Origin of the sequence: Sphingomonas sp. 37zxx (assembly GCF_000786205.1) — a bacterium.
Lineage (GTDB): Bacteria > Pseudomonadota > Alphaproteobacteria > Sphingomonadales > Sphingomonadaceae > Sphingomonas.
In genome coordinates this window covers 1-57,671 of record NZ_JROH01000003.1, presented here as the reverse complement: position 1 = coordinate 57,671, position 57,671 = coordinate 1, and the positions used below count along the sequence as shown (strand labels likewise).

Sequence of the window (57,671 nt, the reverse complement as noted above, 5' to 3'; positions counted from 1 at the left end):
AGCTTGACGCGAGCACCTATCGCGCGGTGAGCGATCGTGTCGTGATGGCGGGGCGGGTGCGGCTGGGGACGATCGTCGGCGCGCCGCGCGATGCGGTTGCGCCGTCGCGGCGTTTCTATGCCGGCGGCGGCGCGTCGGTGCGCGGCTATGGCTTTCAGGACATCGGCCCGCGCGACCAGAATAACGATCCGATCGGCGGTCGCAGCCTGACCGAATTTTCGATCGAGGCACGGGTGAAGGCGTTTGGCGCGTTCGGCATCGTGCCGTTCCTCGACGGCGGCAACATCTATACCTCGCCTTTGCCCAAACTCACCGATTTCCGATACGGCGCTGGCATCGGCGTTCGCTATTATTCGAACTTCGGCCCGATCCGGATAGACGTCGGCACCCCGATCAACCCGCAGCCGGGCGATCCGCGCGTCGCGGTCTATGTCTCGCTGGGGCAGGCGTTTTGAGCGAAGCCGACACTCCGCCGGTCGAAACCCCGCCAGCCGCCACGCCCAGGATCGCGCGCAAGCGGCGCTGGGCACGGGTGCTGTTGACGCTGATCGCCGGATTGCTGGCGCTGATGGCGGGCGGGGCGCTGTTGCTCGATACCCAAATCGGGCATCGATTCATCGCCAACCGGATCGCGGCGCTGAAGCCCGCCAATGGCATGCGCTATCGCATCGGGCGGATCGAAGGGTCTATCTATGGCCGCGCCACGCTGATCGACGTGCGGATCCATGATCCCAAGGGGCTGGTGTTTTCGGCCCCGCGCGCGCAGCTCGATTGGCGACCGCTGGCATGGAGTGCCAACCGGCTCGACATTCGCCGCCTGACCATCCCGCGCGCGACGCTCGCCAAATTACCGCAACCGACGCCGACCGGGCGACAGGGGCCGATCCTGCCCGGTTTCGACATCGCGATCGGCTGGCTGGCGATCGACCGGCTGGAGATTGCGCCGGCGGTGACCGGCAAGCGCCGGATCGGGCGGCTGATCGGCCGCGCCGAAGTGCGCGACCGGCGCGCGCTGGTCGATCTGGCGGCGCTGGTGGCGGGCAGCGATTTCGTGCGGATCAAGCTGGATGCCACCCCCGATCGCGATCGTTTCGATCTGGCGGCGCGCGGGCGCGGGCGCGGCGACGGGGTGCTGGCACGGCTGGCCGGGGTCAACCGGCCATTGGCCTTCGCGGTCGAGGGTGATGGCCGCTGGGCGCGCTGGCAGGGTTCGGCGGCGGCGCAAATCGGCGGGGTGTCGATCGCCGATCTTCGGCTGGGTGTGGAAAGCGGGCGCTATACGCTGGCGGGGGATGTCGCGCCGGCGTCGCTGTTGCGCGGGCGGTTGCAGCGGCTGGCGTCGCCGCGCATTCGATTGGACGGTGCCGCGACCTTCGCCAATCGGCGGATCGAAGGGGCGCTCAACGCGCGTTCGGCTGCCCTGGAAATCGAAACCAGCGGCGGCATCGACCTTGCCGAAAGCCGCTATCGCAACCTGCAGGTCGCAGTGCGCGTGCTGCAACCCAAGGCGCTGATCGGCAACATGACCGGGCGCGACCTCAATCTTCGGCTGCTGCTCGACGGGGCGTTTCGCACCGCGCGCTTCGATTATCGGCTCACCGCGCCGCAAGTGGCGTTCGATCGGACGGGGTTCGAACAGGTGCGGATCGTCGGGCAGGGGCGGCTATCGGCATCGCCGGTCACCGTTCCCATACGCCTGACCGCCGCGCGCGTGACCGGCGTTGGCGACGTGGCGGGCGGTATCCTGCGCAACCTGTCGGTGGCGGGCGCGCTCAAGGTGACGGCGGGGAACATCACCGGCGACCAGTTGCAATTGCGATCGGACAAATTGTCGGGCCGGATCATGCTGTTCGTCGATCTGCGGAACGGGCAATATGAAGTCGGGCTGGCAGGCGGGCTGCAACGCTATCTGATCCCCGGCCTTGGCATCGTCGATGTCGATACCCGGCTGCGTGTGGTGCCGGGGGGCAATGGGCGCGGCAGCCGGATCGTGGGGACGGGCACCGCGCAGGTGGTTCGGCTCGACAACGGCTTTTTCCGGTCGCTCACCGGCGGTTTGCCGCGAATTGTGACCGGGCTCGAGCGCGGGGCCGACCGTATCCTGTATTTCCGCAATGCGGTGCTGACCTCGCCCGATCTGACGCTGCGCGGCAATGGGTTTCGCCGGATCGACGGCAGCTTCTATTTCGAAGGCAGCGGGACGCAGCGGCAATATGGGGCGGTGACGCTGAAGCTGAACGGGCGGATCAATCGCCCCACCGTCGAGCTTCGGCTGGCCGCGCCCAACGCCACGCTGGGCCTGAGCGAGGTTCAGGCGCGGCTCGATCCGACGCCGCTGGGGTATGATTTCACCGCTGCGGGTGGCTCGCGGCTGGGGCCGTTCACCAGCGAGGGGGCGATCCTGCTGCCGCGCGGAGGGAGTGGCCGGATCGAGGTGGCGCGGATCGACGTTGCCGGAACGCGCGCCAGCGGCGGGCTCGACATCGTTGCCGGTGGGTTTGACGGGCGGTTGATGGTTGCCGGTGGCGGCCTTTCGGGCGATCTGGCGTTTGCGGTGCGCGATGGCATCCAGCGGATCGACGGCGCGCTCGATGCCAAGGAAGCGCAACTGACCGATACGATGAGCGTCAGGCGCGGGCAGTTGCGCTTTACCACGATGCTCGATCCCGCGGGCACGACGCTGGATGCCAATATGCTGGGGCGGGGGATACGCGCCGGCGGGTTGGCGCTGGCCCGGTTCGACGGCAATGCCCGGCTGGTCGATGGCAGCGGCGAGGCGAAGGCGACGCTGGCAGGGTCGCGCGGGCGCGGCTTCACGATCGACGCGACCGCACAGATTACGCCCGACAGCTATACGATCACCGGCGGCGGCACGGTCGATCGCCGCCCGCTCAAGCTGGTGTCGCCCGCCGTCATCCGCCGCGAGGGCGATGGCTGGCGGCTTGCGCCCACCCGGATCAACTTCACCGATGGCGAGGCGCAGATCGGCGGCAGTTTCACCGGCGGCACCACCGCGATCGACGCCAGCGTGACGCGGATGCCGCTGACGGTGCTCGATATCGGCTATCCCGGCCTTGGGCTGGGCGGCAGCGCGACGGGCAAGCTGAACTATGTCGCCAATGCCGATTCGGCCCCGACCGGATCGGTCGACATGACGATTCGCGGGCTGAGCCGCGCGGGGCTGGTCCTGTCGTCGCAGCCGATCGATGTCGGGGTGAAGGGCGTGTTGCAGCCGGGGCAGGCCGGCTTTCGCGCGGTGATGGCGTCCGCCGGGCGGACGATCGGGCGGGCACAGGCGCGGCTGGCCCCCTTGGGCAGCGGCAGCCTTGCGGAAAGGCTGCGCGCCGCGCCGCTAGTGGCGCAGCTTCGCTATGGCGGGCCTGCCGATACGCTGTGGCGGTTGACCGGGGTGGAATTGTTCGACCTGTCGGGGCCGATCGTGATCGGCGCGGACGTGAGCGGGCGGCTGGCCGATCCACAGATACGCGGGTCGCTTCGCAGCGAAAATGCGCGGATCGAAAGCAGCGTTACCGGCACCGTGCTGACCAACGTCCAGACACGCGGGCGATTCAACGGATCGCGGCTGGTGATCGACCAGTTTCAGGCGCGCGACGGGCGGCAGGGCAGCGTGTCGGGATCGGGCAGTTTCGATCTGGCGTCGGCGCGCGGCTTTGGCATCGACCTGAACATCACCGCGCAAAACGCGCTGCTGATCAACCGTGACGACATCGGCGCGAGCGTGACCGGGCCGATCACGATCAGGTCCGATGGGCAGGGCGGCACGATCGGCGGCGATGTCGTGCTCAACACCAGCCGCTACCGGCTGGGCCAGGCAGTGGTGGCAGCACCGATCCCGCGCCTGAACGTCACCGAAATCAACCAGAGCGGCGGCGATGATGCCGAGCTGGTGGTGGCTGAACCGTGGAAGCTCGATCTGCGCGCGCGGGCTGCGGGCGGCATGGCGGTGAGCGGGCTTGGGCTGGACAGCGAATGGTCGGCGAGCCTGCGGATCGGCGGCGAACCGACCAGCCCGCAAATCCGGGGGCAGGCCGATCTGATCCGGGGCGATTACGACTTTGCCGGGCGCAGCTTCAACATCGATCGCGGGCGGATCACTTTCGATGGATCGGTGCCCTCGAACCCCGCGCTCGATATATCGGCCAATGCCAATACCCAGGGGCTGAACGCGACGATCCGGGTGACCGGCAGCGCGCTCAAACCGCAGATCGGCTTTTCGAGCGTCCCCGCCTTGCCTGAGGACGAATTGCTGTCGCGGCTGTTGTTCGGCACCTCGATCACCAATTTGTCGGCCCCTGAGGCGCTGCAACTGGCGTCGGCGGTGTCGGCGTTGCAGGATGGCGGCAACGGGCTCGACCCGATCAATGCGGTGCGGCGCGCGGCGGGGCTGGACCGGCTGCGCATCGTCGCCGCCGATCCGCAGACGGGGCAGGGCACCTCGATCGCGGCGGGCAAGTTCGTGACGCGGCGGACCTATGTCGAGATCATCTCCGACGGGCAGGGCTATTCGGCGACCAGGGTCGAGTTCCAGCTTACCCGCTGGCTGTCGCTATTGTCGTCGATCTCGACGATCGGGCGGCAAAGCGCGAACGTCCGCGTGTCGCGCGACTACTGATTTAATTCCTGTCGCCTTGCCGAAACGTTGGACCTATTTGGCGTTCGCTGCGCTTTGCAGGCCAGTCTTGCGTCATCCGGTTCCTGCCCGTGCAGTAAGCCCTTAGCCTTAGGTAGCCCGCCGATGACCGTTCCCCAGATTTTGTCGGTCGCCGTCCTGCTGGGGATGATGGGGCTCTTCATCTGGGGGCGGCTGCGCTATGATCTGGTGGCGATCATCGCGCTGATGGCGGCGCTGGCGGTGGGCATCGTCAGCCCTGCCGAGGCGTTTACCGGCTTTTCGGACGACATCGTCATCATCGTCGGGTCGGCGCTGGTGATTTCGGGCGCGGTGCAGCGATCGGGCGTGGTCGAAACGACGATGGGCTTCCTGCAAAAGCGCGTGACCAGTGTGCGGACGCAGTTGCTGCTGCTCACCGGCACGGTCGGACTGGCATCGGGCCTGGTCAAGAATATCGGCGCGCTGGCGATGATGATGCCGGTGGCGTTTCAGATGGCCAAGAAATCGGACGTGTCGCCCTCCGCCTTTCTGATGCCGATGGCGTTTGCATCGCTGCTCGGCGGGCTGATGACGCTGGTCGGCACGTCGCCCAACGTCATCGTCAGCCGAGTGCGCGAGGAGATTACCGGCCAGCCCTTCCAGATGTTCGATTATCTGCCGGTCGGCGCGGTGCTGGCGGTGATGGGGCTGATCTATCTGTTCTTTGCTTATCGGCTGTTGCCCAGCGACCGGCGCGGTGCGGCGACGATGGGCGAATCGCTCGACATCAACAGCTATGTCACCGAAGCGACGATCGCGCCCAAATCACCCGCGATCGGCGAGACCGTGGGCGACTTTGTCGAGCGTCATGACCACGAAGTGACCGTCACCGCGATCATGCGCAATGGCCTGCGCAGCATGCCCGACGACGATATGGGATTGCGCGAGGACGACACGCTGATCCTGGGCGGCGCGCCCGACAGCCTCGAACGGGTGATCGCGGGCGATCGGCTCGAACTGGAAGGGCAGAATCGCGACGCCCCCGAAGGCACCGAAACCGACGAGGTCGGCGTGATCGAAGCGGTGATCAACGTCGATTCGACGCTGATCGGTCGCACCGCCGGCCGGCTGCTGCTGCGCCAGCGCTACGGCGTCAACGTGATCGCGGTGTCGCGCCAGGGTGAGCGGCTGACGCGCAGCCTGGCCAATATCACGCTGCGCGCGGGCGACGTGCTGGTGCTGCAAGGGCCGCTGTCGATCCTGCCCGAACGGATGCGCGAGCTTGGCTGCCTGCCGCTGGCCGAGCGCGAGATCCGGCTGGGCAATGGCCGCCAATCGTTGCTGCCGATCGGCATATTGGCGGTTGCGATGGCGGCGACCGCGATGGGCTATGTGCCGGTTGCGGTCGCCTTCTTTTGTGCCGCGGGGCTGATCCTGGCCACCGGTGCGATCCCCTTGCGCGAGGCGTACAATCATATCGAATGGCCGATCCTGATCATGCTGGGCGCATTGATCCCGGTATCGGATACGCTTCGCACCACCGGCACCAGCGACCTGATCGGCCAGTGGCTGTCGGGAATCGCGGTCACGCTGCCGCCCTGGGGCGCGGTGGCGCTGATCCTGGCGGCGGCGATGGCGGTGACGCCGTTCCTGAACAACGCAGCGACGGTGCTGGTGATGGCCCCGATCGCCGCCACCTTCGCCGCGAGCCTGGGCTACCGCCCCGAGCCGTTCCTGATGGCGACCGCGGTGGGGGCAGGTTGCGATTTCCTCACCCCGATCGGGCATCAGTGCAACACGCTGGTGATGGGGCCGGGAGGCTATCGCTTCGGCGATTATGCCAGGCTGGGCGCGCCGCTGTCGGTGCTGGTGCTGCTGGTCGGCACGCCGATGATCCTGTGGGTTTGGCCGGTGTGAGTGATGCCCCTCTCCTGGTTTGGGAGAGGGGCTAAAGCGGTATGACTTTAGGCTGAGCCATCGGTCGTCTCCCGTCATTCCCGCGAAGGCGGGAATCCATAGCCACCGCACTGAAACATGGATTCCCGCCTTCGCGGGAATGGCGACGGAAATCGGTCAGCATCGGGTCATTATGCTTCAAGCGATCAGGCAAGCACCCCGATCACCGACTTCACTTCCATGAATTCGGCCAAGCCGAACTTGCCATATTCGCGGCCATTGCCCGATTGCTTGTAGCCGCCGAACGCTACGCTGGGGTCGGGCTGGCCGCCATTGATGTACACCATGCCAGCGCGCAGCCGGGGCGCGACTCGCTTGACCCCCTCGCGGTCGCCGAACAGCACCGCCGACAACCCATAAGGCGTATCGTTGGCGATGCGGATCGCTTCCTCCTCGCTGGCATAGGGGATGATCGTCACCACCGGGCCAAAGATTTCCTCGCGCGCGATCGTCATGTCGTTGGTGACGCCCGAGAACAGCGTGGGCCGGACGAAATAGCCGGCATCGACGCCTTCGGGCCTGCCGGGGCCGCCCGCTTCGAGCGTCGCGCCCTCGGCGATCGCGGTTTCGATCAAGCCCTGCACCTTGTCGAACTGCGCCTTGTTCACCAGCGGGCCGATATGGCGGCCTTCGGTCATCGGGTCGCCGGTCTGCGTCGCGGTCATCATCTGCTTGGCGATGGCGACCGCTTCGGCCTGGCGGGCGGCGGGGACCAGCAGGCGGGTGGGGGCGATGCAGCTTTGCCCGGAATTGAGCAGCACGCTCATCAGCGTCCCCGGCACCGCCTTGGCCATGTCGGCGCTGTCGAGCACCACCGATGGGGCCTTGCCGCCCAGTTCCTGATGCACCCGCTTGACGGTGTCGGCGGCGCTCTTGGCGACCATGATCCCCGCGCGCGTCGACCCGGTGAAACTGACCATGTCGATCCCCGGATGCGCCGACAGCGCCGCACCGACGCCCGCGCCATCGCCATTGATCAGGTTGAACACGCCCGGCGGCACCCCGGCGGCTTCGAGCACTTCGGCGAAGATCGCGGCGCATGCCGGCGCTTCTTCCGATGGCTTGAGGATCATCGTATTGCCTGCCGCGAGCGCGGGCGCGACCTTGGCGACGATCTGGTTCAGCGGCCAGTTCCACGGGGTGATCAGCGCGACGACGCCGATCGGCTCATGCACGACGATGCTGGTGTTGATCGTTTCTTCAAAGGCGAAATCGCCAAGCGCCTTGATCGCGGCGGCAAGATGGCCGACCCCCGACCCGACCTGCGCGGTCTTCGCAACCGAAATCGGGCAGCCCATTTCGAGCGCGATCGCCTGGGCAAGGTCACCCGCGCGGTGCTTGTATTCGGCCATGATCGCTTCGAGCAGCGCGATCCGCTCGTCGACACTGGTCTGGCTGAAGCTGTCGAACGCGCGGCGCGCGGCGGCTACCGCCGTATCGACATCAGCCGGGGTGCCCAGCGTGATGTGGGTGCAGGACTGTTCGGTTGCGGGGTTGATCACCGCGTGGCGGGTGCCGCCCTGGCTGTCGACCCATTTGCCGTCGATATAATGCTGCAGATAATCGGCCATTTCGCGGTCCTTTTTGAAGGTCGGGTACGCGATCAAGGATGGGGGTGGCGGCGAAGCGTTGCAACCCGAAACCTATGGCCGGTGTTTGGCGGTAGACAAAAGGAGCGCATTGCCGTTGTCAGGCATGGCATCATCCAAACAGCCAGGAGCCAGGATCATATGGACGGACATATCGCAGGCGGCGCAGCGTGAGCGCGGCATGGGTACAGCGGCTGGCGGCGACCGGCGGTGCCGATGCGTTCGAATGGGCCGAGGTCGACCTGCCGCCGCCGGGCGCGGGCGAGGTGCGGCTGCGCGCGACGGCGATCGGGCTGAACTATATCGACACCTATCACCGCAGCGGGCTGTATCCGGTGGCGTTTCCGGCGGTGCTGGGGGCCGAGGGAGCCGGTGTGGTTGAGGCGCTGGGCGAGGGCGTCGAAGGCTTTGCGATCGGTGACCGGGTCGGCACCTTCGGCCCTTCGCGCGGGGCCTATGCCACCGCACGCAATGTTGCGGTCGATCAACTGGTGCGCCTGCCCGATGACGTCGCCGATGCCGATGCGGCGGCGCTGATGCTGAAAGGGGCAACCGCCTGGTTCCTGATCGAGCCATGCGCGCGGGTGCAGGCGGGGCAAACGGTGCTGGTCCATGCCGCCGCCGGCGGGGTGGGGCTGTTGCTGGTCGGCTGGCTCAAGGCGATCGGCGCAAGCGTGATCGGTGTGGTGGGTAGCGAGGCCAAGGCGGACCAGGCGCGCCAGGCGGGGGCGGATCACGTCATTCTCCACCGATCGGATGACATTGCCGCGCGGGTGCGCGCCATCACCGATGGCGCTGGCGTACCGGTGGTGTTCGATGGCGTCGGCAAGGCGACATGGGGCGCATCACTCGACAGCGCGGCGCGGCGCGGGCTGATCGTCAGCTATGGCAATGCCAGCGGGCCGGTCGAGGGTGTCAATCTGGGGGTGCTGGCGGCGAAGGGATCGTTGTTCGTCACTCGCCCGACCTTGTTCGATTATGCCACGACGCAAGCCGCGCGGCAGCAGGCGGCCGACCGGGTGTTCGCGATGCTGCGCGACGGCGCGATCGCGGCGCATATCGGCCAGACCTTCGCGCTGGCCGAGGTGGCGAAGGCGCATCGCGCGATCGAGGCGGGGGAGACGACGGGGAGCACGGTGTTGTTGCCTTGAGTCAGCGACACCCCCGTTCTTCCTGAGTAGCCGCTGAGTAGCTGCGCAGCAGCGTATCGAAGCGGCGTATCGAAGGACCGTTGTCGGGCAGGTGCTTCGATACGCGCCCTCGATACGCCCTGCGGGCTACTCGGTCGCTACTCAGCACGAACGGAGTGGGTGGGGGCGGTCAGCGCTTCTCCCCCGCCAACCGCGTCAAAAACGCCGCATTGCGTAGCGCTTGGCGCGGCAGGCTGTCGAGGTCGAGCCATTCGCCCTCAGCATGCGCCGCGCCGCCCACCGCGCCCAGCCCGGCCAGCGTCGGCACGTTGGCGGCGACCCAGCCCGAATCGGCGGCACCGCGCTTGGCGGGGTCGTATTCGGGCATTTCGGGCAGTTTCAGGTCGCGATTGACCGCGTTGAGCGTCGCCAGCAGCGCGCGGTTGCCGTCGCTCGGGGCCATTGGCGGCATCCCGTCGAAGAAGGTCAGCGTCGCGCCGGTCTGCGGCAGGTGCGCCGCGACGATCGCCGCCATCTTGGCGCGCACCGACTGGTCCTGGCTCGGCGTCAACGTGCGAAGATCGCCGCGCGCGATCGCGGTTTCGGCGACGATGTTGGTCTTGCCGCTGCCCGTCGCGGTGACCCCGGCGGCGTCGATCGCGGCCGGCGTGCCGCCCGCCAGCACGCCGACATTATAGGTGAGGTTGGGCTCGGGCAGCTCGCGGCGAAAGCCGTCGAGGATGCGCGCCATTTCATAGATCGCGCCATAGCCCAGTGCCTTGCCGAACACCCCGCTCGAATGGCCGGTCTTGCCGCTGGTGCGCAATTCCCAACTGGTCGAGCTGCGCCGCGCGACGGTGCCATATTCGGTGCCGCCCTCGACCGCGAGGCCTTCATATTCGAGCGCGACGTCGCTTGCCTTGCCCGCCGCGATCAGCGCCTCGCGCGCCTGGATCGCGGGACGCCCGGTGCGTTCCTCGTCGCCGGTGAGCACCACGGTGATGTCGGCGTTTTTGAGCGTGCCCGCCGCCTGCATCGCGCGCAGCGCCGCGACGATCACGACCATTCCGCCCTTGTCGTCGCCCACGCCGGGGCCGACCGCGCGGCGGCCCTCGACCTTATACGCCTGGAACGGCGAGGTCGGTTCGAACACCGTGTCGAGATGGCCGATCATCAGGATGCGCTTGCCACGGCCATTGCCCTTGTGTGTGGCGACCAGATGCCCCGCGCGTTCGACCGCCGATTGATCGACCCAATCGACTGTGAAGCCCAGCGGCTCGAACTCGGCGCGCATCATGTCGCCGACCGCCTTCACCCCGGCGAGGTTGAGCGTGCCTGAATTCTGCTCGACCAGCTTCTGGAGCAGCGCTTCGTGGCGCGCGGTTTCGGCGGCGACGGTCTGGCGCATCGCAGCGACCTGCGGCGCTGTTTGCGCGGCGGCGGGGGTGGCGATGAGCAGGGCGAGCGCGGTGAGGGCGGGGCGGGTCATGGGGCGAGCCTAATTGCTGCGATGGGCGGGGGATACCCCGGACGGGGCAGCGGGCGGTACGAAACCAAAAAGGGCGGCAGGATCGCTCCCGCCGCCCTTTTCATCACCTCGTCACGGCAACGCCGCGCTCAGCTGCTGTAGTACATGTCGTATTCGACCGGGCTCGGGGTCATTTCCCAGCGCGCCACGTCCTCATACTTCAGCTCGATATAGCTCTCGATCTGATCCTTGCTGAACACGTCGCCCTTCAGCAGGAAGTCGTGATCGGCGGTCAGGCACTCGAGTGCCTCGCGCAATGACGCGCAGACGGTGGGGACTTCGGCCAGTTCGGCGGGCGGCAGGTCGTACAGATTCTTGTCCATCGCTTCGCCCGGATGGATCTTGTTCTGGATGCCGTCGAGGCCAGCCATCATCAGCGCCGCATAAGCGAGATAGGGGTTGGCCAGCGCATCGGGGAAGCGAACCTCGACGCGCTTCGACTTCGGCCCGGTGCCATAAGGAATGCGGCACGACGCCGAACGGTTGCGCGCCGAATAGGCGAGCAGCACCGGCGCTTCATAGCCCGGCACCAGCCGCTTGTAGCTGTTGGTCGACGGGTTGGTGAAGGCGTTGACCGCCTTGGCATGCTTGATGATGCCGCCGATGAAATACAGGCACATTTCGGACAGGCCGGCATAGCCATTGCCAGCGAACAACGGCTCCTTGCCGTTCCAGATCGAGAAATGCGTATGCATCCCCGAACCATTATCTTCCTTGATCGGCTTGGGCATGAACGTCGCCGACTTGCCATAGGCATGCGCGACCTGATGCACGACGTACTTATAGATCTGCATCCGGTCGGCGGTCTGCGTCAGCGTGCCGAAGGTGAGGCCAAGCTCGTGCTGTGCGGCGGCGACTTCATGGTGATGCTTGTCGCAGGGCAGGCCCATCTCAATCATCGTCGAGACCATCTCGCCGCGAATGTCGACGGCGCTGTCGACCGGTGCGACGGGGAAATAGCCGCCCTTGGCGCGCGGCCGGTGGCCCATATTGCCGGCTTCATAGACGCGGCCGGTGTTGGTCGGCAGTTCGATGTCGTCGATCTGATAATAGCTGGTGTTATAGCTATTTTCGAACCGGACATCGTCGAACATGAAGAATTCGGCTTCGGGGCCGACATAGACGGTGTCGCCGATCCCGGTGTTCTTGAGATACGCCTCGGCGCGCTTGGCGGTCGAGCGCGGATCGCGGGCATATAGCTCGCCGGTCGATGGCTCGACCACGTCGCAGAAGATGATCAGCATCGGCGTTGCCGAGAAAGGATCGGTATAGACCGCATCCAGATCGGGCATGAGCGTCATGTCGCTCTCGTTGATCGCCTTCCAGCCGGCGATCGAGGAGCCGTCGAACATCAGGCCGTCGGTCAACTCGTCTTCGCCCAGCAGGCCGGCGACCATCGTCAGATGCTGCCACTTGCCCTTGGGGTCCGTGAAGCGAAGATCGACCCACTCGATCTCTTCTTCCTTCATTCGCTTCAGAATTGCGCCGGCGTCGGTGGCCATCGTGTCAGTCCCTTTCGGTTCGTTCGGTTCGCAAAGTTGCACGCACGAGTCGCGCAAGGATGTTTCGCGTCGCCATCCTTTTCACAGGATGTTGCGCCGCGTCAAATGCCGTCAGCTTAGATCGCGTCTTCGTTGCGTTCGCCGGTGCGAATCCGCAGCGCGGTTTCGACATGGCTGACGAAAATCTTGCCATCGCCGATTCGCCCGGTCTGCGCCGCGGTGGCGATCGCTTCGACCACGCGCTCGGCCAGCGAATCCTCGATCACCACCTCAAGCTTCACCTTGGGCAGGAAATCGACGACATATTCGGCGCCGCGATACAGTTCGGTATGGCCCTTTTGCCGGCCAAAGCCCTTTGCCTCGGTCACGGTGATGCCCGACACGCCGACATCGTGCAGCGCCTCCTTCACCTCATCCAGCTTGAACGGCTTGATGATGGCTTCGATCTTTTTCACGCTTTCCCCCAAATCGTCGCCGATGCGGCTTCAAAAATCGTGCCAATGTCGGCGGAGGCGATTTTCGCTCGCGAACCGCCGAAGTGCAAGGTTAATCGGGTGCCAAAAAACCGGGCAGACAGCGCTGGCTGCCCGTTTGGCGGGCATGGCGGCGGGGTAGGCCGGGCAGGGTAGCGCCGGCCGGGTCAGGCGTAGGGCGGCTGGTGCATCCCCGCCGGGCTGAGCGTGAAGATCTCACACCCGGTTTCGGTGATCGCGATCGTATGTTCGAACTGCGCCGACAGGCTGCGGTCGCGAGTCACCGCCGTCCAGCCATCGTCGAGCAATTTCACATCGGCGCGCCCGACATTGATCATCGGTTCGATCGTGAAGATCATGCCGGGGCGCAATTCGGGGCCGGTGCCGGGGCGACCGACATGGACGACTTCGGGGGCGTCGTGGAACAGCCGCCCGACGCCGTGGCCGCAAAAATCGCGCACCACGCCATAGCGATGCTGTTCGGCATGGCGCTGGATCGCATGCGCGACGTCGCCCATGTGATTGCCCGGCACCGCCTGTTCGATGCCCAGCATCAGGCATTCATAGGTGACATCGACCAGCCGCCGCGCCTTTAGCGGGACATCGCCGATCAGGTACATCCGGCTCGAATCGCCATGCCAGCCGTTCAGCAACGGGGTGACGTCGACATTGACGATGTCGCCGTCCTTCAGCGTCCGCTCCGACGGGATGCCGTGGCACACGACATGGTTGATCGAGATGCAGCTGCTGTGGGTGTAGCCGCGATAGCCAAGCGTCGCGGGCACCGCGCCCGCCGCCAGCATCTGGACGCGAATCGCATCGTCGATGTCGCGGGTCAGCGCGCCCGGCACCATCAGCGGCGTGATGGTATCGAGGATTTCGGCGGCCAGCCGCCCGGCGGGGCGCATCCCTTCGAACGCATCGGGGCCGTACAGGTGGATCGCGCCATCGCGCGATAGCGGCGCATCGGGCGCGACGGTTACATATTCGGTCATCGCCCACCCATAACGCCCAAAGCCCGACTTTGCGAGGGGAGGCGGCTGGTCTATGCGCTTGGGGTATGAACGAACGCATCTGGACCGCAGGGCTGGTAGTGATCGGCGACGAGATTCTCTCGGGCCGGACACAGGACAAGAATGTCGCGCAACTGGCGAGCTGGCTGAATGTGCAGGGCATCCGCCTGGCCGAGGTGCGCGTCGTCGGCGATACGATGGCGGCGATCGGCGAGGCGGTCGACGCGCTTCGCAGCCGCTGCGATTATTGCTTCACCACCGGCGGCATCGGCCCGACGCATGACGACATCACCGTCGATGCCATCGCGCAGGCGCTGGGCGTGCCGGTGATCGTCCATCCCGAGGCGCGCGCGATGCTGGAGCAGCATTATGCCGCGCGCGGCGGCATCACCGATGCGCGGCTGCGGATGGCGCGGGTGCCGCAAGGGGCCGAGCTGATCGCCAATGCGATGTCGGGCGCGCCGGGCATCCGCCACGGCAATTTGTTCATCCTGGCCGGCGTGCCGCATATCGCGGCGGGAATGCTCGATGCGCTGACCGGCACGCTCGAGGGCGGGCGTCCGGTGGTCAGCGGCACCATCGGCTGCTGGGTCGCCGAAAGCGAAGTCGCCGAGCTGCTCCGCTCGGTCGAGGCGGCGCATGACGGCGTGGCGATCGGCAGCTACCCCTTCTTTCGCGAGGGCAAGGTCGGCGCGAACTTCGTCGTGCGCGCGACCGATGCGATGGTCGTCGATACGTGCATCGCCGATCTGACCGCGCGGATCGAGGCCGAGGGCCGAGCGATCACCGCCGGCGGAATCTGAAGAACTTCCCCCAGGGCGGGGGCGACATTGCCGGCGAATTGCCCTAGGGAGCCGCTGTTCGATGCTGGCGCTGATCGATCCTCGATGCGCGATCTGGACCCAATGGAGTGATTTGCCCCTTATGAGTGCGTACAAAGCCCCCGATTTCCAAGAGCGCCAGGCCCTGTCGAAGCAGGCAAAGGAAAAGGCGCTAGAAAAGCTGCGCGCCAAGCCGCCGATGGATCCGGCCGTGGTTGCCGAGCGCCTCGCCGCCGCCGAACGCCGCGAAGCCGCCGCCGCCGAGCGCCAGCGTGAGAAAATCGCCGCCAAGGAAGCCGCCGAAGCCGAAAAGCTCACCAAGGCCGCCGAAGCCGAGGCCGCGATCCTGCAAGCCGCCAAGGATGCCGAACAGGCCGAGATCGACAAAAAGGCCGCGCGCGACGCCCGCTATGCGGCGCGCAAGCAGCGGAAGTAAGGCTTTAGGTTCGACCAGCAATCCTCCCATCGTCATTCCCGCGAAGGCGGGAATCCATAGCCACCGCACTGGAATATGGATTCCCGCCTTCGCGGGAATGACGATGGAGGTGCCCGAACATTACGGGATCATTCTTTAGCTTTGCTGACAGCCGCGACCCTGATCAGAAGGTCAGGACCGGCTTCACCACGCGCCCGCTTTCCGAATCGGCGATCGCCTCGACGATCTGGTCGAAGGGGTAGCATTGCACCAGCCGGTCGATCGGCAACGCCCCGGTTTCGACCATCTGGGCCAGCCGCGGCACGAATTTCTTGGGCTCGACGCTGCCTTCGATCACGCCGATGATCCGCCGGCCCGCGCTCATCAGGAATGCGGGGCCGATCGCGATCGATTCGACCGGCGGATAGGCCCCCACCAGCGCCAGCGTGCCGCGAATCGCCAGTTTCTGGGCGGCGGTCGCTGCCAGATCGATGACGCCGGTGGTGTCGATGATATGGTCGAAATCGCCGGGCAGATCGCCGACATTGGCGCTGGTGCAGGTTGCGCCGACCGATTTGGCGAGCTGCTGCCGCGTATCGTGCCGGTCGATCACCGCGATCAGGCCCGCCTGCGCGATCCTGGCCGCCATCACCGCTGCCAGCCCGACGCCGCCCGCCCCCAGGATCGCGATCCGCTCGCCGCGCCGAACTTTCAGCGCCTCGAGCACCGTGCCCACCCCGGTCTGGATACCGCAGCCAAGCGGCGCGAGCAGGTGGAACGGCACGTCCGCCTCCACCCGGATGACATTGTCGGCATAGGCCAGGACATGGCTGGCAAAGCACGACTGGCCAAAGACATTGCCCGAAACGCCCTGTTGATCGTCGAACAATTTGTGGCTGCCATCGGTTCGCCGCCCGTCGAAATTGAGCGGCACGAATTGATGGCAATAGGCGGGCGCATGATCGGTGCAGGAGGGACAGGTGCCGCAACTGCGAAAGCTCAGCACGACGCGGTCGCCGGGGAACAGCCCATGAACCTCCGCGCCGACCTGTTCGACGATGCCGGCGCCTTCATGCCCCAGCACGGCGGGGAAGGTGAGTGGCAAATGGCCGTCGCGCAGCACCATGTCGGTATGGCAGATGCCGGCGGCGTGGATTCGAACCAGCACTTCGTCGGGGCGCGGCGCATCGATCCGCAATTGCCGGATCGCCGGTGTCATGCCCGGCGCATCCACCACGGCGGCCTGAATCTTCATGCGCTACGCCCCATCGTCAGAAGTTGAAGCCGAACCGGACGAACCATTCGGCCGGTCGGTTATACGTGCCGAAAAATGTGCCGACCGCTACGTTGGAATTGCCCGTAGTCAGATAGCGGCTGCCAAGGATGTTGGTGCCGCCCGCACCGATCGAATAGCGGCCATCGGGCTCGACCCAGGTGATGTTGGCGTTCACCAGATCATAGGCGTCGCGGCGAAGCGCGAAGGTGCGCTGGGCGTTGTTCCACGCATCGCTCGAATGGCTCCAATCCGCCGCCAGCGTCAGCGTCGACCCGCCGGGCAAGGCAGTCACATATTGCGGCGCGATGCTGGTTTTCCAGTTGGGCGATTTGGGCAGGGTCGCGCCGATCTCGGTCCCCGCCTGGAAAGCATCGGGGGCGCTGACCGCGAGCACGCCGGGCAGGACATCGGTATATTCGGTGTGCAGATAGCCGACCGATGCGTTCAGCGTCAGGCCGCGCGCGGCCGACAGTACCGCCTCGATCTCGAACCCCTGGATTCGCGCGTCACCGGCATTGCGGATGGTGGGCGAGGTGCCTTCCTGGAAATTGAGCTGGATGCCCTCGTAGTCGGTCGAAAAGGCTGCCGCGTTGATCTGTAGCCGGCGATCGAACATCTGTGATTTGATGCCGATTTCCCAGGTGGTGACCAGCTCCTCGCCAAAGGGATCGACTTCGGTTTGCGGGTTGGTCAGCCGCGTGGTCCAGCCGCCGGTTTTATACCCTTGTGACCATGACCCGTACAGCATCACCCGTTCGGCCGGGTGGATCTGAACGCTGACCTTTGGCGCGAAATTGTCGAATTTCTGTTCGCGCAGGCCCGGCGGATAGACTCGTACCGGATTGGTCGGATCGGGATAGGACAATCCGACCGCGCACGGGATCGGGGCGAGCGGGAAGGCACCGCCGGGCGTCACATTGCCATTGGCATCCGAACAGCCGAACAGCTTGTAGTTGAACCCGTTCAGCTCCTGCTGAAACCCTTCAAACTGTTTGGTTTCGCTGGTGTAGCGCCCGCCCAGCGTAACACCGATCAAATCGATCGGCCGCCAATCGACCTGGCCGAAAAATGCATAATTCTTGGTATCGAAGACATTGTCGCCATCGACCTGCACCAGCCCTTCGGCAAAGGTGACGAAGTCGCGCTGATTGCCAGATTCCTCGAAATAATAGGCTCCCAGGACATAGTTGAGCTTGCCGCCCAGCCCCTTGCCGATCAGCTGCAATTCCTGGCTGAACTGCTTCTGGTCGAGCGGGAAGGACAGATGCAGGAAGTTCAGCGGCGTGCCGTCACCGTCGATGCCTGCGCGCCAATCGAGCTTGCGATAGGCGCTGATCGAGCGCACCGCGATGTCGTTCGACAGGTCATAGTCGAGCGTCAGCGTCGCGCCCCAGTTGCGCAGCCGCGAGAAGTTCATGCCGGTGGCGTAGCTGCTGTCCTTGTCGTCGGTGACGAAGCGATTGTCCCAGGGCAGCAGATCGTTCGACGGATCGCCATCGACATTGCGGCTGCCCAGCCCCGGCAGGCGGAAACCGCCGCTGAATTGCGTGCCCCGGCCACCACACAGCGCCGCCGCCCCGCGCGCCGCAATTTCGGCAGGGGTCGCGCCGATGCAGAAATTATACAGCCCGGCAAAGCTGAACCCGGTGGTGCCGGTGGGGTCAAAGCCGGTGCCGGGCAAATTGGCAGTGCCGGCGAAATTGCCCGGCGTTTCGGGCACGCCCAGCAGCTTGTTGGCAAGGCCGGTCGAATCGCTGAAGGTGTAATCGGCCCCCAGAGTAGCGGTGAACGCCCCGCCATTGTCGTAGCGCAGCTTCATGCGGAAAACGCGGTCATTGTCGCCGCCTTCACGCTCGTTCGATGAATAGCCCGACGCCGGGAAGGCGTTCATCGCATCGGCATTGGCCGCGCGCGTGTCGGGAAAGGGGATGCGCTGCAAATAGCCGTCGCGGGTCTTCACCGCCGCGCTGACCAGCATCCCCAGGCCCGGCGCGATCGGCAGGTCCGCCGATACCCGCAGCCGTGCATAGTTAAAGCTGCCCGCGGTCAGATCGCCGACCAGCCGGAAGGTGTCGCCGGGGTTGCGAGTCACGATGCTGATGGCACCGCCGATGGTGTTGCGCCCGAACAACGTGCCCTGCGGCCCTTTTAGCACTTCGACCCGCTCGATATCGAGCAGATCCTGGTTCGCGCCGACGGTGCGTGCCAGATAGACGCCATCGATATAGATGCCGACGCCGGGATCGATGTTGAAGGCGAAATCGTCCGATCCGATGCCGCGGATAAAGGCCGACAGCACCGCGCTCGATCCCGAAAATGGCGTGCCCGCGTCGAGCGTCACGTTCGGCGTGACATTGCCAAGCTGCGCCACGGTGCTGACCGCGCGCGTCTCGAGCGCTTCGGCGGTGAAGGCCGATACCGCGATCGGCACTTCCTGCACGCTCTGGGCGCGCTTTTGTGCGGTGACGATGATGTCCTTGATCGCCGAATCGCCTTGCGGCGGCTCATCGGCGGGAGGCGGGGCCTCCTGGGCCTTGGCCTCCCGATCCTGGGCCAGCGCCGCTGTCGGCATGAGGACGAGCGAGGTCGATCCGAGTAGAAACCCTGCCAGAATGCTATGTGCCATATGCCTCCCCCTTGGTGGCCGATGCCGTTTGCGGCTATTGTCACACCGGGATACCGGCACCTGCCGCCGGGCGTCTTGCACCCCAGCGAACGGGGGACATGGATGGAAGCGAACGGCTGGCTTCGGCCTCAGCGCGCCACGCCCGCGCGCTCGCGCCAGTGCCGGGGGCTGACGCCGTGTTGCCGGCGAAAGCAGCGGCTGAAAAAGGCGGAATCATTATACCCGAGCGCAAAGGCGATTTCGGTCACCGAGGCATAGGGGCGGGCATCGAGCATCTGCGCCGCCCGCTCCAGCCGGCGCTGCGAGATAAAGGCGGTGGGCGTTGCCCCCAATTGGCGGGCAAAGCATTTCTGCACCGCGCGGGTCGACAGGCCGGTCGCCAGCGCGATCTGCGCCGTGCCAAGGCCAGGATCGTACAGATGGCGCTCGACATAATCGATGATGCCGCGCGCCTGATCGTGGCTGGTGTCGTCGTCTTCGGGTGTGCAGCGAAGCAACGCCATGCGAGTCAGCGATCCGATCACCTGATCCATGCCCTGATCGACCTGATCGAGCGTCTCGCGTTCGAGCCACAGCCCCTCGATCATCTTTTGCAGCACCGCCACCTGCGGGTCGCGCCCCGGCAGCAGATGCGCGTGAAACGGGCGGTCGGTGCCCATCGGCTGCATCAGATCGAACGGAACGCTGACGATCAGGCAGTCATTGGCGTGCGAAATGTCGATCGAATAGGGGGTGCTGCCATCGGCGACGACGATGTCGCCGCGGCTGGCGAGCGAGGTGCGGTTGCCCTGTGACAGCATCATCCGCCCCTGGCGTTGCAGGTGCAGGATCAGATGGCGATCGTCCTGCTGACGGGCATGGCGATTGACGCGCGATTGGTCGCTATGCGCGCGTGCCATCGCCAGCCGCCCCAATTCCCAGCGGGCAAGGTCGGCACGAATGCCGACCTTGGGCTCCACCGTCATGCCGGGAAAGGTCTCTGCCACCAGGTCGCGCCAGAACAGATAGCGCCGTTCCGCCGGGACGGTGCGGGTGCTGAAATGCTCCAGCACGGCTTTAAGCCATTGCTTCAAGCGGTACTGCATTGATGATGTGCGCCTGGGTATATTCGTCCAGCCCGGCCTGGCCCAGTTCGCCGCCGAACCCCGACTGTTTCGATCCCCGGAAGGGGATGTTGGCATCGATCGCCAGATACTGGTTCACCCACACGGTGCCGGTGTCGATCTTCATCGCCACCGCGGTCGCCCGTTCGACGTCGCGGCCCCACACCGTGCCGCCCAGGCCATAGTCGCTGTCATTGGCGCGTGCGATCACATCGTCGATGTCGGTATATTTCAGCACCGGCAGCACCGGGCCGAATTGTTCCTCGCGCACCAGCGGCGCATCGTCGGGCAAGTCGCGCACGATGGTGGGCGGGATGAAATAGCCCGGCCGATCGAGCGCCTCACCGCCGGCGATCACCGTGCCGCGTTCGCGCGCATCGGCCAGCAGCGCCTTCACCTTGTCATATTGCGCCTTGTTCTGGATCGGGCCGATCGTCGCGCCCTGTTTCGATCCGTCATCGACCACCGCCGCCTTGGCCAGCCGCGCCAGCTCGTCGCAGAAATCGTCGTACATCGGGGCGGGGACATAAGCGCGCTTGATCGCCACGCAGATCTGCCCGGCATTGGCCATCGCCCCGCCATAGACCTTGGCCGCGACCTGGCGCACATCGACATCGTCGAGCACGATCGCGGCATCGTTGCCGCCCAGCTCCAGCGTCACGCGCTTCACATCGGCGGCGGCGCTTGCCATCACCCGCTTGCCCGTGGCGGTCGATCCGGTGAAGGCGATCTTGGCGACATCGGGATGCTGCGTCAGATACGCACCCAGATCATTCTGATCGCAAATGACGTTGACGACGCCCGGCGGCAGGATTTCGGCGCAAAGTTCGCCCAGCAGCAGGGTGGTGAGCGGCGTGGTGGGGGCCGGTTTGATCACCATGGTGTTGCCGGTCACCAGCGCCGGCCCCAGCTTGTTGATCACCAGGATGACGGGGAAGTTCCACGGTGTGATCGCCGCGACGACGCCCAGCGGGGTGCGATGTTCGATCACCCGGTTATGCCCATCGTCCTTGAGCAATTTCTGCTCGGGCCGCATCTGGGCGAAGGCCTTCAGCGTGAACACGCTTCCCATGATTTCATATTGCGCCTGATCGACCGGCTTGCCCTGTTCGGCGGTCAACAGGCTGGCGAATTCGCCGATCCGGCTTTGCAGCGCATCGGCGAGCAAATCGACCAGCGCGGCGCGGGTTTCGATCGGGGTAGCTGCCCAGGCGGGGAAGGCCGATTTGGCGGCGGCGACCGCGCGATCGACGATCGCTTCATCGGCCTTGGGGCATTGCGCCACCGGCAGTTCGGTGGCCGGGTTGATCACATCGAACTGGCCGATGCCCGATTCGGGTTTCCCGTCGATGGTCATGAAAAAGCTGCGGTCCATTGGGTCGCTCTCCTGATCAATCGCTGTTGACCGCGCCTGACAAAGGCGGGTTCAGCCTGGCGTTGGTTTATGTCGCGGGGTTATGCGATTCGTCGTCGCTCCGTCTCTCGATCTAGGTAGGAGTGTATCTGTGGGATACAATATGGACAAGAGGCAATGATCCGGCTGAAGGAAGCACCCGAACTCGAAGGATTGCTGGGCTATCAGGTGCAATTGGCGTGGCTGAAGCTCGACAACAACGCGCGCGACGTGCTGGCGCCGTTCGATATTTCACCGGCGCGGCTGACAGCATTGGTGATGGTCCGCGACAATCCGGGGTGCGGCCAGACGACCCTGGGGCGCGCGCTGTCGATCAACCGGTCGAGCGCGATGAAGCTGGTGAACGCGCTGGAGGGGCGGGGCTGGGTCGAGCGACAGGCGGGCCGCGATTTGCGGAGCAATGGCCTGTATCTCACCGCTGCCGGCGAACAGGCGATCGCCGCGATGATCGACGCGCTGCGCGAATCGGAGGACCAACTAGTCCAGCCGCTCAGCCATGACGAGTTGAACCAGCTATTGATGTTGCTCGCCAAGTTTCGTCGTGGGCCGCCGCGTCCGGCGCGGGTGGCGCGGACCGGCTAACCGCGCCCGATCCCGGTGCGCCGCAAACGCCGGATACGGTACAAACAGACCTTGTAAACTGTAGCCTAAAGATACACTACGTCGGCATAAAGGTACCGATGGAGAGATCGCATGGAACAGCCGACCGTCACCTACCGGGTCGAGGATCGTATCGCCTGGGTGAAGTTCAACCGCCCCGACAAGCGCAACGCGATGAGCCCGACGCTCAACCGGCGCATGATGGAGGTGCTCGACGAGCTGGAGTTCCGCGATGATGTCGGCGTGTTCGTCCTCTCGGGCGAAGGCACCGCCTGGTCCGCCGGCATGGACCTGAAGGAGTATTTCCGCGAGACCGAGGCGCAGGGGCTGCGCGGCACCCGCAAGGCGCAGCGCGAAAGCTATGGCTGGTTCCGGCGGCTGCGCTGGTATCAAAAGCCGACGATCGCGATGGTCAATGGCTGGTGCTTCGGCGGCGGTTTCGGCCCGCTGTTCGCGTGCGACCTGGCGATTGCGGCGGATGAGGCGAAGTTCGGCTTGTCGGAGATCAACTGGGGCATCCTGCCGGGCGGCGGGGTGACCAAGGTGGTGGTCGACCTGCTGTCGATGCGCGACGCGATGTATATGACGCTGACCGGCGGGCTGATCGAAGGGCCACAGGCCGCCGCCTGGAAGCTGGTCAACGAAAGCGTGCCGCTGGACCAGCTCGAGGATCGGGTGCGGTCGCTGGCGCAGGAATTGCTCAAGAAGAATCCGGTGGCGCTGAAGGCAGCCAAGGATGCGGTGCGCCGAGTCAAGGACATGACCTATGACGATGCCGAAGACTATCTGGTCCGCGCGCAGGAAGCCGCCAATTTCTTTGACAATAGCGGCCGCAAGGAAGGCATCCGTCAGTTCATCGACGAAAAGACCTATAAGCCGGGTCTGGGCTCTTATGACCTGTCGAAGCAGCAGCGGGACGCTTGATCGTTCAGTAATCGACGGCAGGAGATAATCTGTGACTGACATCAACCGGCTGTTGCGGCCACGATCGATAGCGATCGTCGGCGCGTCGGACAAGCCCGGCGCGCTGGGGGCAACGGTGCTCGACAATCTGGAACGCTGCGGCTTTGCCGGTGCGATTCATCTGATCAATCCAAAGCGCAGCGAGATCGGCCCGCGCCCCTGTCTGCCGTCGATCGATGCCTTGCCCGACGGGGTCGATGTGGCAGTCCTGGCGATCCCGCGCGCCGGGGTGGTGGACGCGGTGCGCCTGCTCGGCGCGCGCGGCGTGGGCGCGGCGGTGATCTTCTCCGCCGGCTTTGCCGAGGGCGGTGAGGAGGGCATGGCCGAACAGCGCGAAATCGCGCGGATCGCGGCGCAAACGGGCATGGTGGTCGAAGGGCCGAACTGCCTGGGGCTGGTCAATTACCGCGATTCGATCCCGCTGACCTTCATCGAAACCCATCCTGCGCCGCCCAGGGGCGAGGCCGGGGTGGCGGTGGTGTCGCAATCGGGGGCGATGGCGGCGGTGCTTTCGGGGACGCTGATCGGCCGGGCGGTGGATGTCACCTTTTCGATTTCGACCGGGAACGAGGCTGCGAGCGGCGTCGAGGATCATGTCGAGGCGATGCTGGCCGACGATGCTACCCGCGTCATCGCGTTGATCGTCGAACAGTTTCGCCAGCCCCGGCGTTTCCTGGCGCTGGCGGGCAATGCCCGCGCGGCGGGCAAGCATCTGGTGCTGCTCCATCCCGGCAAATCGAGCGCCGCTCGCGAAAGCGCCGCCACCCATACCGGCGCGATGGCCGGCGACTATGCGGTGATGCGCGCGCTGGTGACGCAGGCCGGCGTGGTATTCGCCGAAACGCTGGAGGAATTGGGCGATATTGCCGAGATACTGGCGCGCTGCGGGCCGCTCGCGGTCGGCGGACTGGCGGTGGTGGGGGAATCGGGGGCGCTCAAGGCGATGGCGCTCGACCAGGCCGAGGCGCTGGGGCTCGACCTGCCGGCGATGACCGATGCCGATTCCCCTGCGCTGCGGGCGGTGCTGCCGCCGTTCGTGGGGGTGAGCAACCCGGTGGACATCACCGCGCAGGCATTGGTCGAACCCGAGCTGTACGCGCGCACCATCGACGCCCTGGCCGCCGATCCGCGGATCAGCGCGGTGCTGGTGCAGATCATCCAGACCGACGAGCGCACCGTCGCGCTGAAGCTGCCCGCGATCCTGCGCGCGATCGAGGATGTCGGCGGAGCCAAGCCGGTGCTGTTCGCCGGGGTCGATGAAGAAGGGCCGATGCCGCCCGCCTTTCTCGATCGGTTGCGCGCGCTAGGCTCACCCTATTTCCCGACCGCCGAGCGGGTGCTGCGCGCAGTGGCACGGCTTGGCGACGCGGCGACAGTGCCGGCGGCGCGAGTCGATCCGCTGCCCGACCTGCCGCTGGACCTGGGCGGCGAAGCGGGGGTGGTTCCCGAATATCGCGCCAAGGCGTTGCTCGCCGATGTCGGCATCGCCTTTCCCCGCGCGCGGTTGGCGACCACGGTCGATGAAGCGGTCAGCGCGGCGGCGGCGCTTGGCTATCCGGTGGTGTTGAAGGCGCAATCGGCCGATTTGCCGCATAAAAGCGAGGCTGGCGGTGTCATCCTGGGGTTGGCCGATGCGGGCGCGGTGGCGGCTGCGTGGGATCGGATGCAGGCAAATGTCACCGCTTATGATCGCGACATCCAGCTTGCCGGCATCCTGGTCGAAGCGATGGGCAAGCGCGGCACCGAGATGATCGTCGGCGCGCGCCGCGACCCGGACTGGGGGCCGGTGGTGCTGGCAGGATTTGGCGGGGTGCAGGCCGAAATCCTCAAGGACGTCTGCCTGATCCTGCCGACAGCTTCACGCGACGCGATCGCGCGGTCGCTGCACCACCTTCGCAGCGCGCCGTTGCTGCGCGGCTGGCGCGGCGCGCCGCCGCTCGACGTCGAGGCATTGGCGCTGCTGGTCGAGCGGCTCGCGGCGGTGATGCAGTCAAACCCCGGCATTGCCGAGATCGACCTGAACCCGGTCATTCTGGGCGCAGCGGGGGAGGGCGCACTCGCGCTGGATGCGCTGATGCTGATCGAGGGGTGATCGCGCCCGGGTCAGGAGCGGAAGGGAGACGCAGTGTAGCGCATCCGATCGGCGAAGGTGCTTTCAGCCCATTTGCCAATCAAGGTGCTTGCGTGCTGGCTGAGCGTGAGCAGGAAGCGCCTGGCGTCGAGCGGATCGGGGCGACGACATACGAACGCATATTCTTCCAGCCGTGCGATCCAGCGCAATCCGGTCGACGCCGGGACCGCCGATGCGATGCAGGCGTCGCTCACCGAAACCTGCCGCCCTTCGACCGAGGATGCATAGAGATCGAGCAATATGTCCCAGGCAGGATCGGCAAACAGGTTGTCGGGGAATATCTTTTCGCGCTGGCGGCGTGACTTCAGATAGTCGCGCACCATTGCCGCAACCGTGATGGCGACGATGTCCGAGGCAAAGGCTGTTTCGTTTGCCGCAACCAGGCTTTCCGGCTCCACGACGAACGTTTTCATCGGCGGTGCGATTGGCGCGTTCTGGCGCTCATGCACCCCGTTAAAGGCTTCGGTCGACCCGGTCATGCGTATGATTCCCTTCGCGGGTAGCGCGGTGATCCAGGGTGACGCCGACAATCATGGCGATCGACATCGGAATTGCCCAAAACGACGCGGCGGCTAGATAGGCGTCGGCCACGAAGCCCGTGGCAACCGCCGCGCTTAGATGCGAGGTGACCGCGACCAGGTGAAAGCCCGTCATCCACAGTGGCCACCAACGGCGACTTGCCATCGCGAGCATATAGAGGCCGAGCAACAGCGATGTGTCGACCAGAAAGACGTCGAGTTCGAAGCGGCCATAGCGACCGCCGAACATCGCGGCCGGAATGGTCAGCAGCGATGCGAGAATGATCAGGAATGCGGCCCATCGACCGTCTCTCCCCCCAAAGACTGCGGCATACAGACACGACAATGCCGTCAGCAGCCAGAATAGTAGACCGATCATCGCTCCGGCTCGTCGATGCTATCCGCATGCGAGCAAGAGCGACGACCAGGCAACGGCAGTCGCGCCAGCTCAGGCTGCGACAGGCGTGGGTTCATGAGCGGTGACGGGCGTTGCTTCATGGGCGACCCAGCCGGCGGGGCAGCCGTAACTTTCGGGCGCGAAATTGCTCTGGCCCTTGATCACCGTCAACATCTGCACCGCCGATACCAGATCGGCGCGACCCGCCAGAAACTGGTTGAGGCTGGCGTTGACGCTGCGGAACAGCTTTTGGCTTTGCGCCGCGGGCAGGTTGGATCCCTTGGTTGCCTCGATCATCGATGCATACATCCGCACCCCGTTCAGCAGGGCGTCGTCGGCTGCCGAGACGGCATTTTGAGTATCGGCGGCGACGACGCCGCCCGCTCCAGACCGGAATTGTAACATGCAAATCTCTCCCTGAGCCCAGCGAAGGGCGCATGTGAAACCAGTGGGTCAGCATGCTAACCGATGAGCCGAAGAAAGCCGGCGATCGTCAGCGTCAGGGCCAGGACAACTGCCGCGCTCAGCACCGACACCTGCAGGATATGCACGGTCTTATGCTGCCAATTGAGGTCGTTGTCGCTGCCCCCGACCGGAGGAAGCCGCAACCAATACCGCTGGTTGCTGTCTCCGGTCGCCTCATCTTCTGGGCTCGAGGAACAGGGAATGGGAAGGGCCGGCAATGCGGGTCCGGATTTTTGGGAGGCTTCCATTCGCGCAAAGCTGCGCGCCGCATCGCGTCGGTTTCCCGCCCCGAATGCCGATATTGCCTGTTTCAGATAGGTGTCGACGGTGGATGGGGTCAGGCCGGTCTGGCGGGCAATCTCCTTGGTCGACATGCCCTGGCCGACCAGGCGAAGGCAGGTTCGATGGCTCTCGTGCAGCCGTGCGGTAGCATAGGAAAACTGATCGCGGCTCAATGCGGTTGGTGCCGGTGGTCCAATCAAGTCGGCGGGGTCTGAGGCAGTCGATCGCGCCACTAGTGTAGCGACCCTGTTGATGCGCCTGCCATGCCACTACCCCTAATGTTGTCTTCTATCGCGCAACACCGCCCCGCAACCGGCGCCTTCGCCATAGCGATTCGCCGCCAGCACCGATGCCGTCAGATGCTATCAATAGCAGTGTTAGGGCGTCGTTGGATGGGGGGTTAATCGCGCAGGCTGTTTTTGCGTCGGCGATGAGACCATTACGCCACGCCGATGCGGGGATGACGAAAAGAAGGTCAACGGATCAGCGTAAACGGATCAGCGTAAACGCATCACGCTCAAAGGGTAGTTCATCGACGCTGTGGACGGTAAGCGCCAGCGGTGTATCGCGCGTCGGTGCCCAGGCCACGGCAATCGCCAGATCGTCGCTGGGTTCCAGCAGCCGCACCTGCCAGTGCTGCCCATCCAGGCCGGCGGGATGACCAACGCCATACACGCCGGGCGCGGCCTCAATCACTTCGATAGTATCAAATGGCATCGCCAGACCCACCCGGCGGGCCTTTACATAGGCCTCTTTCGCGACCCAGCGCACGAGTAGATATTGCCGCCGCCGCTTGCCGGTCGCCAGACGATGATAGCGTTCCAGTTCGGCGGGTGCGAGGATGACCGGCGCCAGCAGCGGATCGTCGCGGTCGAGCCGATCCTCGAGGTCGATGCCAAGGCCGGGGCCGCAATCATGGCCGATGGCGATGGCGATCCTGTCGCGTCCATGCGCGAACGCGATCGCGATTTCGGGCGGTGCATCGCGCAAGACCGCGCATCCTTTGCAATCCACGCCTATCGTCCAGCCCGCGCTCGCCGGGCCGAAATAGGCGCGCAGCATCCGCGCGAGCCAAGCGCGACTGAGCAATTGTCCATCGCGAGCGTCAGGCGTTCGAAGGGCATTGATCCGCTCGCGGGCGGCGGGGCTGAGTTCGGCGGCTTCCGCGCGGGGGTCTCGGTGCGCGCCCGCACGCGGCACCAGCCACAGCGCAACCGCGCCGCGCGCCATTTGCTCGCCCGGCATCAGACGGGGGCCGCCGCGAAGGCCGGGGCAACGCATTGCCAGCACCAGCCAATCCCGACCGGCTCGCCCTGAACATCGAACGCAGTGGTGCCCAGGCAGGTTTGCCAGCTTCTGTCATGCAGCGCCGCTGCCACTGCATCGGGGTGCGACCCCGCCATCGCGACGGCGCCCGCTAGCACTTCGATCGCCGCGCGGCTGGTTCGGGCATAGGCACTGCCGCGCGCTTCCCCCGCGTCTGCGCCGGCGACGGTGGCCACCTGCGCGCCGATCGCTGCGGCACCGGCGGCATCGCGCAGGCGCGGGGTGCAGCAATCGTCGCTCAACAGCCTTGGCGAGCGCGCATCCAGCAATGGCAACCATGCTGCCGCAAAGGCATGGCGGCCGATGACCGCGACGGATCCGGGCGGCAGGTCGGCAATCTGCGCCACGGCATCGGCATCGGCATCGGCCTCGGTATGGGTATCGGTATCGGTATGGGTATCGGCATCGATCCGATCGGGGGGCATATGCACGGCGCGCAGCAGGCGTTCGATCGCGTTGCCCAGGCTTTGGCCATGCGCACTTCGTTGCACGATCAGCAATGGTCGCCCGCCCGCTTCGACAAGCGTGTCGGCGAATAACTGCGCCTGGAGCTGATCATGCGCGCATAACCGGAAGCAGCGGGGCATCGCGGCGGTCAGCGCGGGGTGGGTCGCGGCAGGTGCCAGCAGCAATGCGCCCGCCGGTGCATAGATCGGCGCAGCGGCAAGCGCCGACCCGCTGTTGAAATGCCCGATGATCAGCCGCACACCCTGGGCCACAAGCGTCTGCGCCGCCAACGCCCCCCCCTGGGCGCTGGCCGAGTCATCGACCCATAGATACCCAAGTTCTGGAGCTTCATCCGCAAGCGCTGCTGCGGCGCGGAGCAGATCGGCACCGTGCGGCCCGGTATCGACTGCCAGACCGATCGTGGTACGCCCTGTCGCCGGCCCCGGCACGCCCGCCAGCAACCTGTGCCATGGTCCTTCGGTCAGCTTCACGCCATCGCCTCGCTATAGCCAGGCATCATACGCCAGATCAGATCGGCGACCAGCGGCGCAAATTTGAAGCCACTCCCGTTGCAGCCCGCAATCACCCAGGCCTTCCCGTTTGTCCCTGCCACCGGCTCGATAATGCGTGCGCCGTTGACGGTGCGGTCGAAGCGGCAGTGCCCCCGGCGCATGAACCGCCATCCGGTCGTGCAAAATGTCTCGTCGATGCGGCGCGAGAGCGCGTTGAGATCGACCGGCCCCTGCGCCGTTGCGAGCCCGCTTGCTGCCAGTTTGAGCATGGTCCCGGCGACAGGCGGGGCCATCCACAGATCGTCCTGGGGGCCGAAATCAATCAGGATCGGAGCGCTTGCCCATGCGCGAGGCGCGGTGAAGTACAGCATCGTTTGTTCGACCACGGCAATGCGCGGCGCAAGCGCAGGCACCGCTTGGCTGCTATCGGCACCGCAAGCGACCACGATCAGATCGGGCTCCAGCCACGCGCCGTCACCCAGCTGCACCCTTCCCTCGCAAACTTCATCTTCCCGGATGCGCCGACCGGGCAGGAATATGCAGCCGAGTTCTGTCGTCAGTCGAAACAGGTCACCCATGATCCGGTCGGCCAGCAGCACCCCGGCGTTCGGCGTCCACAGCATACCGCCGTCAGGATGACTTCGCAGTCCCGGCGCAAGGATCGAAAGCTCGTCCCGCGTGATGCGTTCGCAGGGCCAGCCGGCCGCGCTCAATACCGTAAAATGCGTCGCTATATGGCTGCCGAGCACGCCGCCGCTTTGACGGTAATGGTTGCGGCCGAGCCGCGACCATAGGCTTTCCCAGCCACGCATCGCCGCCTCTAGCGCACCGACATCGGCTTCGTTTGTCGAGCCAAAAGGGTGAATCAGCCGATGCTGGTCCCACGACGCGCCGGCCCGATTTGGCAGGCACCCCGCCTCCGCCAAGGTGACGCACCATCCCGCGCACAAAAAACGCCATGCGACCCACAGGCCGTGGATGCCGGCTCCCACGACAAGAAGCCTTGGTCCGCGCATCGCCTCGTCAGGCCGTCTGAAGCGTGTCGATGTGAACCGGGATGACGGCGGCAATCGCTTCGCCTAGCAGATCGGCTGCTTCGTCAATCTCGGCTGCGGTAATAGTGAGCGGCGGCAACAGCTTTAGCACCTCGCCCTTGGGGCCGCAGGTCTCGACGATCAGTCCAAGCGCATAGGCGGCAGCGGAAACCTGCGCGGCGATCCCCTGGTCGCGCCACGCCAAGCCGCGAATCATACCCCGGCCTCGCAAGACGAAGCCGTCGGGTCCGCCATGATTCGGCATGGCGCGCAGCCGATCGTCGAGCTGGATCGAGCGAGCTGCAATTTGCCGCTCAAGCCGGTCGTCGCTCCAATACAGGTCGATGGCAGCGGTCGCCGCGACGAAGGCCAGGTTGTGTCCGCGAAACGTGCCATTATGCTCGCCTGGGCGCCAGCAGTCATGCTCCGGCGCCATCAGCACCAGCGACATCGGCAGGCCCATGCCGCCTATAGCCTTTGACAGGCAGACAATATCCGGGCGGATTCCGGACCTTTCGAAGCTGAAAAAGGTACCGGTCCGTCCACAACCGGCCTGAATATCGTCGATGATCAGCAGCGCACCGTGGGCGCGGGCAATGTCGGCGATCGAACGGAGCCATTGGTCCGAGGCAGTGTTGATGCCGCCTTCACCCTGAACGACTTCGAGCAGGATCGCAGCTGGCGGATCGATGCCGCTGCCGGGGTCGGCGAGCATCTGCGCGAGATAGGCGGCGGTGTCGGTGCCGGCTCCGAAATAGCCGTCGAACGGCATTCGATCAATGCCGGCAAACCCGATGCCCGCAGCGCGCCGCTTGGCCGAACTGCCTGTCGCCGCCAGCGCACCCAGCGACACGCCGTGATACCCGTTGGTAAACGCGATTGCCGAGGTCCGCCCCGTCGTGCGCCGGGCGATCTTCAGCGCCGCCTCGATCGCATTGGCGCCAGTCGGGCCTGTGAACTGGATTTTATAGTATAGCTGGCGCGGTGCGAGGATACAGCGCTCGAACGCTTCGAGAAAGCGGCGCTTTGCGACGGTATGCAGGTCAAGCGCGTGGACGATCCCGCCATCCGCCAAGTAAGCGGAAACCGCCGCGACAACCCCGGGCGGATTATGCCCATAGTTCATCACGCCCGCGCCGCCGAGCAGATCGAGGAAACGCCGCCCCTCCTCGTCGAAGAGCTGCGCGCCCTGCGCGCGGGCGAATACGGCGGGAAACTCGCGGCAATAAACGCGAACTTCCGATTCGAGACGGTCGAACACTGCGGTTCGGGATGCCGTTACGTGCCGGCTCACGACCGGTTGTCCTTGCTGAGGATCATGTCCGCGGCGCGCTGGCCGATCATTGCGCAGGCGGCGTTGGTGTTCCCGCTGATAACGTCGGGCATGATCGAAGCGTCGGCAACGCGCAGGCCTTCGACGCCATAGACCTTGAGTTCAGGATCGACCACAGCATCGGCCCCGAGCCCCATCTTGCAGGAACCGGCAAGGTGATAGATCGTCCGCACATTCTTTCGGACATAATCAGCCATTTCCCGTGGCGTTCGGGCTGAACCGAAATCGTGGAGCGGAGCACCTGCGACCTTGCTGAACGCGCGCTGGCGGACCAACTCGCGAGACAGCTCCATGCCCTTGATCATCACGTCGATATCGGCCTGAGTCTGCATGTAATTGGGATCGATCAGCGGCATGGCGGTGTAGTCCGCTGACTTGAGCCGAATGCGGCCGCGGCTGCTCGGTCGGACGACCGTCGGGGAGAAGGAGAAGGAATTGGGGTCGTCGTCATCGCCCTGCCAGAAATGAAACTGAAGGTCGGGGGCCGCCGATGGCGCGCGGCTTTGCGTCTTGACGAACAGCCCAGCCTGAACGCCGCTGGCCCAGAGCGGCGGCAAGGTGGGGATGGCACGATAGGCGACGGGCAGTACCGGATGGTCCTGTAAATTGTCGCCGACGCCGGGCAAATCTACGACCACAGGAATGCCGAGCGCGCGCAGCGCATCGGCCGGGCCGATCCCCGATCGCATCAAGATTGCGGGCGATGTTACCGCGCCGGTGCACAGGATGATCTCACGGGTCGCGCGCGCCTGTAGCGTCCGGTCGTTCAGCAGATAGGTCACGCCGGTCGCGCGGCCATTTTCGACGATCAGCCGCTGTACCTGCGCGTTGTGCCGGACGCTGAGATTCGGGCGGCCCATCGCGGGGTGGAGATAGGCTTTGGATAAACTGCAGCGTTCCAGTCGCGGCTCACCGCCGCGCTGCTCGGTGCGGACGGTGAACTGGTAAAAGCCCGCGCCGTCTTCCTGGACTGGGCCGTTGAAGTTCCAGTCCGGCCCCTTGAAGCCATATTGCACCGCCGCCTGGACGAATGCCTCGCCGGGCAGAGACTTGGTCGGATAATTCTGGACGGTCAGTGGCCCGCTGTTGCCGGTGAGAGGGCCGCGAATATCGCGATTTCCTTCGGCGGCGATGAACAGCGGCAGCACATCGTCATACGCCCAGCCGCGATTCCCCTGATAAGCCCAGTTGTCGTAATCTGCGCGGTTGCCGCGGATATAGATCATCGCATTGATTGAACTGCATCCACCATATACCCTGCCGCGCGGCGCGGGGATGATACGGTCGTCGATATTCGGCTGGGGGGTCGTCTGGTAATTCCAGTCGTAGATCGGCGACCCCTTGGCCTTATAATAATTATCGGGATTCTGAATGATCGGCGTGTAATCGGTCGGGCCGGCCTCAAGCGCGAGTATCCGCAGGTCGGACCGGGCGCTCAATTGGTTGGCGACCACGCATCCTGCCGAACCGAGTCCGATGACGATGTAGTCGAAATCATCGTCCTGTGCGCCGACCGCCGCGTAGACCGACGTCGTGCCTGCCGCCGTTATTGTCGAGCCTAATGCACCTAGGAATCCGCGCCGATTGAGCGCTCCCATCTTGAGGTCAGTCATTGCTTCGCTCCTGCCTCCGACACGGTAATTCGCGTCAGATCTTGCGCCCCGCCCACGCCACGCCGTCCGCGCCGCCCCACCACAGGAACAGCACGACGAGCGGCGCATCACCTTCGTCGTTGGTCACCACATGCTCGCATTCGGGCTCGAAATAGATGAGGTCGCCCTGGGCGATCGCGCGCTCGTTCGCATTGAGGCGCAACCGACCGCTGCCCGTGAGCACCAGCGCCATCTCCTCTTCGTCGTGCGGATACAGTTCGCTGGAGGCACCCGGCGCAATGGTGGCGACAGCCCCGCCCCAGGGGGTGCGTACGCCGCCTTTCCAGGGCAAAAGCCGCTGGAACAAGGTGCCATATTCGACGCGAGGCTCGTCATCGGCGGCCCATCGTGCAGGAATATCGTCGAACAGCCAGCGTCGGCCCAGCGCGGCACGAATCGTGGCATCGACCTGTGCGACCGTATAGAAGGCGGTCAGCCCATAACGGATCCGCGCCATATAGGCGTCGGTCGGCGCAGCGAAGCCGCTGATCGTACGCGGCAGCAGCGCTTCGACCTCGACCGGATCATCGCTGATCTGCGCATGCAGCGGCATAAGGGCATAGTCGGGATCGGCTACCGCCAGCTTTTCGCGTTGCTCGGACGTGATGCGGTAAGCGACGCCGATGGCTTCCATCCCCGGTGCCGGCACGATCGCCGAAGTGCCGCCGCCGAAGGATTCGCGGTAATTGACGAAGGCCAGCCGGTAATTGGCAACACTGGCCGCGACAAACGCCTGCGGCGTGCCGAAATCCTCGGCGAAATGATCAGGATCAGTGCTCGATCCATAGGTGAACAGCCAGGATGACATACAAGTGCCTCCGATCAGCGATGGTGGGCGGCGAGGAAGGATTCGAGGATTGTCTGCGCCTTGAGTGCGGTCATACTGAGCGACGAAGCATCGCTGGCACCGTGGGTGCGCTCGGTGACGCCGTTCAGGTACAGCTCCGGTCCGAAATCGGGCGTAGTCCGCACGCGATAATCGAGCGCGACTTCCGGCCCGCCGCTCGGGTCAGTGACGATCCATTGGCGAAGCGGCTCAAGCAGCGGGGGGAAGGCGGGCTCGTAATAGCCGGTTCCCAGCACCACGATGTCGGCGTTCACCGTCCGCTCGGTCTCACAAAGCCCATCGCGGAAGTGGATGCGGAAACCCTCTCCATCGCTGTCAATTCTGGTGGCGGTGTGGCGTGCGATCACCTCGGCGCGTGTCGTGCCCAGGACGCGATCTTCGTACATTCGCCAGTAAAGGCCCTGGCTGATGTCGACATCCACCGCCGAGAAGTTGGTGAGGTGATACTCCTGTGTGGCCCTTTGGCGCTTCTCGGGCGACAGGGCGTGGAAATAGGGCACTTGCTCGGGGAAAAAGACCTCGTTGCTGAAATGGCCGATGTCGACGAGCCGAAAGGGCAGCCCGCGGTGCACCGAGGTAAGCCTCGCATTGGGAAAATGGTCATAAAGCCACAGGAGCATCTCGCCCGCGCTTTGGCCGGAGCCAAGCACACAGATGTTCAGCGGTGCCGCAGGATCAAAGCTGGCGATCCGGTCGAGAAATTCGGCGCTGTGGAACATGCGCGGACCGAGATGCGGACGGAACAGCTCGGGCACGCTGGGAAGCTGACCGGTGCTGACGACCAGGTTGCGGGCCGTGATCCGGCTGCCGTCGCCGAGCTCTAGCTTGAGCAGCTTCGGCGCGCCGCTGCGTATTGCCACAGGGGCGATAGATCGCACTGCCAATCCATACCGTACCATCGGTTGGAGCTGGCGCGCGGCCCAGATGACATAATCATTCCATTCGACCCGGCTCACCCGCCCGCCAAGGTGGCCGAACTGAAACAGTCGGCCGCTCTCCTTCAGGTAACAGGCGAAGGTGAAGCGACTGCGCGGATCGCGCGGTGTTGCGAAATCACGCAGAAAATGGTGGTTGAGATCGGCGCCGCGGATCAGCAGTCCGGGCTGCCACGCGGGGCCTGGGCGGCGCTCGACGAACTGTATGGTCGGCACGACCGTCCCCTTGGGCTGGGCGTCGCGCCAGTCACTAAAGGCTGCGGCCAGCCCGATGCCGGCGGGGCCAAAGCCGATACAGGCGAGATCGACCGTCGCGGCATCATCGGCGGCTGGGCTATCGGTGTATTCGGCGGGCGCAAGTGCAGCTTCGGTATACATGGGGTAAGGCTCCAATGTTGGATACGGCCATCAAGATCGCCGCGGTCGCCGCAGAACCGCGCTGAGATCGTCCGCGGCGACGGGCGCTTGCGCTATGGCTTGGGCCATCGCGCCCAACCGGGGCGTTTCGAACACGGCGCGAATGGGTAACAGACGTCCCAGCCGCGCGCGAACCTGGGCGACGAGCCGGGCGGCGAGCAGCGAATGGCCGCCCAGATCGAAGAAATCGTCGTCAACGCCCTCGACATCGGCACCGAGCAGCAAACTCCAGATCGCGGCCAGCCCGGTCTCGGTCGGGCCTTTGGGCCGCCGGCTGGCATCGCGCGAGTGGCGGGCGGGGGCGGGGAGTAGCTGGAAGTCGATCTTGTCGTTGGCGGCGAGTGGCAGCGCCGCCAACATCATGACGGCGGCGGGGATCATGTGGCGCGGCAGGTGTTGCGCGGCATGGTCGAGCATCGCCGCTTCATCCAGCGCAGCCGTGCGGGCAACGACATAGGCGACGATGCGCTGCTCGCCCGGTGTGTCCTCGCGCACGACGACCAGCGCGTCGCGCACTTCCGGATGCAGCCGCAGCACATGCCCGATTTCGCCTAGTTCGATTCGAAAACCGCGGATCTTGAACTGCCGATCGCGCCGGCCGATGAACTCGATATTGCCGTCGGGGTGGAAGCGGCCGATGTCGCCGGTGCGGTACATCCGAGCATCTGGCCCGTCGGTAAACGGATCCGCCACGAACCGGGCCGCCGTGATCTCAGGACTGTTGCGATAGCCGCGCGCCACCGACGCGCCGCCGATGTGAATTTCCCCGGGCACGCCGACTGGGACCGGCTGTAGCGCAGGATCGAGCACGTAAAGCCGCACCCCCGGCATCGGCCGGCCGATCGGAATCACTGCGGGCTGCTCACCAGGCAGGCATTCGTACCAGCTGTTATGAACGGTCGTCTCCGTCGGCCCGTACAGGTTGTGCAGGCGCGCGCCGAGCCGTTCAAAGAAGCGCAGCGGCACGTCGCGCGCCATCGCCTCCGCGCCGCACAGCATCCATCGCACCGATGAGTCGAGCAACCCGATCCGCGGATGATCGAGCAGAACCTGCAGCGCGGACGGCAGGAAGCAGACGATGGTGACGCCTTCGGTGATGATCCGGTCGATCATATAGTCCAGATCGCGCTGCCCATCAGGGCGCACCATCACCGTGCTGCCGCCGGTCGCCAGCGGCAGGAAGAATTCCCAGACCGACACGTCGAAGTTGAACGGATGCTTTTGGAGAAAGCGGTCGGCTGAAGTCACCGCATATTGCTCTCGCATGCCCCAAAGATGATGGATGGCGCTGCGGTGCTCGACTTCGACGCCCTTTGGCGGGCCGGTGGTGCCTGAGGTGAAGATCACATAGGCAAGGTTGCGCGCCGAAACCGCCGCCCCCGGATTGCCAGGATCTTCCCCGGTCGCCGTATGCGCGTCGTCGATCGGGATCAGCGGGACGCCGGGATCGCTGATCAAGCCGGCATGGCGACTGAGCGTCAACACCGCCTTGGGCGCGACGCTTTCGATCAGATATTCGATCCGCTTGATCGGCAGAGTCGGATCAATCGGCACATAGGCCGCCCCGGCCTTGAGCACGCCCAGCAGCGCAACGATCATCTCGATACTTTGCTCGCAGACCACAGGCACACAGGTTTCAGGCCCCGCGCCGAGGGCGATCAGGCGGTGCGCGATTAGGTTGGCCGCATGGTTCAGCGCCCCATAGGTTAGTGTCAGATCCTCGAAGATCACTGCGACCGCATCGGGATCGCGCTCGACCTGCGCCTCGAACAGCCCGTGGATCGTCGCAGTATCAGGGTAATCGAGCGGCACGGCATTCCATTCGTGCAGCATCCGCCGCTGCGCCGCCGTGTCGAGCATGGCCAACTCGCCCAGTTGCGTATCCGGTCGTGCCGCCGCGTCGGTCAGCAACGCGCGATAGGCGTTTGCCAGTGCCGCGACGGTTGCCTCGTCAAACAGATCGCGGCGATATTCGAATGCGGCGCTGATGCCCGAGGCATTTTCCCACAATGCCACCGATAGCTCGAACTTTGCGTTGAGCGCGGGGCCAGCCCCATCATCAGGTTGATCTTCGACAACGGTTGCCCCGGGCGTGCCCGGGGCGTTCTGCAGGACCAGCATCGTCTGAAACAGCGGATTATGCGTACGGCTGCGCGGCGGCTTGACCGCTTCGATCACCACTTCGAGCGGAATTTCCTGATGCGCGAACGCATCGAGCACTGCGGTCCGCGTCGCTTTCACAAATTCGCGAAAGGTCTGGGTGCGCAGGGGCTTGCCGCGTACGAGCACGTTGTTCAGGAAGCAGCCGAAGATGTCGTCGAACTCAATGCGCGGTCGGCTGCCCACCGGCGTTGCGACAATGATGTCGCCCTGACCGCCAAGCCGCGACAGCAGCGCCTGATAGCCCGCCATCAGCACCATGTAGAGCGTCGCATTCTCTGTGCGGGCGATCTGATTGAGCGCATCGCGCAACGCGTTCGGGAAATGCACTACCCATGTGCCGCCAGCCGGGTCGGGCTGCGGCGTGCGCTGCCGGTCGAAGGGCAGGTCGAGCACCGGCGGCGCATCGGCGAGGGTGCGCACCCAATATTCAAGCTGTTCGGCGTAGGCACCGCGCTCAATCTGCTCACGCTGCCAGGCCGAGAAATGAACATATTGATATTCGAGGGGCGGAAGTTCGGGCGCGCGATCGGCAAGATGCGCAAGACAGAATTCGGTCAGGTCGCGCGCAAACAGATGCATCGACCAGCCATCGGCATTGACATGGTGGAGCATGATCAACGCCAGCGCGCCAGCGTCGCCAAGGCTGACATGGTGACAGCGCAACGGCGGTGCAGCGGCCAGGTCGAACGTGATCGCCGTCTCACCCGCGATTAGATCGGCCAGCGATGCGTCCCGCGCCTCGGGGGAAAGCCCGGCGAAATCATGGGTGGTAACGTCCGGCGCATAAGGGGCCGGCACGCATTGCCAGGGAACGCCGTCGCGATCCTCGAACAGCGTACGCAGGCTGTCATGCCGCTCGACCATGTCGGCCATGGCGGCGGCGAGTGTCGCCGCGTTTGTGCCGGCCGGCAGCGAGATGGGAACTGCCAGGTTGTAGCCGCTGTCGCTCGGATCGAGCTGCTGCAACAGCCAGAGACGCTCCTGCGCAAAGGAGGCGCGCTCTTCATCGACATAGAGCCGATCTGCGACCATCGCCATTATGCTTGCCTCCGATTGGCGCGGGGTGCGGGCTTGGTATCCTTTGCGAGTTGCTCAGCTTGTTCCGGGGCGGCTACCGGCTCAGGCTCAGGCTCAGGCTCAGGCTCAGGCTCAGGCTCAGGCTCAGGCTCAGCGTTGGCGTCCGGCGGTGCGGTTTCGAAATAGCCGGTGGCCGAAAGCGAAATCGGGGTGCCTGCGATCGGCATCGCTGGCAGCAGTTCCCAGCGTGCGTCCGCCACCGCATCCGCCTCGCCCAGATCGCGCCACAGCCGCTCGGCGAACGCAGGCAGAATCGGCGCGGCGGCCAGCGCGAGGGCGCGCGCAAAGGCCAATTCGACCGCCAGCGCTCCAGCGGCTTCTATCGCGGAATCGGGCTTGCCATCGAAGATTGCGTGCTCGGCGCGAAAGCGGCGCACCAGGCGCACGATTTCGCCCAGCAGATGCGCGGCGCGGCTCGGCGAGAAGCCTTGGACTGAATAGCAGCCAGACAGATCACCGCACAGACCGGCGAGCCGCCCCAGCGCAATCGGCGCACTTTGCGGCATCGGCGCGGTGGGAACCTTCCCGCCCGCCGCCGAACAGCGTTGTGCAAGGTCGCCTAGCCATCCGTCCCAGACGCCGATCAACTCGTCCCTGCGCGTCGCCTCGAACTCTTCGAGCGTGAAATTGGTCTGCGCGATCTCGGGCGAAACCCGCGCCAGATGAAAGCGGAGCGAATCGGCATCATGATCGCGCAGGAAATCGCCGGCCCACAAGGCATGGCCGCGGCTGGTGGAGAACTTGCTGCCGTCGAGCCGGAAGAATTCGTTGGTGATGAACCCCATCGGCGGGCGCAGGCCGGGATCAAAGGCCTGAAAGATCGCCGGAAACAGCACGACATGGAAATAGATCGAATCGAACCCGAAGCACTGGATGACGGTATCAAACCCCGCCCATGGCCGGCGCCAGCCGCCCGAACTATCCAACGCCTCGGGCAACAGGTCGGTGAGTGCCAGATAATGCGGGCCCAGTTCAAACCACGCGGAAATCCGTTGGTCGTCATAACCGCTTTCGGGCACGGGAATGCCCCAGTCGGCCGGCTGGGTGGCGGGAACGTCAGCCAGCGGCCCAGCGAGCAATTCAGTTACCAGCGCGCGTGCCCGCGGGCTCAATGAAGCGCATGCTAAGGTGAATTCGGCGGCACTGCGATAGCGCTCAAGCGGGAACCATAGTTGGCGTAGCGGACGGCGCTCAGGTGTTCCCGAACAGGTGACACAAACCGGGTCACCAAGGTCGGTGCCAGCATTGGGCTTACCGCATGCCTCGCAAATCCCACCGTCGCTGTTGGCCCCGCAATGGGCGCAATTGCCCCGAATATGAGCCTCGAACGCAAATCGATCGCAGGACACGCAAAAAAGCTGATCAATAGTCCGCTCTTCGAGCGCGCCGCGATCGAGGAGGGTACGAAAAACCCGTCCGATAAAGCCTTTGTAGCGCTGCGATTGCGATGGTGAGGCAAATAAATCCAGCGCGATGCCCGCGCTGCGAAGCGAGTTGCGGATACGTTGCCCGTTTTCCGCTGCTACCGTAGCTGGGTCGCTGCCTTGTTGCTGAGCGATGCGAGCAACATAGCTTTGATGGTCATCACTGGCAGAGATATAGCGGACTTGTGCTCCCCGCATCCGCAAATGCCGTGCGACAATATCAGCTGAAAGATATGGACCAGAAAGATGGCCTAGATGAAGGTCGCCATTGGGAGTTGGAGGTCCGGCAGTGACGATGTAATTCATCATATCCCCCTCTATTATTATCCTGTAATTCGTAAAGCCAGCAAAGCCCAATAAACCCATTCAAAGTATAATCCGTGAAACGGAATTAGTGACTATTGCCATTGCAAATACATTATAAACAAGATGCATGATACGGAGCTGCATCATGTTGGCAGAGTGAAAAAAACAAGGAATACTATTTCAACGAAAATGCGAAAGCGCTATTCTCCGAAATTGCAACGTTAATTCAATTGGGAGAATCCAACAGCTATAATTGTCTATGTTAAATTCTGTTCTTATAGATTGAACGTGTCGAATGTCAGTGCCAATAGATCATACCATGCCATCAACTGATATTCACTATTCTGGTAATATCATGCCCAAGACAATCAAGTTAATATCTATAAATCGAGACTGCACAATCTAATATGCGAAAAGGCTATCCCCATCCAGTCCAGCTTGAAATATAAAAGAACCAGAACGGATTAGTAATTCCATGACAAAAATTGGAGAAAATACAGTATAGATGCCATTCAGGTGTATGGTTAAATTCCCACTAAGGGGGGTGTGTAGATAAGACCATGACTCTTTCTAGATCGAACGATGAGCTGCGGATCCATTTCAGCGATAATGTGATCATGATATGGATTTGGCCCGGGACTCGAGCGATTTGACATGGTCGTCTACAACGCAGTCCACACAGGCGCGCCGGCCAAGCGACAGCGAGGCCAGCGCTATACATCGGCATCATCGAGCGGTGGCCGCACCCGATCCGACGCGGCATTAGCGCCTGAAACGAGGCTAATCGGTATCGTTGCCAGGCGGGCGGAAATGCCGCTGCTGCAGCAGGGTTACTTGTGTGGAGCGGGTGAAGGGAATCGAACCCTCGTCGTAAGCTTGGGAAGCTTCTGCTCTGCCATTGAGCTACACCCGCAAGGCGCTGAAAACCTGTCGTTTTCTGCCTGGAACTACGCCGTTTTTCCCCACGTTATCCGTTGGAAACAGCCTGTTCGTGGCCGAGCGTTACTGTAGTCGGCTAGCAGGATCAAGCCGATCATCACAATCATCGCGCTCGGGTTCGCCTGCCGGTTCCGTTCGAACCATAATGGCGGCGAACAGAGATGATTCCAGGTGTCGCACCAGCCAGTCTTTGAGGTGGGGCAGGGGCTGGGCTTCGAACCAGGGCCGGTCGACGGCGGCGAACTGGCGGACGAACGGCAGGATCGCGGCGTCGGTCAGCCCGCGGGTCGATCCGCCCAACTCGCCGCCGGCGATCAGGCGGCGATCGAGGTCGTCGAGGAAGTGCAGGCCGCTTTCCCGGTGGGCGATCGCGTTCGAGCCGTGGCGCTCGGGGTATTTGTACCGGTCTAGATCGTGTTTGAACCCGCCATCATTCGCGGCGATCAAGCCCGGGTCGTCGCGCGCTAGCCAGGCTTCGGGGTCGCGCTGCGCGAGCGCCCAGCGCATGATGTCGATGCTTTGGTCGATCACCGTGCCGCCGGGCAGCACCAGCACCGGCACCGTTCCCTTGGGCGAGGCGGCCAGCATCGCCTCTGGCTTTTGCGACAGCTTCACCTCGCACCGCGCGTGCGGGACTGCGCTCACCGCCAATGCCAGCCGCGCGCGCATCGCATAGGGGCAGCGGCGAAAGCTGTAGAGGATGGGGAGGGGCGCTGCGGTCATGCGATTTGCCGTATCCGCCGCCCGGCCATCGCGGCAAGTCGCGATGATTGCAGTGCGGCGGCGCGGGCGGTAGCGTTGCGGTACAAGGTTTCCTGCAATGACGAGGACTTCCCATCGCGATGAAGCTAGCCGACCTGGCCGTGCTGGCCGGCGTTTCGACCTCCACGGTGTCGCGTGCGCTGACCGGGCATTCGTCGGTGAACGTGCAGACGCGCGAGCGCATCCAGGCGCTGGCGCGCGAACATGATGTTCGGCCCAACCAGCTTGCCCGCAACCTGCGGCTGCAAAGCACCGGCGCGATCGGGCTGGTGCTGCCGCTGGGCCATGCGCGCACGCAGCATCTGACCGATCCGTTTTTCCTGAGCTTGCTGGGTTTCCTCGCCGATCTGCTGGTTGAGCGCGGCTATGATATTTTGTTGTCGCGGGTCATCCCCGATAGCGACGACTGGCTCGACCGGCTGGTCGATAGCGGGCGGATCGACGGCCTGTTGCTGGTCGGCCAATCGGACCAGACCGCGACGATCGAGCGAGTCGCTGCGCGGTACCGCCCGCTGGTGGTGTGGGGGGCAAACCGGGCGGGCCAGCAGCATCTGACGATCGGGTCGGACAATATCGAGGGCGGCCGATTGGCGGCGCGGCATTTCATCGATCAGGGCAGGCGGCGGCTGATGTTCGTCGGCGATCCGCTGCCGCCCGAATTCGCCGATCGCTGGGCGGGCTTCGCTGCCGCCGCCGCGCAGGCCGAGGGGGTGTCGTGCGAATTGCTCGCCAGCGCGATGATGCCCGAGGCGGTACATGCGGCGGTCGCGGCCCGGCTGGGCCAGGGCGGCGCGCCCGACGCGATTTTCGCCGCATCGGATGTCGCGGCGATCAGCGTGCTGCGCGCCTTGTCCGAAGCGGGGCTGGACGTACCGGGAAGCACCGCGGTGATCGGGTATGACGATGTGACGATCGCCGCCCAAATCTCGCCGCCGCTCACCACCATCCGGCAGGATCTGGCAACCGGCGCGGGGCTGATGGTCGATCGGCTGATGCAGCGTATCGCCGGCGAGGATGCCCGATCGGCGATCGTTCCCCCCAGCTTGATCCGCCGCCAATCGGCTTAAAGGTCGCGGGTTCAAAGGCTTCGCAATCGATTGCGAAAAAGTGTTGCAATCGATTGTGAAGAGCGTATCACTCAGGCTTGGGCTTCACAGAAAGCCACAGCGTGGGAGGATATCGTGAAACTGCATCTCTTGCTGGCTGGCGTTGCCGCCGCATCCTTTACCGTTTCTGCCGGAGCGCAGACCGTTGCCGTCCAGGACGATTCCGCGCAGTCGACCGAAGTCGAATCAGCGTCGGACGTTTCGAGCGAAGAAGACATCGTCATCACCGCGGTGGCGCAGGGCACCAACCGGCTGAACAGTTCGATCACGATCAGTTCGATCGGGTCGGATTCGCTGGTGCAATTGGCGCCGCGCACCTCGGCTGAATTGCTGAGGAACCTGCCCGGCCTTCGCGTCGAGGCATCGGGCGGCGACGGCAATGCCAATATTTCGGTGCGCGGCCTGCCGGTGGCCAGCGGCGGATCGAAGTTCCTGCAGCTTCAGGAGGACGGCCTGCCGATCCTGGAGTTTGGCGACATCACCTTTGGCAATGCCGACATTTTCCTGCGCGCCGATTTCAACGTCCGCACGGTCGAGGCGGTGCGCGGCGGATCGGCATCGACGTTCGCGTCGAACTCACCCGGCGGCGTCATCAACTTCATTTCGAAGACCGGCGACCAGGAAGGCGGCGCTTTCCAGCTTTCGAGCGGCCTCGACTATCGCGAATTCCGCGTCGATTTCGACCAGGGCGGCAAGCTTTCCGACAGCCTATCCTATCATTTCGGCGGCTTTTACCGGATCGGCGATGGCCAGCGCGAAGTCGGCTATGACGGCGTGCGCGGCGGCCAGTTCAAGGCGAATATCACCAAGTCGTTCGGCGATGGCGGCGATGTGCGGCTGTACGGCAAATATCTGAACGATCGCGCGATCGGCTATCTGCCCAATCCGGTGCAGGTGACGGGCAGCAACAGCGACCCCGAATATCGCGATATCGCCAATTTTTCGATCAACAACGGCACGCTGCACAGCGGCAATATCCAGAACGTCCAGACATTGGACGGCAACAACCGACCAACGACGCGCTCGATCGCCGATGGCCAGAATCCGGTCGTCTATTCGATCGGGCTGGAGACGCAGATCCCGATTGCCGATGGCTGGAACATCGTCGAACGCTTCCGCTATGCCGATATTTCGGGCGGCTTTACCTCGCCATTCCCCGCTGCGGTCGGCTCGGCGCAATCGCTTGCCAACGGCCTGGGCGGGGCGGGCGCGCAGCTATTCTTTGCCAGCGGCGCGCAGGCGGGTCAGCGTATTGCCGATCCGGCATCGCTCAACGGCAACGGCCTGCTTGCCAATATCGTGTTGTTCGACGTCGATCTGAAAAGCCTGAACAACATCACCAACGACATCCGGATCAACGGATCGGTGCCGATGGGTGCCGGATCGCTGTCGATCACCGGCGGCTTCTATGCATCGCGCCAGGACATTCAGAGCGACTGGCTGTGGACGTCGTTCGTGCAGACCGTCGCCGATGGCGGTCGGTCCGAACTGGTCGATATTCGCACCGCCGCGGGTACGCCGGTGACGCAGAACGGCGTGCCGGGCTATTCGGCCAGCTTCTTTGGCAATTGCTGCCGGCGCTCCTACGACCTCGATTACACGACCTATGCGCCGTTCGCGCAGCTTGGGCTGGAGATCGGCCGGTTCAATATCGACGGTTCGCTTCGCTATGATTTCGGCCAGGCGCGCGGCAGTGTTGCCGGGGCCGATCTGGGCGCTGGCTTTGGCAGCGGCATCACCGCGTTCGACATCAACGGCAATGGCGTGATTTCCGCGCCCGAGCAGCAGGTTGCGGTCATTCCCGGCGTGCGTTCGCCGCTCGATTACAATTATGACTATCTGTCCTATTCGGGCGGCGTGAACTTCCGCCTCACCGGCAGCACGGCGCTGTTCGCGCGTTACAGCCGGGGTGGGCGCGCCAATGCCGATCGGCTGTTGTTCGGCCCGTCGATCAACCCCGTCACCGGCGGCCTGACCGATCAGGGCGCGGCGGTCGATTTCGTCCGCCAGCTCGAAGGCGGCTTCAAATATCGCCAGGGCGGCCTGTCGCTCTATGCAACCGGCTTTTGGGCGCGGACCGAGGAGCAGAATTTCGAAGCGACGTCGCAGCGTTTCTTCAACCGCGAATATGATGCCAAGGGTATCGAGCTGGAGGGGCGGTTCGCGCGCGGTCCCTTCTCGCTGTCGGCGGGCGGCACCTATACCGATGCCGAAATCACCCGCGATGTGCTCAACCCGGCGGTCGAGGGCAACAGCCCGCGTCGCCAGGCCAAGTTCATCTTCCAGGCGACGCCGCAGGTCGATTTCGACCGGGTGACGATAGGGGCGAACGTGATCGGCACCACCGACAGCTATGCCCAGGACGATAACCAGTTGGTGATGCCCGGCTTTACCCAGGTCAACGCCTTTTTCTCGGTGCGCCCGGCGGACAATGTCACCGTTACGGTGAACGGCAATAATCTGTTCGATGTGACCGGCATTACCGAATCCGAAGAGGGTGCGATCCCGGCCAATGGCATCGTGCGCGCGCGGTCGATCACCGGGCGTACCATCTCTGCCGCAGTCCGCTTCGGCTTCTGATCGGAGCAGGGCAGGTGACGCCATCGTCCTCGACCGAGCGCCGCCTTCAGGCGCTCGGTCCCCGCCTGCGGCGTCAGCTCGAACGGCTTTATGGCCGCCAAGCCGATGCGATCTGGCCCCGGCTGGAGGCGATGCTGCGTGAGCGCGCGGCGGCGCGACCGGCGGCGCTGGTCGCGCTCGATTCGGCGCGGCTGGCCGAACCCGACTGGTTCGTCGCGCCCGACATGCTGGGCTATTCGACCTATGTCGATCGCTTTGCCGGTACAGTCGATGGCGTGATCGGCAAGGTCGATCATCTCGAATCGCTGGGGGTGCGGTATTTGCATCTACTCGCGCTGCTGAAGGCGCGGGCGGGCGACAGCGATGGCGGCTTTGCGGTGGCGGACTATCTGGCGGTCGAGCCGCGATTGGGCAGCATGGCCGATGTCGAGCGGCTGGCGGCGCGATTGCGCGCGGGGCGGATCAGCCTGTGTGTCGATCTGGCGCTGAACCACACTGCCGACGATCATCCCTGGGCAGTGGCGGCGCGGGCGGGCGATCCGCACTATCGCGCCTTTTATCACGTCGTCAGCGCGAGCGAGGCGGCGGCCTATGAGGCTGATTTACTTGAAGTATTTCCGACCACGGCACCGGGCAATTTCACGCCGGTGCCGGCGATGGGCGGATCGGTCTGGACCACCTTCTACCCGTTTCAATGGGATTTGAACTGGGCCAATCCCGAGGTGATGCTGGCGATGGTTGACACGATGTTGCGGCTGGCCAATCATGGGTTTGAAGCGTTTCGGCTCGATTCGATCGCGTTCCTGTGGAAGGAGATGGGCACCAATTGCCGCAATCGGCCACAGGCGCATTTCATCGTTCGCGCGCTGCGCGCCGCGCTCGACATCGTTGCGCCGGCGACGCTGCTGAAGGCCGAGGCGATCGTGCCGACCGCGCTGGTGCCGCCCTATTTCGGGGCCGACGAGGCCGATGACTGGGATGGCGGGTTCGAGCCCGAATGCCATCTGGTCTATAATAATTCGCTGATGGTCGCGGGCTGGGTGGCGCTGGCCGAGCAATCTGCGGCGCTGCCGCAGGCGATTGTCGAGGCGAGCGGTGGCCTGCCGCGCGGGGCCAATTGGCTGAGCTATGCGCGCTGCCATGACGACATCGGCTGGGGCGCGGTGATCGGCGATCTTGCCGGGATCGACGCCGATCCGGTCACGCGGTTGAAGGCGGCGGCGCGGTTTCTGGAAGGCGGCGAGGGCAGTTGGGCGCGCGGCGAGCCGTTTCAGTCCGATGGATCGGTGCTGCACGGCTCCAACGGCACGATGGCATCGCTTGCCGGGCTCGAATCGGCATCGAACGCGGCCGAGCGGGAAATGGCGTTTCGCCGGATCGCGCTACTCAACGCGCTGGCGATCGCCAGCGGCGGGCTGGCCACGTCGTACATGGGTGACGAGGCGGGGCTGCTGAACGACCGCAGCTATCGCGACGATCCGCAGCGCGCGCATGAAGGCCGCTGGCTGCATCGCCCGGTGATGGACTGGGCGGCGCTATCTGCGCCTGCTGCAAAGCGCATCACCGGCGACCTTTCGGCGCTGCGCGCTGCGCGGATCGCCAGCGGCGGTGCCGGCGCGCCCGGGGCGCTGCCAAGCGCCAATCCGGCGCTGCTTTGCATCGCCTGTGGCAGCGACCGCGTATTGTTCAATTTCTCGGTCGCTCCAGTGCGCTTCGGCATGCTGGAGGGCTGGCAGGACCGTTTGTCGAGCACATCCATCGGGGGCGATGCCATGATCGAAGCTTGGGGCGTGATATGGGCGGGGCCGGCAGCATGACCCGCAGCCCGCTGCTTGGCTGTATCGAGGCGGGGGGCACCAAATTCGTCCTCGGCGTCGCGCGTGACATCAACACGATGTTGCAGACCGCCACCATCCCGACCACCGATCCGCAGGAAACGATCGGCACCGCGATCGAATTCTTCGCGGCGGCGCAGGCCGAATGGGGGCCGTTCGATGCGTTCGGCATCGCCTCTTTCGGTCCGGTCGACCTCGACCGTGCCTCGCCGCATTGGGGCCATATCGGCGAAACGCCCAAGGCCGGGTGGAGCGGCATCGACCTGGTCGGCCCCTTTGCCCAGGCTTTTGGCTGCCGCGTGGGGTTCGACACCGACGTCAACGGGGCGATCCTTGCCGAAACCATGTGGGGCGCTGCGGTGGGCACCGATGTCGCGATCTATGTCACGGTCGGCACCGGAATCGGCGGCGGCGCGATGGTGGAGGACCGCCCGGTACATGGCAGTTGCCACCCCGAGATGGGACATATGCTTCCCCGCCGTCACCCCGACGATCGCGATTTTGCCGGGGTCTGCCCGTTTCATGGCGATTGCCTGGAGGGGCTGGCAAGCGGCCCTGCCATTGCCGCGCGCTGGGGCGCGTCGCTGTCCGAGCTTGCCGCCGATCACCCGGCGCACGAGATCATCGCCGATTATCTGGCGCAACTGGTCATCGCGCAGCAGGCTATCCTGTCGCCGCGACGGATCATCCTGGGGGGCGGCGTGCTGGGGACGCCGGGGTTGCTAGAGCGCGTTCGCCAGCGGGCGGCGCGGTTGGCAAATGGCTATTTCGGTGCCGATGATTATGCGACCCTGATCGTGCGACCGGGCCTGAACGGGCGCTCGGGGTTGCTCGGCGCGATGGCGCTTGCACAAAGGGCACGTCGATGACCAAGCCGCGTCTATCGCTGCTCCGCCTGATCGAAATGAACCTGGGGTTCCTGGGGCTGCAATTTTCGTTCGGGCTGCAACAGGCCAATATGGCCCCGATCTATGGCTATCTGGGTGCCGACGAAGCGACGATGCCGCTGCTGTGGCTGGCCGGCCCGGTGACCGGGCTGCTCGTCCAGCCGCTGATCGGCGCGATGAGCGATCGCACCTTCACCCGGATCGGGCGGCGCACGCCTTATTTCCTGATCGGCGCGGTGCTGTGCAGCCTGTGCCTGATCGCGATGCCCTTCAGCCCCAGCTTGTGGGTCGCGGCCAGCCTGTTGTGGGTGCTGGATGCCGCCAATAATGTAACGATGGAGCCGTATCGCGCCTATGTCGGCGATCGGCTGCCCGATGATCAGCGCGCTGCGGGGTTCCTGACGCAATCGGCTTTTACCGGGCTGGCGCAAACATTGTCCTATCTCGCCCCGTCGCTGCTGGTGTGGATCGGCTTCAACAAGGACGCGGTCGACGTCAACGGCATCCCCGACATCACCCGCTTTGCGTTCCTGATCGGTGCTGTGCTGTCGCTCACCACGATCCTTTGGTCTGTCGTGCGCGTGCCCGAATTACCGCTGCCGCCCGAGGAGACCGCACGGCTGAAGGCGACGCCGCTGACCTTTGGTGGCGCGCTCGGCGATCTGCGGACCGCGTTCGTCGAAATGCCGCTGCCGATGCGGCAATTGGCGCTGGCGATGCTGTGCCAATGGTATGCGATGTTCGCCTATTGGCAGTTCATCGCCTTTGCCGTGGCGCGGTCGCTGTACGATACCGCCGACGTCAGCAGCACCGCGTTTCGCGATTCCGTCCTGACGGTCGGGCAGCTTGGGGCCTTTTACAACGCCATCGCCTTTGTCGCGGCGATCGCGCTGGTGCCGGTCGCGCGCCGCTGGGGTGCCAAGCGCGCGCATGCCGCCTGCCTGCTGGCATCGGGCGTAGCGATGCTCGCCATCCCCGGCATGCGCGACGAAGCGGGGCTTTTCGCTGCGATGCTGGGCATCGGCATCGGCTGGGCCAGCATGATGGGCAATCCCTATGTCATGCTGATCGACATGATCCCGCCCGAGCGCAACGGCGTGTATATGGGCATTTTCAACATGTTCATCGTCATTCCGATGATCATCGAAAGCCTGACCGTGCCGTTATTCTACCAATCGTTGCTGGGCGGCGATCCGCGCAACATCCTGTATCTGGCAGGTGCGTTGATGGTGCTGGGCGCAGCGGCAACGCTGCGCGTCGCTCCGGTCAAACGTTGAAGCGGAACAGCAAGACGTCGCCGTCCTGGACGACATATTCCTTGCCCTCCGACCGCAGCTTGCCGTTGTCGCGCGCGCCGCTCTCGCCCTTGAACGCAATATAATCGTCGAACGCGATCGTTTCGGCGCGGATGAAGCCGCGTTCGAAATCGGTGTGGATCTCGCCCGCCGCCTGCGGAGCCTTTGCCCCCACCTCGACCGTCCAGGCGCGCGCTTCCTTGGGACCGACGGTGAAGAAGGTCAGCAGGTGGAGCAGCTTGTACCCGGCGCGGATGACGCGCGCGAGGCCGGTTTCGCTAAGGCCCAGTTCGGCGAGGAATTCGGCGCGATCCTCTGGCGGCATCGTCGCGATTTCGGCTTCGATCGCCGCCGACACCACCACGGCTTCGGCACCCTCGGCTTTGGCCTTTTCAAACACCCGCGCGGAGAAGTCGTTGCCCTCGGCTGCATGCTCTTCATTGACGTTGCAGACGTACAGCACCGGCTTTGCGGTGAGCAGTTGCGCCTGTGCGAGCAGCCGGGCGTCTTCGGGGTCTTTCAGTTCGGTCAGCCGCGCGGGCTTGCCCTCGCGCAGCAGGTCGAGCGCGCGCCCAAGCACGGCGGCCGCCGCCTTGGCCTCCTTGTCGCCCTGGGTGCCCTTTTTGACCAGGTTGGGTACGCGCTTTTCCAGGCTTTCGAGGTCCGACAGCATCAATTCGGTTTCGACCGTCTCGGCATCGGCGATCGGATCGACCTTGTTGTCGACATGCTGGATGTCGTCATTCTCGAAACAGCGAAGCACATGGACGATCGCGTCGACTTCGCGGATGTTGCCGAGAAACTGGTTGCCCAATCCCTCGCCCTTGCTCGCGCCGCGCACGAGGCCGGCGATGTCGACAAAGCCCAATTGCGTTTCAATCTTCTTGGCCGAGCCAGCGATTTCCTGCAGCCGATCGAGCCGGTCGTCGGGCACCGCGACGTTGCCGACATTGGGCTCGATCGTGCAGAATGGATAATTCGCCGCCTGCGCCGCAGCGGTCTGCGTCAGCGCGTTGAAGAGCGTCGATTTGCCCACGTTCGGCAGGCCGACGATGCCACAGCGAAAACCCATGAAGATGCCCTTGTCGAAGAAAGTTCGGGATGCCGCGCCAAGGCGACAGGATGGCGCGGCCATAGCGCGCGCGCGCGGGGCTGACAAATGCACCCGTGCGCGGCCTTCAGGGGTTATGCTGCGATGAACGAGGCGATCGATGGCGCGGCGATCGGCTGGGCGAACGTCGGGGCAACCTACATCCGGTAGTTGAAACTCACGCTGATCCGGTCCTGCGTGCCGGTATTGGGCATCACCTCGTGGCGAAGCCAGCTTTCCCACAGGAACACGCTGCCGATTTCAGGCTTGGCATAGACGAAGGTGTCGGGGCGGGCAGGGGCGGCCATCATCATCGACAGCCGCGGATCTTCGAGTTTGAGCGCCCCCGACCCCGGCGGCACCGCGATATAGATGGTGCCCGAGACGACGCTGTGCGGGTGGATATGCCCCGAATGGGTGCCGCCGGGTTGCAGGACGTTCACCCACAGGCTGTCGAGCTTCAGCCTTTTGCCCCCCAGGTCGAACGCACACGCTTTGGCGAAGGCGGCGACATGGCGGTTGAGGTGCTTCACCAGATCGCCGAACGCGGGATCGCGCAGCGGCAGATCGTTGAGCGAGGCGTAGGAGGTGTAGCCGCGATAGCCATGCTCGCGCGACCATTGCCGCCCCGCCCGATCATCACGCGCGAGGGTGCGGACCGAGGTTTCGAGTTCTGCCAGTAACGCGGCGTTGTCTACGCGGTCCTGGTAGAATTGCGTGGGGAAGAGCGAGCGGATTGGCATGGCGGCGCGGTAGCGCGATGCGGCGGCGGCGACAACGGGCAGGCAGAGCCCTACCGCGCCATCCGCACCGCGACGTCGCTCATGAACCGCGCATCCTGCCCCTCGGCGAGCCAAGCGGCCTCCGCCGCCACCGCACCCAGCAAATCGGTCAGATCCTCGATTTCGGCCTTGGCGAAATTGCCCAGCACATAGCCGGTCACCCGGTCCTTATGCCCCGGATGGCCGATCCCCAGCCGCACGCGGCGGAAATCCTCGCCGATATGCGTGATCGTCGATCGGATGCCATTATGCCCCGCCGCGCCGCCGCCCTGCTTCACCTTGACGCGAAAGGGGGCGAGGTCGAGCTCGTCGTAGAACAGGGTCACGGCCTGGGGTTCGAGCTTATAGAAATCCATCGCGGCGCGGATCGCGCGGCCGCTGTCGTTCATGAAGGTCGCGGGTTTGAGCAGCAGCAATTTCTGGCCGCCGATCCGCCCCTCCTGCACCCAGCCCTGGAATTTCTTGGTGCTCGGCGAAAAGCCGTGGACTTCGGCGATCGCATCGACTGCCATGAAGCCGATATTATGCCGGTGCATCGCATATTGCGGCCCCGGATTACCAAGCCCTGCCCATAGCTGCATCGGTTGCGTCCTTCATGGTTGGCGGGTGGCTGATAACGAAAGGGCGGAGCAGCGTCTCCGCTGCCCCGCCCGATCGTCGCCGCAAGGAACAAGGGTTGCCCCCTTTGTTACTCGCCGCTGTTGTCTTCGCTCGCCGCTGCGTCTTCGTCGGCGCGCGCCTCGGACTTCATCGCCGATGGGGCGATGATCGTGGCGATGGTGAAGTCGCGATCGTCGATCGTCGGCTCGGCGCCCTTGGGCAGCGTAACGTTCGAGATGTGGATCGAATCACCCACCTCAAGCCCGGTCAGCGCGATTTCGACCTGGTCGGGGATGTTGCCCGCATCGACCACCAGCTCCAGCTCGTGACGGACGATGTTCAGCACGCCGCCCTTCTTCATGCCGGGCGATCCGGCTTCGTCGGTGAACACCACCGGCACGTTGACCGTGACCGAAGCGTTCTTCGAAATGCGCAGGAAATCGACATGCACCGGGCGATCGGTGACGACGTCGAAGGACACGTCCTTGGGCAGGGTGCGGATCGCACCGCCCACGCCGTCGATCATCACGACCGAATTCATGAAGTGGCCGGTGTTCAGCAGCTTCATCAGCGCACGTTCTGCAACGTGGATGCTGAGGGGTTCCTGCTTGTCGCCGTAGATCACGGCGGGGACGCGGCCTTCACGACGAAGCGCGCGGGAGGCTCCCTTGCCAACCCGCTCGCGCGTCTCGGCCGACAGGGTAAGCGTATCGCTCATGTCGGGTCTCCGAAATACGTTGAGTTCAAAATAACCGGACAGGCCTCCAGGGATGACCCTGCCACGGAACGGGCGCGCATAGCGGATTGTGGGGGAGGGGGCAAGCTATAGCCCTCTCCCGCAAGCGGGAGAGGAGTGTTGGGTCGGTCATGCCCCCGGCATGACCTGAATAGCACGGGGTGCTATTCACCCAACACTGGTGAGGGTCTTCTTCTTCTACCGTCGCCATTGTCGCCAAAAACCCTCACCGCTGCGACTAGGGGTCGCAAGCGCGCCCCCAAGTCTCGCTGCCTCTCCCGCAGGCGGGAGAGGGTTGGGGTTAGTACGCCACCCGCTCCACCTTCACCCCGCGCCGCGCCAGTTCGCGTTGCACCGTGTCGTCGCCGGTCAGGTGCCCCACGCCGACCGCCATGAACACCACGCCGGGCCGGCGCATCCGCTCGACGATCCACCCCGCCCAGCGGCGGTTGCGCTTGGTAATCACCGAATCGGTGAACGCCGCCGACGAAGCATGCTGGTCGCGCGTCACGATCCGCCCCATCGCCGCGACATCGCCTTGCCCCCAGGCGGCGAGCACTTCGTCGGTCGAGGTCGTCGCGCGGTCCATCCCGTCGAGCTGGACCTTGAGCATCGCGATCTGCGCCTCCTGCGACAGCGAATCGAAATAGCCCAGTTGCTGCGCGCGTTCCTCCAGCCCCGTCACCGGCTTGCCCGCCGCCTGTGCGGCGTTCGTCAGTACCGTCTCGACCCCCAAAGCCGGATCGTAACCCGCGCGCCGCAGCGGCAGCGTCGACAGCGTCGTTGCCGCCAGCCAGGGCTTGGTGCGATCGAACGCGCCCGCCGGATAGCCCTGTTCAGCGATCGCCGCCGCCAGCTTGGGGCGATATTCGGGGGGCAGGCGTTCGGGCAGGCTTGGCCCCTGCGCCAGCGTGCCGACCGAATCCTGCACCCGCCGCGCCGTCACGGCATCGACGTTGACCGTTTCCAGCACCAGCGTATCGCTGGCATCGAACGCAGCGCGCACCGCATCGTCGAACCAGCCGAGTCCCGGTTTGAGCCAGTGAATGCTGCCGAACAGATAGATGGTGGTGTCGGCGTCGCGGACCACCCACAACGGCGGATCAATGTCGACCGGCGGTTGCTGCGCGCCAGTGCCGGCAAACAGAAAAGCCGCGATGGCAAGGAGGATGCGGGCGGGCACCGTTGCCCAATACCGGTTTGTGTCGGGCTTGTCGAAGCTGCGTCCTTCGCTTGCTTGCGCGCCTGGGAAAGCGCGGCGTTTCGACAGGCTCGCCGCGAATGCGGAACGTGGCCGACCATTGACCGTTCCTGGCACCTGCGCCAAAGCGAAACCCGCTCCTCCCGCACCTGCGAAGGCTCCAAATTGTCTGACGAAAAGCCGCTCAGCTTCCAGCGCATGATCCTGACGCTCCACGATTATTGGAGCGCGCGCGGGTGCCTGATCCTGCAACCCTATGACATGGAAATGGGCGCGGGCACTTTTCATACCGCAACGACGCTGCGCGCGCTCGGCCCCAATCCGTGGAACGCCGCCTTCGTCCAGCCGTGCCGCCGCCCGACCGATGGCCGCTATGGCGAGAACCCCAACCGGCTGCAGCATTATTATCAATATCAGGTGATTTTGAAGCCTTCGCCCGCCGATTTGCAGGAGCTGTACCTTGGCAGCCTCGCGGCGATCGGTATCGACATGCTCGCCCATGACATCCGCTTCGTCGAGGATGACTGGGAATCGCCGACGCTGGGTGCCTGGGGGCTGGGCTGGGAAGTCTGGTGCGACGGGATGGAAGTGACGCAATTCACTTATTTCCAGCAGATGGGCGGCTTCGATTGCAAGCCGGTGGCCGGCGAGCTGACCTACGGGCTTGAGCGGCTGGCGATGTATATCCAGAACAAGGACAGCGTGTACGACCTCGCCTTCAACGACGAGGGCGTGAGCTATGGCGACGTGTTCCTCGAGAATGAGCGCCAGATGAGCGCCTGGAACTTCGAGGTCGCCGATACCGACAGCCTGTTCGACCAGTTCCGCAAGCACGCCGCCGAATGCGAAAACGCGCTGGGCCGCGACCTGCCGATCCCGGCCTATGAACAGGCGATCAAGGCTAGCCATGTCTTCAATCTGTTGCAGGCGCGCGGGGTGATCTCGGTCGCCGAACGTCAGGCGTATATGGGCCGGGTGCGCGATCTCGCTAAGGGCGCATGTGCTGCGTATATGGCCAAGAACGGGTGGGCTGCGTGATAAAGAAGATGGTTCACGCAAAGGCGCTAAGGCTCGAAGAAGGGGTTTCGCGCAGAAGCGCAGAGGACGCAGAGAGTTGCGCTACTGGCGCAGCCACGCCGCGCCAGCGGCTATCAGACATGATGATGGTCGCACTGCCGTGCGACGATCCTTCATTCAAAACCCCTCAGCGCCCTCTGCGCCTCTGCGCGAACCGCTCACCGCTTCGCGCCTTAGCGCCTTTGCGTGAACCATTGCCTTCTTACCCAAAGCACCCCGCATGACCGATTTCCTCCTCGAACTGCGCTCCGAAGAAATCCCCGCGCGGATGCAGGACAAGGCGCGTGCCGATCTCGAACGGCTGTTCGCCGCTGAACTCGCCAAGGCCGGCCTCACCCCCGGCGCAATCGAAACCTATGCCACCCCGCGCCGCCTGGCCCTCATCGCGCGCGACCTGCCGATGCAGACGCAAGCGGTGTCCGAGGAGTTGAAAGGCCCGCGCGCCGGCGCACCGCCACAGGCGCTCGAAGGGTTTCTGCGCAAGACCGGCCTTACCGCCGATCAGCTCGAAGATCGCGGCGGCGTGTTGTTCGCGGTCATCGAAAAGCCCGGTCGCGCGACCGCCGAGGTGCTGGCGGCGGCAATCCCCGCCATCGTGCGCGGCTTCCCGTGGCCCAAATCAATGCGCTGGGGCGATGCTTCGGCCAGCACCGAATCGCTGCGCTGGGTCCGCCCATTGCAGGGGATCGTCGCGATCCTTGGCCAGGATCTGGTCGAATGCGAGGTCGCTGGTATCCGATCGGGCTACACCACCGTCGGCCACCGCTTTCACAGCCCGCATGAAATCACGCTGGGCGGCGCGGGCGATTATGCCGAGAAGCTGCGGATGGCGCATGTGCTGGTCAACCAGGACGAACGCCGCGCGATCATTCGCGATCAAGCAGCCAAGCTCGCCGCCGACGCCGGGCTGGCGTTGATCGAGGACGAAGGGCTGGTCGCCGAGAATGCCGGGCTGACCGAATGGCCGGTGCCGCTGCTGGGCCGCTTCGACGAAGCGTTTCTCGACGTGCCGCCCGAGGTGATCCAGCTAACCGCGCGGGTGAACCAGAAATATTTCGTTTGCTCCCCCCTCCCGCTCGCGGGAGGGGCCGGGGGTGGGAAAGATGTCTCACCGAGCGCTTCGTTGCAGGAAAGCCCCACCCCTAGCCCCTCCCGCAAGCGGGAGGGGGAATTAGCCAACGCCTTCATCTGCGTCGCCAACATCGCCGCGCGCGATGGCGGCGCTCGGATTGTCGAGGGCAACCAGAAGGTGCTCGCCGCGCGGTTGAGCGATGCGCGCTTCTTCTATGAGACCGACCTGAAGGTCGCGCTCGAGGAGCAGGCGAAGAAGCTCGAGAAGATCGTCTTCCACGAGAAATTGGGAACGGTGGCCGACAAGGTCGATCGCGTTGCCAAGCTGGCCCGGTGGCTGGTGGAGGAGGGGATCGTATCTTCTTCCCCCCTCCCGCTTGCGGGAGGGGCCGGGGGTGGGAAGGATGTCTCACCGAGCGCTTCGCCGCAGGAAAGGCCCACCCCTAACCCCTCCCGCAAGCGGGAGGGGGATTTATCGCGCGAAGAACTCGCCGCCCTCGCCGAACGCGCCGCGCGGCTGTGCAAGGCCGACCTCGTCACCGGCATGGTCGGCGAATTTCCTGAGCTACAGGGCGTGATGGGCGGCTATTACGCCCGCGCACAAGGCGAAGACCCCCGCGTCGCCGACGCGATCCGCGACCATTACAAGCCGGTCGGGCAAGGCGACGACGTCCCCACCGCGCCGGTCACGGTGGCGGTGTCGCTGGCGGATAAGCTGGATACGATTTTTGGGTTTTTCCTCGTCGGGCAAAAGCCGTCAGGTTCTAAAGACCCATTTGCTTTGCGCCGAGCAGTGCTATCCATTTTGTTAATCCAGACTACAATGATCATACGCGTTTCTTTGAAGCGCGCATTTTGGGCATGGTTATTTATTGCTATTCAAGGTGCAAAGAGCTCAAAGCCGGCGCGTGGTTGGAGTCCTTGGCTAGAGGATTTGTTGCATACCCCGAATCCTTTGAATATCTTCGATGAAGGCCATATTGTCGATACGGCTTCAATCAACGAACTCGAAGAACGTACAGCCTATGCATCAGCTAGAGTATACAAAAAGTTGGTCATGGCAGCTTCTGAAGCAGTCGACTTCTTCGCCGACCGCCTAAAAGTCCAGCAACGCGAAGCCGGTGTCCGCCACGACCTGATCGACGCGGTGTTTGCGCTCGGGAATGAGGACGACCTCGTCCGGCTGCTGGCGCGCGTCCATGCGTTGCAGGCGTTTGTCGCCACGCCTGAGGGGACCAACCTGCTCGCCGGCTACAAGCGCGCGGCGAATATCCTCAAAAAGGAGGGGGTTTCTGCCCCCCTCCCGCTTGCGAGTTCGGGGTCGACAGCGCCCCGCGCTGTCGAGGATGTGCCGGGGGCACATCCGACCCCGGACTGGGTCGGGGGTGGGCCGGGAGTCTCACCGAGCGCGAAGCTGGACGAT

Annotated in this window: 44 protein-coding genes and 1 tRNA gene (1 of these 45 running past the window's edge); 16 read left to right on the top strand and 29 right to left on the bottom strand. The window is 64.6% G+C overall.

All coding sequences use genetic code 11. The features are described 5' to 3' along the window. From QU44_RS01615 to QU44_RS01605, 3 genes are all read left to right on the top strand, one after another. A protein-coding gene (locus tag QU44_RS01615; RefSeq protein ID WP_033919687.1) for an autotransporter assembly complex protein TamA crosses the window boundary here: on the top strand, window positions 1-455 show its 3' portion. 1,525 nt of this gene lie to the left of the window's left edge; only the last 455 of its 1,980 coding nucleotides appear in the window; the start codon falls outside the window, past its left edge; it ends in the stop codon at window positions 453-455. Further along, on the top strand, window positions 452-4,633 hold the full coding sequence (locus tag QU44_RS01610; protein WP_331377407.1) for a translocation/assembly module TamB domain-containing protein: 4,182 nt from the start codon (window positions 452-454) through the stop codon (window positions 4,631-4,633). The genes QU44_RS01615 and QU44_RS01610 overlap by 4 nt, the downstream gene beginning before the upstream one ends. A 123-nt stretch (window positions 4,634-4,756) precedes the next feature. Continuing rightward, window positions 4,757-6,529, top strand: coding sequence for an SLC13 family permease (locus QU44_RS01605; RefSeq protein WP_033919686.1), 1,773 nt, complete (start codon window positions 4,757-4,759; stop codon window positions 6,527-6,529). Window positions 6,530-6,714: 185 nt separating this feature from the next. Here QU44_RS01605 and QU44_RS01600 read toward each other — a convergent pair whose 3' ends face one another. Next, a complete protein-coding gene (locus tag QU44_RS01600) occupies window positions 6,715-8,139 on the bottom strand; it encodes an aldehyde dehydrogenase family protein (protein WP_033919769.1) in 1,425 nt (474 codons plus the stop codon). Between the two features lie 188 nt (window positions 8,140-8,327). Between QU44_RS01600 and QU44_RS01595 the strand changes: the two genes are divergently transcribed. After that, complete coding sequence (locus tag QU44_RS01595; protein ID WP_033919685.1) at window positions 8,328-9,308, top strand: quinone oxidoreductase family protein; 981 nt, start codon at window positions 8,328-8,330, stop codon at window positions 9,306-9,308. 169 nt (window positions 9,309-9,477) lie between these two features. Here QU44_RS01595 and QU44_RS01590 read toward each other — a convergent pair whose 3' ends face one another. From QU44_RS01590 to map, 4 genes are all read right to left on the bottom strand, one after another. Continuing rightward, a complete protein-coding gene (locus QU44_RS01590) occupies window positions 9,478-10,776 on the bottom strand; it encodes a M20/M25/M40 family metallo-hydrolase (RefSeq protein WP_033919684.1) in 1,299 nt (432 codons plus the stop codon). Window positions 10,777-10,904: 128 nt separating this feature from the next. Further along, window positions 10,905-12,317, bottom strand: coding sequence for a type I glutamate--ammonia ligase (gene glnA, locus QU44_RS01585; RefSeq protein ID WP_033919683.1), 1,413 nt, complete (start codon window positions 12,315-12,317; stop codon window positions 10,905-10,907). A 116-nt stretch (window positions 12,318-12,433) separates the two neighbouring features. Continuing rightward, complete coding sequence (locus tag QU44_RS01580) at window positions 12,434-12,772, bottom strand: P-II family nitrogen regulator (protein WP_033919768.1); 339 nt, start codon at window positions 12,770-12,772, stop codon at window positions 12,434-12,436. A 185-nt stretch (window positions 12,773-12,957) separates the two neighbouring features. After that, window positions 12,958-13,785 carry a type I methionyl aminopeptidase gene (map, locus tag QU44_RS01575; RefSeq protein ID WP_033919682.1) on the bottom strand — a complete coding sequence of 276 codons (828 nt, stop codon included), beginning with the start codon at window positions 13,783-13,785 and terminating at the stop codon, window positions 12,958-12,960. Window positions 13,786-13,850: 65 nt separating this feature from the next. Between map and QU44_RS01570 the strand changes: the two genes are divergently transcribed. Both QU44_RS01570 and QU44_RS01565 read left to right on the top strand, forming a co-directional pair. Further along, window positions 13,851-14,606 carry a competence/damage-inducible protein A gene (locus QU44_RS01570; RefSeq protein ID WP_081987802.1) on the top strand — a complete coding sequence of 252 codons (756 nt, stop codon included), beginning with the start codon at window positions 13,851-13,853 and terminating at the stop codon, window positions 14,604-14,606. A gap of 121 nt (window positions 14,607-14,727) precedes the next feature. Next, window positions 14,728-15,060 carry a DUF6481 family protein gene (locus QU44_RS01565; RefSeq protein WP_033919767.1) on the top strand — a complete coding sequence of 111 codons (333 nt, stop codon included), beginning with the start codon at window positions 14,728-14,730 and terminating at the stop codon, window positions 15,058-15,060. Between the two features lie 163 nt (window positions 15,061-15,223). On the opposite strand, the gene QU44_RS01560 is transcribed toward QU44_RS01565, so the two are convergent. From QU44_RS01560 to QU44_RS01545, 4 genes are all read right to left on the bottom strand, one after another. Then, window positions 15,224-16,294 carry an NAD(P)-dependent alcohol dehydrogenase gene (locus tag QU44_RS01560; protein ID WP_033919680.1) on the bottom strand — a complete coding sequence of 357 codons (1,071 nt, stop codon included), beginning with the start codon at window positions 16,292-16,294 and terminating at the stop codon, window positions 15,224-15,226. A 16-nt stretch (window positions 16,295-16,310) separates the two neighbouring features. Beyond that, entirely contained in the window at window positions 16,311-18,941 is a 2,631-nt protein-coding gene (locus QU44_RS01555) for a TonB-dependent receptor (RefSeq protein WP_033919679.1), read from the bottom strand. Between the two features lie 128 nt (window positions 18,942-19,069). Continuing rightward, entirely contained in the window at window positions 19,070-20,014 is a 945-nt protein-coding gene (locus QU44_RS01550; protein ID WP_231621575.1) for a helix-turn-helix domain-containing protein, read from the bottom strand. Further along, window positions 19,998-21,419 carry an aldehyde dehydrogenase family protein gene (locus QU44_RS01545; protein ID WP_033919678.1) on the bottom strand — a complete coding sequence of 474 codons (1,422 nt, stop codon included), beginning with the start codon at window positions 21,417-21,419 and terminating at the stop codon, window positions 19,998-20,000. Before QU44_RS01545 ends, QU44_RS01550 begins: the two co-directional genes overlap by 17 nt. A 156-nt stretch (window positions 21,420-21,575) precedes the next feature. On the opposite strand from QU44_RS01545, the gene QU44_RS01540 reads away from it, so the two are divergent. The 3 genes from QU44_RS01540 (at window position 21,576) to QU44_RS01530 (ending at window position 25,113) form a co-directional block, all read left to right on the top strand. Beyond that, complete coding sequence (locus tag QU44_RS01540) at window positions 21,576-22,040, top strand: MarR family winged helix-turn-helix transcriptional regulator (protein ID WP_131600780.1); 465 nt, start codon at window positions 21,576-21,578, stop codon at window positions 22,038-22,040. Window positions 22,041-22,151: 111 nt separating this feature from the next. Beyond that, window positions 22,152-22,982 carry a p-hydroxycinnamoyl CoA hydratase/lyase gene (locus QU44_RS01535; protein ID WP_033919677.1) on the top strand — a complete coding sequence of 277 codons (831 nt, stop codon included), beginning with the start codon at window positions 22,152-22,154 and terminating at the stop codon, window positions 22,980-22,982. Window positions 22,983-23,013: 31 nt separating this feature from the next. Next, window positions 23,014-25,113: an acetate--CoA ligase family protein gene (locus QU44_RS01530; protein WP_033919676.1), complete on the top strand. Its 2,100-nt coding sequence runs from the start codon at window positions 23,014-23,016 to the stop codon at window positions 25,111-25,113. An 11-nt stretch (window positions 25,114-25,124) separates the two neighbouring features. Here the strand turns inward: QU44_RS01530 and QU44_RS17310 are convergent, their stop codons facing one another. From QU44_RS17310 to QU44_RS01455, 15 genes are all read right to left on the bottom strand, one after another. Further along, window positions 25,125-25,631, bottom strand: a complete 507-nt coding sequence (locus QU44_RS17310; RefSeq protein WP_052134227.1) for a MarR family transcriptional regulator — start codon at window positions 25,629-25,631, stop codon at window positions 25,125-25,127. Beyond that, entirely contained in the window at window positions 25,606-26,049 is a 444-nt protein-coding gene (locus QU44_RS01520) for a hypothetical protein (RefSeq protein WP_033919675.1), read from the bottom strand. Before QU44_RS01520 ends, QU44_RS17310 begins: the two co-directional genes overlap by 26 nt. A gap of 69 nt (window positions 26,050-26,118) precedes the next feature. After that, window positions 26,119-26,472 (bottom strand): hypothetical protein, encoded by a 354-nt coding sequence (locus tag QU44_RS01515; protein WP_033919674.1) that lies wholly within the window; start codon window positions 26,470-26,472, stop codon window positions 26,119-26,121. Between the two features lie 56 nt (window positions 26,473-26,528). Continuing rightward, entirely contained in the window at window positions 26,529-26,987 is a 459-nt protein-coding gene (locus QU44_RS17305; protein WP_052134226.1) for a helix-turn-helix domain-containing protein, read from the bottom strand. 310 nt (window positions 26,988-27,297) lie between these two features. Next, window positions 27,298-28,095 carry a 4'-phosphopantetheinyl transferase family protein gene (locus QU44_RS01505; RefSeq protein ID WP_033919673.1) on the bottom strand — a complete coding sequence of 266 codons (798 nt, stop codon included), beginning with the start codon at window positions 28,093-28,095 and terminating at the stop codon, window positions 27,298-27,300. After that, a complete protein-coding gene (locus QU44_RS01500; RefSeq protein WP_033919672.1) occupies window positions 28,059-29,078 on the bottom strand; it encodes an ABC transporter substrate-binding protein in 1,020 nt (339 codons plus the stop codon). The genes QU44_RS01505 and QU44_RS01500 overlap by 37 nt, the downstream gene beginning before the upstream one ends. Continuing rightward, entirely contained in the window at window positions 29,075-30,115 is a 1,041-nt protein-coding gene (locus QU44_RS01495; RefSeq protein WP_081987800.1) for an NAD(P)/FAD-dependent oxidoreductase, read from the bottom strand. Before QU44_RS01495 ends, QU44_RS01500 begins: the two co-directional genes overlap by 4 nt. Window positions 30,116-30,122: 7 nt before the next feature. Beyond that, on the bottom strand, window positions 30,123-31,427 hold the full coding sequence (ectB, locus tag QU44_RS01490; protein WP_033919670.1) for a diaminobutyrate--2-oxoglutarate transaminase: 1,305 nt from the start codon (window positions 31,425-31,427) through the stop codon (window positions 30,123-30,125). Next, window positions 31,424-33,079, bottom strand: a complete 1,656-nt coding sequence (locus QU44_RS01485) for a GMC family oxidoreductase (protein ID WP_197054216.1) — start codon at window positions 33,077-33,079, stop codon at window positions 31,424-31,426. Before QU44_RS01485 ends, ectB begins: the two co-directional genes overlap by 4 nt. Before the next feature lie 34 nt (window positions 33,080-33,113). Then, entirely contained in the window at window positions 33,114-33,926 is an 813-nt protein-coding gene (locus QU44_RS17300) for a cupin domain-containing protein (protein ID WP_052134225.1), read from the bottom strand. A gap of 14 nt (window positions 33,927-33,940) precedes the next feature. Further along, window positions 33,941-35,278, bottom strand: coding sequence for a SidA/IucD/PvdA family monooxygenase (locus tag QU44_RS01475; RefSeq protein WP_052134224.1), 1,338 nt, complete (start codon window positions 35,276-35,278; stop codon window positions 33,941-33,943). A gap of 30 nt (window positions 35,279-35,308) precedes the next feature. Then, window positions 35,309-38,518 carry a non-ribosomal peptide synthetase gene (locus QU44_RS01470; protein WP_052134223.1) on the bottom strand — a complete coding sequence of 1,070 codons (3,210 nt, stop codon included), beginning with the start codon at window positions 38,516-38,518 and terminating at the stop codon, window positions 35,309-35,311. Next, on the bottom strand, window positions 38,518-40,287 hold the full coding sequence (locus QU44_RS17645; RefSeq protein ID WP_197054215.1) for a class I tRNA ligase family protein: 1,770 nt from the start codon (window positions 40,285-40,287) through the stop codon (window positions 38,518-38,520). The genes QU44_RS01470 and QU44_RS17645 overlap by 1 nt, the downstream gene beginning before the upstream one ends. 839 nt (window positions 40,288-41,126) lie before the next feature. Then, window positions 41,127-41,200 (bottom strand) — tRNA-Gly (locus QU44_RS01460). Window positions 41,201-41,289: 89 nt separating this feature from the next. Further along, window positions 41,290-41,949 (bottom strand): glutathione S-transferase, encoded by a 660-nt coding sequence (locus QU44_RS01455; protein WP_052134221.1) that lies wholly within the window; start codon window positions 41,947-41,949, stop codon window positions 41,290-41,292. Window positions 41,950-42,068: 119 nt separating this feature from the next. Here QU44_RS01455 and QU44_RS01450 point away from each other — a divergent pair, with 119 nt between their 5' ends. The 5 genes from QU44_RS01450 to QU44_RS01430 all read left to right on the top strand — a co-directional run bounded on the left by QU44_RS01450 (window position 42,069) and on the right by QU44_RS01430 (window position 49,673). Further along, window positions 42,069-43,055 (top strand): LacI family DNA-binding transcriptional regulator, encoded by a 987-nt coding sequence (locus QU44_RS01450; RefSeq protein WP_033919669.1) that lies wholly within the window; start codon window positions 42,069-42,071, stop codon window positions 43,053-43,055. A 114-nt stretch (window positions 43,056-43,169) separates the two neighbouring features. Further along, a complete protein-coding gene (locus QU44_RS01445) occupies window positions 43,170-45,674 on the top strand; it encodes a TonB-dependent receptor domain-containing protein (protein WP_156140867.1) in 2,505 nt (834 codons plus the stop codon). Window positions 45,675-45,688: 14 nt separating this feature from the next. Further along, complete coding sequence (locus tag QU44_RS01440) at window positions 45,689-47,491, top strand: alpha-amylase family glycosyl hydrolase (RefSeq protein ID WP_052134220.1); 1,803 nt, start codon at window positions 45,689-45,691, stop codon at window positions 47,489-47,491. Beyond that, the gene (locus QU44_RS01435; RefSeq protein WP_033919754.1) at window positions 47,488-48,378 is read left to right on the top strand and encodes an ROK family protein; all 891 of its coding nucleotides are present in this window, start codon (window positions 47,488-47,490) and stop codon (window positions 48,376-48,378) included. The genes QU44_RS01440 and QU44_RS01435 overlap by 4 nt, the downstream gene beginning before the upstream one ends. Next, a complete protein-coding gene (locus QU44_RS01430) occupies window positions 48,375-49,673 on the top strand; it encodes an MFS transporter (RefSeq protein ID WP_033919668.1) in 1,299 nt (432 codons plus the stop codon). Before QU44_RS01435 ends, QU44_RS01430 begins: the two co-directional genes overlap by 4 nt. On the opposite strand, the gene ychF is transcribed toward QU44_RS01430, so the two are convergent. The 5 genes from ychF to QU44_RS18090 all read right to left on the bottom strand — a co-directional run bounded on the left by ychF (window position 49,663) and on the right by QU44_RS18090 (window position 54,082). Beyond that, window positions 49,663-50,763: a redox-regulated ATPase YchF gene (gene ychF, locus QU44_RS01425; RefSeq protein WP_033919753.1), complete on the bottom strand. Its 1,101-nt coding sequence runs from the start codon at window positions 50,761-50,763 to the stop codon at window positions 49,663-49,665. The two genes, QU44_RS01430 and ychF, sit on opposite strands and share 11 nt — an antisense overlap. A 176-nt stretch (window positions 50,764-50,939) precedes the next feature. Further along, the gene (locus QU44_RS01420; RefSeq protein ID WP_033919667.1) at window positions 50,940-51,524 is read right to left on the bottom strand and encodes a TIGR02466 family protein; all 585 of its coding nucleotides are present in this window, start codon (window positions 51,522-51,524) and stop codon (window positions 50,940-50,942) included. A gap of 50 nt (window positions 51,525-51,574) precedes the next feature. Continuing rightward, window positions 51,575-52,144, bottom strand: coding sequence for an aminoacyl-tRNA hydrolase (gene pth / locus QU44_RS01415; RefSeq protein ID WP_033919666.1), 570 nt, complete (start codon window positions 52,142-52,144; stop codon window positions 51,575-51,577). A 107-nt stretch (window positions 52,145-52,251) separates the two neighbouring features. After that, window positions 52,252-52,881 carry a 50S ribosomal protein L25/general stress protein Ctc gene (locus QU44_RS01410; protein WP_033919665.1) on the bottom strand — a complete coding sequence of 210 codons (630 nt, stop codon included), beginning with the start codon at window positions 52,879-52,881 and terminating at the stop codon, window positions 52,252-52,254. Window positions 52,882-53,200: 319 nt separating this feature from the next. Then, complete coding sequence (locus tag QU44_RS18090) at window positions 53,201-54,082, bottom strand: TraB/GumN family protein (protein ID WP_197054214.1); 882 nt, start codon at window positions 54,080-54,082, stop codon at window positions 53,201-53,203. 216 nt (window positions 54,083-54,298) lie between these two features. On the opposite strand from QU44_RS18090, the gene QU44_RS18085 reads away from it, so the two are divergent. Then, complete coding sequence (locus QU44_RS18085) at window positions 54,299-55,138, top strand: glycine--tRNA ligase subunit alpha (RefSeq protein ID WP_033919664.1); 840 nt, start codon at window positions 54,299-54,301, stop codon at window positions 55,136-55,138. Window positions 55,139-55,397: 259 nt separating this feature from the next. After that, window positions 55,398-57,671: glycine--tRNA ligase subunit beta (glyS, locus tag QU44_RS01395; protein WP_052134218.1), on the top strand; the 2,274-nt coding region annotated here is incomplete at its 3' end.

Coding starts and splice junctions, on each gene's coding strand:
- pth (WP_033919666.1), bottom strand. CDS start 52,144: ATGCAGCTATGGGCAGGGCTTGGTAATCCGGGGCCGCAATATGCGATG.
- QU44_RS17645 (WP_197054215.1), bottom strand. CDS start 40,287: ATGAATTACATCGTCACTGCCGGACCTCCAACTCCCAATGGCGACCTT.
- QU44_RS01540 (WP_131600780.1), top strand. CDS start 21,576: ATGATCCGGCTGAAGGAAGCACCCGAACTCGAAGGATTGCTGGGCTAT.
- QU44_RS01495 (WP_081987800.1), bottom strand. CDS start 30,115: ATGCGCGGACCAAGGCTTCTTGTCGTGGGAGCCGGCATCCACGGCCTG.
- QU44_RS01430 (WP_033919668.1), top strand. CDS start 48,375: ATGACCAAGCCGCGTCTATCGCTGCTCCGCCTGATCGAAATGAACCTG.
- QU44_RS01450 (WP_033919669.1), top strand. CDS start 42,069: ATGAAGCTAGCCGACCTGGCCGTGCTGGCCGGCGTTTCGACCTCCACG.
- QU44_RS01545 (WP_033919678.1), bottom strand. CDS start 21,419: ATGGACCGCAGCTTTTTCATGACCATCGACGGGAAACCCGAATCGGGC.
- map (WP_033919682.1), bottom strand. CDS start 13,785: ATGACCGAATATGTAACCGTCGCGCCCGATGCGCCGCTATCGCGCGAT.
- QU44_RS17310 (WP_052134227.1), bottom strand. CDS start 25,631: ATGACCGGGTCGACCGAAGCCTTTAACGGGGTGCATGAGCGCCAGAAC.
- QU44_RS01565 (WP_033919767.1), top strand. CDS start 14,728: ATGAGTGCGTACAAAGCCCCCGATTTCCAAGAGCGCCAGGCCCTGTCG.
- QU44_RS01455 (WP_052134221.1), bottom strand. CDS start 41,949: ATGACCGCAGCGCCCCTCCCCATCCTCTACAGCTTTCGCCGCTGCCCC.
- QU44_RS01505 (WP_033919673.1), bottom strand. CDS start 28,095: ATGCGTTGCCCCGGCCTTCGCGGCGGCCCCCGTCTGATGCCGGGCGAG.
- QU44_RS01520 (WP_033919675.1), bottom strand. CDS start 26,049: ATGATCGGTCTACTATTCTGGCTGCTGACGGCATTGTCGTGTCTGTAT.
- QU44_RS01515 (WP_033919674.1), bottom strand. CDS start 26,472: ATGTTACAATTCCGGTCTGGAGCGGGCGGCGTCGTCGCCGCCGATACT.
- ychF (WP_033919753.1), bottom strand. CDS start 50,763: ATGGGTTTTCGCTGTGGCATCGTCGGCCTGCCGAACGTGGGCAAATCG.
- QU44_RS01435 (WP_033919754.1), top strand. CDS start 47,488: ATGACCCGCAGCCCGCTGCTTGGCTGTATCGAGGCGGGGGGCACCAAA.
- QU44_RS17300 (WP_052134225.1), bottom strand. CDS start 33,926: ATGTCATCCTGGCTGTTCACCTATGGATCGAGCACTGATCCTGATCAT.
- QU44_RS01560 (WP_033919680.1), bottom strand. CDS start 16,294: ATGAAGATTCAGGCCGCCGTGGTGGATGCGCCGGGCATGACACCGGCG.
- QU44_RS18085 (WP_033919664.1), top strand. CDS start 54,299: ATGATCCTGACGCTCCACGATTATTGGAGCGCGCGCGGGTGCCTGATC.
- QU44_RS01410 (WP_033919665.1), bottom strand. CDS start 52,881: ATGAGCGATACGCTTACCCTGTCGGCCGAGACGCGCGAGCGGGTTGGC.
- QU44_RS01420 (WP_033919667.1), bottom strand. CDS start 51,524: ATGCCAATCCGCTCGCTCTTCCCCACGCAATTCTACCAGGACCGCGTA.
- QU44_RS01470 (WP_052134223.1), bottom strand. CDS start 38,518: ATGGCGATGGTCGCAGATCGGCTCTATGTCGATGAAGAGCGCGCCTCC.
- QU44_RS01535 (WP_033919677.1), top strand. CDS start 22,152: ATGGAACAGCCGACCGTCACCTACCGGGTCGAGGATCGTATCGCCTGG.
- QU44_RS01605 (WP_033919686.1), top strand. CDS start 4,757: ATGACCGTTCCCCAGATTTTGTCGGTCGCCGTCCTGCTGGGGATGATG.
- QU44_RS01600 (WP_033919769.1), bottom strand. CDS start 8,139: ATGGCCGATTATCTGCAGCATTATATCGACGGCAAATGGGTCGACAGC.
- QU44_RS01485 (WP_197054216.1), bottom strand. CDS start 33,079: ATGACTGACCTCAAGATGGGAGCGCTCAATCGGCGCGGATTCCTAGGT.
- QU44_RS01555 (WP_033919679.1), bottom strand. CDS start 18,941: ATGGCACATAGCATTCTGGCAGGGTTTCTACTCGGATCGACCTCGCTC.
- glnA (WP_033919683.1), bottom strand. CDS start 12,317: ATGGCCACCGACGCCGGCGCAATTCTGAAGCGAATGAAGGAAGAAGAG.
- QU44_RS01475 (WP_052134224.1), bottom strand. CDS start 35,278: ATGTATACCGAAGCTGCACTTGCGCCCGCCGAATACACCGATAGCCCA.
- QU44_RS01570 (WP_081987802.1), top strand. CDS start 13,851: ATGAACGAACGCATCTGGACCGCAGGGCTGGTAGTGATCGGCGACGAG.
- QU44_RS01590 (WP_033919684.1), bottom strand. CDS start 10,776: ATGACCCGCCCCGCCCTCACCGCGCTCGCCCTGCTCATCGCCACCCCC.